Raw genomic sequence first — 54754 nt, 5'->3', positions numbered from 1 at the left:
CCAAGTCAGGCAGATGCGAGAAGGTCGTTTGTCTTGCGAGCTAAGCCCACCCGACATGATCGTTTTTTAAGAGTCTCAGAAACAGATCGAACCAGAATCGGTATTCGGGATCTTCGCCACGGCCAGATACTTCGAAGGCGCAATCGGCGACTGACGTTGTGGGGTCCTTGCCGTGCCTTTCGGTCGCTGCTTCTATCGCCTCGCCGTCAGTTAATGTCTCCCAATCCTCAACAACTCTGTCGTTTTTCACATCGAATTCCCTCAATCTGTTCGAGAAACATATCGTACACGATATGTCAGTCGAGCGTTTGATGCCATTCCCAGCTTCTATAATCAAGCAACCCCCTCCAAAAACCAGGTCGCCAGGAGTCCCGCAGTCACAATGGCGGTATTTCTGGGACAACGTATACCAAACAGACTTACTCACCGAGATCAGAACTATCTACGCCGGGCTGACCAAGAGATCGTCGCCTAAATCGATGGAGACTGGGCAGGTCGAATCGAGCCAGGTGCGCCGCGGTCTTGCCCAGTCCGATTGGTAATGGCCCCGATAGACCGATTTCGCAGCTTCGGGCCGATTAGGCCTACTTGGACTCCAGCAGTGGGCGCGCCGCTTTATTGCTTCGACCGCTTCAAGATTGCGTCCGGTATCCTGCCCGACGGGAAAATTTCCACGATGTTCGCCATCGATTGCAGATCAAAAATGACATCGCGAGGCCAGCGCAGGACTGAGCTTCCTAGCTTGGACAGTCATGATGGGCGTGCGGGAGCTACCCGCGGCCGAGTGAACCGGGTCTTGCAATTTTCGCTTTGCTGCGTCTAAGTCGCCAAGCCTTGAGATGAACCGGACTGGCTTAACGGCTAGGCCACGCTGCAAATTGTCACGAAGGAATACGTGGATATGGCGACCGGAACCGTGAAGTGGTTCAACAGCACCAAGGGATTTGGATTTATCCAACCCGACAATGGTGGTCAGGATGTTTTTGTCCACATTTCCGCTGTCGAACGCGCGGGGCTCTCGACCCTCGCTGACGGCCAGAAGATCAATTATGAGATCGAGCAGGACCGCCGCACCGGCAAGTCCTCTGCTGGCAGCATCAGCAAAGCCGGCTGATTTTTCTGCTGCGTCCCGGCAAGAGCCGGAAGGACGCGGCAGGTCCCGGATGTACTGGCGACCGCTCGACAAGAGCGAGCAAGAACATGGGTAAACTTGCAGGCCGGGGCCGCAGATTGCTGCAAGGGCGTTGCGAATTCCTTATGAAATATGGCTGTTTGAAGGGAAGGCGGGGTTGGCCCCGCCTTTTGATATTCCGCGCAGATTACGCCAGTGGCTGCTGCCCATCAGAACAAAGCCCAAAGATTGACGTCAGGCTGCGGCCTTCTTGCGGGTCTTCTTAGGCGCCGGCGCTTCCGCATCCTTCGGTTTGCGGCCGAGGCCCATCGTCTTGGCCAATTCCGAGCGCGCGGTGGCGTAATTCGGCGCGACCATGGGATAATCCGCCGGCAGACCCCATTTGGCGCGATAGTCGTCCGGCGTCAGCCCGTAGTGGGTCGACAGATGGCGCTTCAGCGACTTGAATTTCTTCCCGTCCTCAAGGCAGATGATGTAGTCCGGTGTCACCGACTTCCTGATCGGCACAGCAGGCTTGAGAGCCTCGGGCTTTTCTGCCGAAACACTGCCGGCAGTGCCTTTCAGTGCAGCGTGCACCTGGCCGATCAGGGCAGGGAGATCGCCCACCGGGACCGGATTGTTCGAGACATAGGCTGAGACGACATCGGCGGTGAGCTCGATGATGGCGTCAATGTTGTTGTCGGCTTCTTCTGTCATGAATCTCTCCGGGTGGCTTGAAACACAGTCGGCGAAGTGTCGCTACATAGTGGCGGTTGTCGCTGAAAGCAAATACAGCCGGGCAGGGCTGTTGCGATGCTCGTCGGCATCGACGCCTATAGCGCAGCATCCCGCCCGTCGTGCAGTGTTGACCTGCGCGCTGTTGGCCGGGTCGGAGTTTGGGTCTGAATCCCGATCCGTTCCGCGTGATTTCCAAAACGGAAGCGTCAAAGATGTTTTGCATCCATGAAGCCCGTCGTCCTTCCGCAGCTCACGAAGCCCTCACATCAAGGATGCGGTGGCTAGGCTTCGGTTCTTGACTTTCGATTTGACCTGCGCTCCGGCCAGCTGCCCTCGGCAGGCGCTACGAACTCAAATGCGGTGGTTGAACCGATGCTGAGCATCGCGGTTATTCAAGCACAAGCTTTGCCTGTTAATCCTGTGGTCACAAACGACCTTGATGGCCAAGCAATCCGCGTGAAACCCGATGTGCAACCGCACGGTCTTGAGCTTTTTGCAATTCATCCCTAACCTTGGTTGGACCGCTCAGACGATGCGCATATCGCGTCGAGCGGGCGCTTGCGGATCATGATCGCGATCTTAGCACGATGTCTCCCATCCGCTTGGTTAGGCTGTCGAAAAGAAACAATCGCTCTTCGATCACTTACTTCCGGAGCCCGATCTCATGATGAAATATCCAGACGTTAAACCAGGTCTTAAAGAAGAAGTGCCCTGGTCTGACAGCCTGACCACCTACGACCGCCAGCACTTCACGACCTACCTGAGGCTCCTGGATGCAGGTGCCGACGAGGCAAGCTATGAGGAGATGGCGCAGGTCATCCTCGGCATCGATCCGGTGCAAGAGCCGGAGCGGGCCCGGAAAACTGTGCGAAGCCATCTCGATCGGGCGAACTGGATGGTGACGACCGGTTACAAGGAATTGTTCGCCGGATGAGGGCGAACAGGCGGCGACACGCTCCGCTTGTCAGATGTGGTTACGGCGTCCGCGAAAAGAGCGGTCTGACGGTCGGGGCTGCGGGAATTAGGTTCAAATTGAAAGACCTTAGTTCTTTGCTCCATCATGACGATCGACCAGATGGCCGGCGACCGGTGCGAGCACCAGACCCGCCACGCTGGACGACAGCAACACGAGGTCAACCACGCCCGACTGGATGAAGGGAATGCGACACACTGCTCCTGATCGATCCGGATCACTTCTCCTTAATCAACGACAAAACACGGATTCCAAAGTGGCCAGGCTTTGGTTCGAATTGCAAAGGCGCTCGTGTATCTACCACGCCCAGGAGACTCGACCGGCCGTCTTGGGGAGAAGAGTTTGGAGTCTTGTTACGCGACGTGCGCATAGAGCAGGCAGGTACAATTGCGGAAAACATACGCCGTCTTGTCGAGGCGAGTCCCATGGCGAAAGGGCAGCAGGACGGCGTGAAAGTGACTGTCAGCATTGGAGGCGCGGAAATCTCTCCCAATGCAGATGCTCAGGACGTCCTTCGCACTGCCGGACGGTGCCTTTTTGAACCAAAACAACATGGACGAAATCGTGTTTCGTTCGACTATGAAGCCGCCATGTTGCGGGTCGTGACGCCCTAACCTACCCCTGGCCCAGCCCTGACGCTGGCAGAGTATCGCGTGAATGGGGCCTGCCTTCCAACCGATTGCGGATGCACCAACAACCCGGCCACGTTCGACGTGTCACAGCCTGGGGCCCATTTTTCAGGTAACCGGCATTTCGTTGGAGTCCGTTCCCCTAAGTGACGCAAAAAGATCGGATGATTGGGGCTCCGGTGGCCTCCCTGCATGGGAGTAGCGGGAGGTCGGTCTTCCGGGCAGGCTCCAACGGTTCGACCGGTCAGGAGGTCTGCCATGGAACTGTTCGTCGGTCTTGATGTTTCCGTTCGCACCACCAGCGTCTGCGTAATGGACACGGGTGGTAAACTCATTCGAGAGAGCAAGGTGGAGACCGAGCTGGAGGCGATCGGCGCCCTGCTCCACGCGATTGGCGGCCCCTACAAGCGCGTCGGCCTTGAGGCCGGTCCGCTTTCGCAATGGCTCTACAGTGGCCTGTCGGCCGCAGGCTATCCGGTGATCTGCGTCGAGACGCGGCACATGAAGGCCGCGCTCTCGGCTCAGATCAACAAGACCGATCGCAACGATGCCCGCGGCATCGCACAGATGATGCGCGTCGGGCTCTACAAGCCGGTTCATGTCAAGACCGTCCGGAGCCAGGAGATCCGGATGCTGCTCACTGCGCGCAAGTTCGTGCAGACGAAGATTCTCGATGCGGAGAACAACCTGCGAGGCCTGCTGCGCAACTTTGGCCTCAAGGTCGGAGCCGTAACCCGGCTGCAGTTCGAGCGGCGCATTATCGAGTTGCTCGAACAATCCCCGCATCTGCACTTGGTGATCGACCCCCTGCTGGAAGTCCGTCGCGTTTTGAGAGAGCAGTTCCAGCGCCTACACAAGGCAATGGAACGGCTGGCCGAGAGCGACGACACCTGCAAACTGCTCATGACCGCCCCCGGTGTCGGACCGATGGTCGCCCTGAATTTCCGAGCCGGCGTCGACGAACCGGCGCGGTTCAGCCGATCGCGCTCCGTTCCAGCCCACTTCGGATTGACGCCCTCGCGCTATCAATCCGGCGAGATCGACCAGGATAGGGGCATTTCGAAGTGCGGCGATGCCGGGATTCGATGGGTATTGGTTGAAGCCGCCGGGATTCTTCTGCGTATCTCGAAGCGGAGTTCGCCATTGAAGGCGTGGGGCCTCTCCGTCGCTCGCCGGCGAGGTATGGCGAAGGCTACCGTGGCGGTGGCGCGGCGTCTGGCGATCATCCTGCATCGGATGTGGGTCGACAACACACCCTATCGCTGGGAGGCCAATGCCGCCTGAGAGTTCGAATTAAGGGTTCCGCGTCGCCGCGCGGATAGAGGTCCCGTTCAGGGACAAGTGGGTAGGCAATCTCGAGGCGGGCTTGGACGTCAGGTCGGGCTGACAGTTTCGGTAAAAAGATTGAGATGCCTCTCCACCGACCCGATCATGGAGAGGTCACGCGCCGACTTCGAAGAGAAGCCAGACCCCTGGCGTGCACTCATCATCTCCGGCGCATCGAAACCGTTTACGCATCAGCCGTCAACACCACGACCAAAGCCGCGCATGGTATGCCACGGTGAGAATCCCTTTGCTTGACAAACCCAGCCCCAAAAGAGAAGGCCCGCCCCATTGTCTGGAGCAGGCCCTTTGACTTGCGCGGTACTCAGAACCTTGCCGCTTCGCGAAAGATAATAGCGAATGGTAAACATCGACTGAACGTCCGTGCCGCTTCGGTGGTTTTGGGTTAGGTGCGGGCCCCTGTCCTGTTGCTTGGCGAGATCGGGGCGGCTGATGCCGGCTCAGTGCGACGCTAACTTCGTGCAAATCCCAACAATGCTGCCGCCGCATCGATCACCGCAAGCAGGTTGGCCAACTAAATGTCATCCACTGCAGGGCAAATTCGTTGCTCGCCGGCCGACAAATGCTGGGAGGCACTGCATGCGCGCGCTCGCGCGGACCTGTGGTGAAAGATTGGCGCCCGGCCGCGATTGATCAAAGTTGGGCCTGCGGACCGAGTGTCACCGCTTGCGATCGTAACATTGATGCGATCCGAATTTACTCTTTGGCTCGCGCCCAAGCTGGACGCTCAAGGATGCCGCGTCTTCGCCGATATCCTGACGCTTCAGCCCGGCGACCGGTGGCGCAGGGAAACCTCACGAACGCGAGCCGGATCGCCAGCCAGATCGAAGATGAGCTTTCCACCTCTGCATGGTACCGGAGTAGGAAGATGGGGATCGTCCACTGATGGCTCCGATGAACTGGTAGGCTTGGGTCATCTCACCTTCGACCAAACCGGTGCCGTGAACCCATTCCGAGAACAGGCGAGCCGCGCGTCGGTCCATATGCCGCGAAGGACAGAGAAGCCAACATCCCGAACTTGCTTGCGTCGGACCCGCGGGAGACCGGCACCAGGGGGCCGCGGGCAGGATGTGCAGATTGACAGGCATCAGCGAAGCCCAGGTTCTCAGTCCACAACGCTGCACCCGGGGTGACGAGCGCGACAACCGCGGCGGGGTTAGCCAGCTCACAGTTCAAGTCGATGGCTCAACTGTTGCATGGGGAGAGCTCTTGCTTCTCATTCGCTCCAGGTGCGGACGCGGCGCACGAGCTCGGAAGTTGAGATCCCGTAGCGATCGTGAAGCGTCGGCAGCGCGCCAGCGTCCAGGAACTCGTCGGGCAGGGCGATCTGCCGAAAGACTGGGGCCACTCCCTCCCGCATCAGCAGCGCGGCGACACCTTCGCCCAGCCCACCGACGATGGTGTGGTTCTCCGCCACCACCACCAGCCGTCCCGAACGGCGCGCGGCGGCAAGTATCGTCTCCTTGTCCAGAGGCTTGATCGTCGGAACGTGCAGAACGGCGCAGCCGATCCTGTCGGCTTCAAGCGCCTTCGCGGCCTCCAGCGCGCGCATGGTCATCAGGCCGCTGGAAATGAACAGTACGTCCGCACCCTCGCGCAGCATTCGCGCCTTGCCGATTTCAAATGTATAGTCGTATTCGTCGAGCACGACAGGAACCTTACCGCGCAAAAGCCGCATGTAGACCGGTCCGTTGTAGTCCGCGATCGCCTCCGTAGCCTGTTCGATGTCGAGCGCGTCGCAAGGGTCGATGATCGTCAGGTTCGGCATGCCGCGGAAGATCGCGATGTCCTCTGTCGCCTGGTGGCTGGGGCCATAACCGGTCGTCAGCCCCGGTAAGGCGCAGACGATCTTCACATTGAGTTTCTCCTCGGCGATCGCCATGCAGATGAAATCGTAGGCACGTCGCGATGCGAAGACCGCGTAGGTCGTGGCGAAGGGCGTAAAACCCTCCCGCGCCAGGCCGGCGGCGGCACTCATCAGCACCTGCTCCGCCATGCCCATCTGATAGAAGCGGTCCGGATGCTCCTGTGCGAAGATATGGAGATCGGTGTATTTCGCGAGGTCTGCCGTCAGGCCAACTATTCCGGGCCGCTGATGCGCCAGTCTGGCCAGTGTGTGCCCGAACGGCGCATTGCGTGTCGGTACGCCATCGGGCGCGATCGACGCGATCATCGCCGATGTGGTCTTGCGCTCACCGGCATTGGCGGCGTGGCGCGGTGCGAACTTTGACAACCTCACTGCGGACGTCCCTTTTCCAAAGCTTCGAGCGCCAGCGCCCATTCGTGCGGTTCGACGCGGATGAAATGCGTGATGTCGCGGGTTTCCAGGAACGGCACGCCCTTCGCCATACGGGTATCGCAGACAATGACGCGCGGGCGAGGTTCCTTAAGTTCGCGTGCCTGGTCGAAGGCCACCCGTACCGCTTCGAGGTCGTTACCGTCAACGCGCTGCGCGTGCCAGCCGAAGGCCTCGAACTTGTCGGTCACCGGCTCGGAAGACAGCATGGCCGTCGACGGGCCGTCGGCCTGCTGGTTGTTGAAGTCGACGATGGCAATAAGGTTGTCGAGCTTGTGGTGGGCGGCAGACATCGCTGCTTCCCAGGTCGAGCCTTCACCGAGCTCACCGTCGGACAAGAGATTGTAGACGAAACTATCGCTCTGCTTGCGTTTCAGTCCCAGGCTCATGCCGACGGCAATGCCAAGGCCATGACCGAGCGAGCCCCCGGTGATCTCCATGCCGGGCGTGTATGCCGCCATGCCGGACATCGGCATGCGGCTATCGTCGCTGCCATAGGTCTCGAGTTCTTCCTCCGGAAGAACGCCCGCTTCGATCAGCGCCGCGTAAAGCGCAATCGCATAGTGTCCGATCGATAGCAGGAAGCGATCGCGTCCCTCCCACAACGTGTCCTCCGGCCGGTAACGAAGCGCATGGAAATAGGCGACGGCAAGCACATCGGCGACACCGAGCGCCTGTCCGACGTAACCTTGGCCCTGGACTTGACCCATCCGCACGGCATGTCGCCGGATCCGATAGGCTCGTTCGGCAAGGCTGACATTGCTGCCGGCGCGAGGCATCTCAATCTCTGTTGTCCCCTCAGCCATGGATCAGCATCCCGCCGTTGACGTCGATCACGGCGCCGGTGATGTAGCTGGCCAGATCGGACGCCAGAAAGAGATAGGCGCCGGCGACGTCGCGGGCGTCGCCCAGCCGGCTGAGCGGGATTCCCTTGATGATGTCGGCGCGCATGGTGTCGGTCAGCTTGTCACCGGTGATGTCAGTCTGGATCAGGCCGGGCGTGACACAGTTGATGCGGATGCCGTCGGGTCCGAATTCGCGTGCCATGGCCTTGGCAAGCCCGAGCACGCCTGCCTTGGCAGCCGAATAATGCGGGCCACCGAAGATGCCGCCGCCGCGTTGCGCCGAAACCGACGACATGCAGATGATCGAGCCGCCGCCATTTTCGCGCATATGCGGGATGAAGGCCTGGCTGAGATAGAGGACGCCGCGCAGATTGACATCGAGGATGCGGTCCCAGTCGGCCGGGCCGATGTCCAGTGTCTTTACCGGCTGCGTGATCCCGGCAATGTTGCAGAGCACGTCGACCTTGCCGAAGGCTTCAGTCACTTCCGCAGCAGCCTTCTTGCAGGCATCGAGGTCGGCGACATTGCAGGCGAGGCCAATGTGCTCGGCGCCGAGCGACACGGCTGCGTTGCGGGCTTGCCCTTCATCGAGGTCGAGTATTGCAACGCGCGCCCCGTGCTCCGCCATCAGCGTTGCCGTGGAGCGGCCTATCCCCCGAGGGCTCGCGGCGCCCGAAATAACCACGGCCTTGCCCTTCAGCAACATGTCAAAGTCTCCTGCTGTTTCAACTGTTTCGGCGGATGACCTAGAGCCGGTAGTATCTGGCGGCGTTGTCGTGGAACAACGCGAGCCGCTCCTGGTGCGTGTAGCCTCGCGTGATCTCCTTGAAGGCGTTCACGATGGCGTCGAAGCTCGAGAACAGCTTGTCGACCGGAAAGTTCGTCGCGAACATGCAGCGGCCGACGTCGAAGGTCGCGATAGCCTCTTCGACATAGGGGCGGATCGTCGCCACGGCCCATTTCCAGTCGCCCATGCCCAGGCCCGATATCTTGCACGCGACATTCGGCGCTTGCGCCAACTGGTGCATGCCTTTTTTCCAGGCGCCAAAATGCTCGGGGCCGTCGACCTGCATGCCGGTGTGGTTGAGAATGATCTGGACGTCGGGAAAGTCGCGCGCGAGCTCTAGGAACTCGCCCATTTGTGGGTAGTAGAGCTGCAGGTCGAAACTCAGCCGGCGTTTCGCCAGTTCGCCAAACCCCCGTCGCCATTGTGGCGTCCGGCTCACTTCCGGCCGAGCCTGATAGGTCTTGGCCGGGTCGGGATGGTAATTCATCGACTGCCGGATACCCCTGAAGTTCGGATACTCCATGTGCCGATCGAGAAGGTCGCCCACATCGGGTTTGGATAGGTCGGCATAGCCGACGATGCCGTGGGGGAAGCCCCGTTTATTCGCGATCTCTTGCAGCCAGCGCGTCTCCCCAACCGGATCGCTGGGATCGAACCCCACATCCAGGTGCACCGATTTTACGAGGTTCTGGTTCCTGGCGTCCTCAAGATAGTCATCGAGAAGGTAACTTTTTCGGATTGCTTCGTAGTCACCGAACGCTGACGGCTTAACCCCGTCGGTCAGCCACGGATAGTAATTCGTCTCCAGATCCCACAAATGATGGTGCGGATCGATGAACGGCAGCTCGGCCACAGTCAGGATTCCTTGCTCGAGGTCTGGACCCCCCGGCCAAGCCGGGGGGTCCATTGGGTGGCGGGCAGTTGCTCGGGGGAAAGACGCGGGCGATGACCTTCTTGGCCTCGGGACTGTCAACCTTGTCGGCCGTAACAAGAGGCATGACCAAGGCCAGGTCCTGGGTCACCGGCGCGCCCGTCAGCGCATTGTAGACCTGCTGGGTGCCGTCGATGCCCTGTCCCACCGCCTCCTGGAAGAAGATGCCCTGGATCGCTCCCTTCTTCAGCAGCGCGATCGTGGTTGGCGAGCCGTCGGCGACGGTAATGCCGATCTTGCCGGTCAGCCCCCGGGTCTCGACCACCTTGGCGGCGCCGGTCCCGGCTTCGTCATACATCCCATAGATGGCCTTGACGTCGGGATTGGCGGTCAACAGGTCGTTGGCCTGGGTGACGGCTTCGTTGATGGTTAGGCCCCGGGTCTCCAGCATCTGGACGAGGTCGCAGCCGTCGGCGGCAAACGCCTCCTCGGCGCCCTTGAGGTATTTCTGGGCATTTTCCCGGTCCTGCGGCAGGGACAGCATGCCAACCTTGTTGCCGCCACGCTCCTTGGCGAGCTCGCAGGTGAATTTCCCCTGCGCCTTGCCGGTCTCATAGTTGTTCGCGGTGACCGAGGACGTATAGTTGGTGAGGCCCGGCTGTGGCCCGATGCCAGCAAAGGCGATCGGCACCTTCTGCTTCGCCAAATAGTCGAGCAGCGGCGGTGTCGACGTCGAGCTGACGGGCCCGATCACAATGGCCGAGACACCTTTGGTGACGGCTGTCCTGGCATTGTCCATCTGCTTGGCGGGTGAATTCTCCGACGAATACTCGACATAGTCCATGCCAAGTTCCTTGGCCTTCTCCTTCACGCCGTAGCCGACCCATTGCCAGTATGAGATGTCCAGCGATGGGGCGATGTAGGCTACCGTCTTCTTGTCTTCAGCGTATGAGGCGCTGGTTAGTGCGGCCGCGGCCATTGCCGCAAGCAGGATGGTCTTCATTTTCATCTTGGTTCCTCCCGTTGATGATCTAGATGCGGTTCTTGTTGCTGAAGCGGTCGATCAGAACCGCGAGCAGGATTGCGGCGCCTGTGACGGAGCCTTGCCAGAAGCTGTTCACGCCGATGAGATTCACGCCGTTCTGGATGCAGGTGATCATCAGAGCGCCCAGCACCGCGCCAATGGCACTGCCTGTTCCGCCAAAGAGGCTGGCCCCGCCGATGACGACGGCGGCAATCGCCTGCAGCATAAGGCTGGCCCCTGCCATCGCCTCGGCGTTGAGGATGTAGCTGACGGTCAACAGCCCGGCGAACGAAGCAAGCAGGCTCGATGCGACATAGGCCGCGAACTTGATGCGCAGCACCGGGATGCCGAGCAGCCGGGCTGCAACTGCCGACGAGCCGACGGCATAGAACCAGCGTCCCACCACGACCTTGCGCAGGATGTATTCCAGCACGACCATCAGTATGATGCAGAACAGAAGATGGTTGGGTATGCCGGGAATGATTTCGCCCGAATTCAGGAGCCAGAAATCCGGCGCGCCGATCGGCATCGAACGACCATTGGTGACGATGAAGGCCAGGCTGCCCGCCACCGCGTAGGTGATGAGCGTGACGACGAAAGGCGCGAGCCCGACGACCGTGACCAGAAGCCCATTTATCGAACCAAACACAAGACCGACCGCCAGGCCGGCAGCACTCGCGGTCAGTCCATCAGCGCCACTGGCCATCGCCAGCGCAGTCACCATTCCGGTTAGGGAGAAAATTGAGCCGACGGAAAGATCAATGCCGCCCGTGACCACAACCAGCAAAACTCCGAGTGACATGATGATGAGAGGTGCGGCGGCCTGGATGATGTTTTGGACGTTGCCCATGCTGAGTGCGGCGGGCACGAACATGCCGACGGCCAGCAGCAGGACAACAATTGCCCCGGCAATCGCGGCTTCCGTGCGATAGGATAAAAGAACTGTTGGGACGCGGGACCTGGTGACCCGGCCTTTGTCGTTTGTCGTGGCGCCGTTGGTTGCGTCGGTCATGCCGCCATCCCCGTCAGTTCGGCGAGCCCGCCTTCGGTGTAGCGTTCTTCAGGCAGAAATCCCTTTGGCCGCCCATCGGTGTCGAAGGCGAAAATGGCGTCGCAAAGCTCGAGCAGTTCGACGTTCTCGGTCGACCACCAGATGATGATCGCGCCGGCGTCTGCCATCTCCCGGATCAGGGCGTAGATGTCGTGCTTGGTGCCGATGTCGACGCCTCGGGTCGGCTCTTCCAGCACCACCATTTTGAGCGGCAGTCCAAGCCAGCGTGCGACGAGAAGCTTCTGCTGGTTGCCGCCGGACAGCGAAGCCGGCAGATCCCAGATCGAGCCGGCTTTCAACTTCAGCGCCGAAACGAGATCACGACATTCCTGCCTTTCGGCTGCCGCAACGATGCGCCGCTTCTCGCGCACCCTGCGCGCTGCAAGCACGTTGTCGACGATGGGAAGCTGCGAAAGGATGCCCTTGGTAGCTCGGTCGCCTGAGACGAAGCCGATACCAGCGCGCGCCGCTGCCGCTGGAGACGAAAAGCGGTCCGCAAAACCCTCGCCGGAAAGGCGCCAACCGGCTCCGGGTCCCGCGCCGACAAGGGGAGCTATGAGACCGCTCGGACCCGCGGGTGCGCCGGCCAATCCCAGGATGGTGCCGGACGAAATCGCGATCCTGACGTTGTCTGGACCCAGCAGCTCGATTGGTCCGCCCTGTTGGAGGTCCTTTTGTGCGTTTCGCTGCGTTGCCGGACGCTGCGCGGGTTGTCCCATCTGCCGGACGATCTCGGCGTCGCCAAGCGAGGCAAGGGGCGTTGCATTCGCGATCGTGACGCCATCGCGCAAGATCGTGCAGACATCGCATAGCTCGCGGATTTCCCGCATACGGTGCGAAACAAAGACGATGCCCATGCCTTCCTCGCGCACCAACCGCTTCAATACCGAGAAGAGTTTGGCCGTCTCGCCGGCGGTGAGATTGGCCGTGGGCTCGTCAAGGAGCAGCACTTCGGCTCCGGTGGAAAGGGCACGAGCGATCTCGACGATCTGGCCTTCGTGGAGGGACAATTTGCGTGCTGGCAGATCAATGATCTCTTCGCCGATCGCCGGGTCGATCAGGCGCAGGGCATCAAGCGCAATTTCGCGCATGCGGTGACGGCTGATCTGCGACCAGCCCGACCGCGCATGCACAATGCCGATGTTTTCGGCGACCGACAGCTCGGGCAACAGCGCCAGCTCCTGATGCACCACAGCGATGATCGGACTGACGCGGCCGGCCTTGGACGAGGCAAAGCCAATGTCGCCGGCATCGCGTGAGGTCAGCCCCGTGATGATGCGGATGAGAGTGCTTTTGCCGGCGCCGTTGCCGCCTAGGAGCGCGTGGATTTCGCCAGCCCGAACCTGAAAACTCACCCCCCGAAGGACCTGTGTCGCGCCGTAGTTCTTCTCGACATTGGAAGCTTCGATCAGGAGCTTCCTGCTCAATGCCTGTCCAACTCCCGGCACATTGCCGGCACCCAAGCTTTGGGCTGAACCCGCTTCCATTCTGCATCTCCTCCCGAGACCACCAGATCATGCGACCGATTGACATTCGGCTCAATTCTCGTTTCTTAACATTCTGTGTAGCTGAGCTTAACTGACTAGATCGATGTCAAATCTCAAGTTCAATTCGATGACCCATTTTGAGGCGGTTGCGCGGCTTGGCGGCGTGGCCAAGGCTGCGCAAGAATTGCGGGTGACACCGTCGGCGGTTAGCCAGCAGTTGCGGCTGCTTGAACACCAACTCGGGGTGCGGCTCTTTCAGCGCGAAAAGCGCCATCTCTCCCTGACGATCGACGGCGAACGGCTGTACCAGACCACCACCCAGGCGTTCGAATCTATACGCGAGGTGCGAAACGCCATCGTGCGGCAGCATGAAAGCTCCCAGCTCAGCATTCGCGTCAGTCCTTCTTTTGGCGAGAAGTGGCTGGCGCCTCGATTGGCCGAATTCAGCAAGGACTATCCAAGCTGGAATTTGCGCGTCGACGCCACGCCCAATTTCTCGGACTTCGAAACGGAGGTTATCGATCTGGATCTGCGTTATGGCGACGGCGGCTGGGCCGATCTCTACTCGAACTGCGTCATCAATGACCTGATCCTGCCGATGTGTTCGCCTTCATACCTTGCCGAACTGCGTGCACTTTCGGCCGATCCGCGCGAACAGATTCGCCATGCGAGACTGATCGACAGCGTGAAGGCCTATTTCCGGTGGGATTATTGGCTGCCGCGCAACGGTATCCTGGGGGCCCGCATGACTTATCCCTATCGCTTCGACCGGTCGTCGATGTCTGTCCAGTTGGCGAAGGATGGGGCGGGCGTGGTCCTGGAAAGCACTTCCATCGCATTCGAGGACCTGGCGTCGGGCTCTCTGGTTCCGGTCTCGACCGAGTTCGAGGTTATCGAGTTTCCGGGATACTGGCTGGTCTGTCCTTCGCGGCATATGAACCGACGCGCGGTTCGCCTGTTTTCGGACTGGGTGTCACGCGTTGGTAAGCGCGACACCGATCTGGCTCGCCAGTTTCTGGCAGAAAAGCAACTCCGCATATCGTTCGAACGACGGCCACATTTCGGAGCACGAGATGACAAAGCGGCGCCAATGGCGTGAACAGTTCGGCATTCAAGGCATCGCAATCTTTTCGTCAGATATCAAGAAGACCAATTGTCGAGCCAATCGAATGCAAAACTTCTTCAAGGCTGCAGGATATGAGACCAATCAATGGCGACACGCTTCATTGTCCCGTTGGCCACTGGATTTGAAAACAGCTGAAAGAAAGCCGCCGACCGAGCTCGTTCGCCGACAGAGGCCGGCAGACGCCAAGGAAACTGGCGCTCACGAACTCATGTACCAACCTCCATTGATGTTGATCGTCCGCCCGGTGATATAGCCGTTCCTGGCGAGGTTGACGGCGATGGACGCGACTTCGTTCGGGTTGCCGAAACGACCAACAGGGATCAGCGCTGGTTAGATCGCAGGATTGTTCTTGCACGTCCGTCTCGATCAGAGCCGGAAGCAAGGACATTGGCGTGATGCCTTCCTTGGCTAGCACGTTGGGGTAGTAATGGGCGAGGCGATTGCGATGCCTGCGTTCTGGCACCCTCTCTTGAAGGCCTGGCTGCGAAAGTCGGCGCCGTTGTCAACGTGCAGCGTTTCCGGCAGGCCAGCGACGGGCCATGGTTCGACGATCTCCCGCTCCCTCAGCCATGCGGATTTGTCGAATACCGAATGCAGCAGGCAGAGGCTGGTCGATAACCGGGAGGGCGCTTCCATCGTGAGGTAGAACCCCGACACCATTCGGCTGCAAACATCCATTGCCTGGACCACCGCCGTCGGTCGCGACGCGCTGAACGTTCCAGGCGTTGCCGTGGTCGCTTTCACGATCTTCTTTTCACCGCGCCGCTGGGCGCGCTTCTGGAGGTCGACGTCCTCAAGGCGGGCTTCGATTGTGCGCCGATGCGGCGGCTTGCGGTCGGCCAATATGCAATTCATTTGTACTTTCCGGACCAGCCGCGAAATACTCGTCCGGTTCCGTTTTAGATAGAAGCTCGCGATCGTTGTGCGGATGATCTCTTCCCGCGCCTCGTCGAGGGCGCGATGCCCTTCCGGATGCCCGGGCTTGCGACCGCATCAAGGTGAAGACGCGGGATTTCCGGTAGGAGCTGCAGCGGATATACCATCGTCATATGGCAATCTGGCCCGCATGAGGACGCTTTATCTCTATTGGCGCGGTAGACGGTGAATCCCACAAAGCCGAATAAAACGCATCCGCCCCCAAATGGATCGAGCCTCAGCTGACCCGCCTGGTCGATGATGCGCCCGACGGCCCCGATTGGCTTCACGAAATCAAGTACGACGGATACCGCATGCATGCGCGGATCGACGGCAGCGACATCCGCTTGCTGACCCGCACCGGCCTCGATTGGTCGCATCGCTATCAAGCGATGATAGCGGCCCTGCGCGCGCTCCCGGTGAAAGACGCCTATGTCGACGGAGAGCTGTGCGCCTGTCAGGCTCATGCTGACCCAGTCGCGTCGACACCTAGGGTGACGTCGCGCACGCCATGCGAACGGAATGTGTTTGCTCGAGCGAGCCATGCCAGTCCAGTCGAGCCCGAAGAGCTTTGGTGCTCGCCTCGATCGAACGCCCCAGGAGGTAGCAACCTGGCCCGGCCGACCTCCGAGCCCTCGTTCACGCGCTTTCCGTCGATATAAATGACGTCGCCGATAAGCTCCATCGGCTGGCGTGTGACGTTCTGTCGAGGATCGAGTGAGGAAATCCACTGCCGGTGACGGTTGACGCGGACAAGGTGCGGCTGGTGACCGCCTATGCGCCGCCCGCGCGGAAGAGACCGCTGTTGGATAAGCCGACCTAATCTCTGTCTCATTTCAAACCAGCCACGCGGGCACTCGTCTTGCACCGAAGCAGATGCCGGTTAAGCCCGGTCCCGATCGCGTACTCTGGTCGGGTAGTAGGCCCGTCGGGCTTGAAGGTTGTTGGGGGTCTCACCCGGCGAGTTTCGACCCTGTGCTCGGGTCGAGTCCGCCACCGCTGGCCAGTAGACACCACTGTAGCGCGACGGTCGCATTGACCCCCCTCAAAAGTGCGGCATTAGCACTATCTCACGGATCAGGTTTGGAGGCGAAGAAAATACCGTTTCTCATTGTGGAACGAATTCATCGCTCCGTAATTAAAGAGTAGGTGGTCGATTCTTAGGGATGCGGCCGCCTCTTGCAACAAAAGCCCGTCGCTTGCGCTCATTAGCTGCGACGGGCTTTTCCCGACTTACGGGAAAAGCGCCTTTAGGCGACGGTGCTGCACTTTGAGGAGCATCCGGAATGACCAACAAGCCTGGGAAATCAACGAGCGACGCGGTTATTCAGCGCCTGGTCCATGAAACAGGCATTACGGAAGAACAGGCTCGTGACCTTGTCAGCATCTTAGGCATCACGCTTTGGTCATCGCTCGTGAGGGAAGCCCGGTTGCTGAACCGAAGCGTCTAAGAGCCTGAATCAAAAAGAGTGTTTTGATATCAACTTCTTGCGAGCCTGCGGGTGAGCAGGCGAATGTGAGCGACGTATATCCAGGCTTCTGCGGAAGCGAGGGATTTCTCCCAGTCCTTGGCCAGCCTGCGGCATCGCCCCAGCCATGCGAATGTGCGCTCCACGACCCAGCGGCGCGGCAGGACCTCAAAGCCTTTGGCTTTATCCGTCCGCTTGACGATCTCCAGGGTGAACGTGCCGATCTTTTGCATCGCGCCCTTAAGCTTCGGTCCGGCATATCCGCCGTCGGCGAAGACGTGTCGCAGCCACGGCCAGCGTTCGAGAATGGTCTTGAGGGCAGCCGGTGCGCCGTCCCGGTCCTGGATATCAGCGGCGTGGACGACGAGACCGACCATCAGGCCGATGGTGTCGACAACGATGTGACGCTTGCGCCCGTTGATCTTCTTTCCCGCGTCGAAGCCACGAATTCCGCCGCTTTCCGTGGTCTTGACCGATTGGCTGTCGATCACGCCCGCCGTCGGGCTCGCTTCCCGACCCTCAGCCTCGCGCGCCGCCATGACGAGGCTGTTGCTGATGGTCCGCAACAAGCCCGCCTCACGCCAGCGATAGAAGTACTTCTGCACCGTTGAAAAGGGTGGGAAGTCTTTCGGCAGCAATCGCCACGCGCCGCCCGACGAGGCGAGGTAAAGAAGTGCGTTCACGACCTCGCGCAGGTCTGTCTTGCGCGGCCGGCCGATGCGGCTCGCCGACGGCATCATTGGCGCAATCAGCACCCACTCTGCATCGGTCAGATCGCTTGCGTAGCGGGCGCAACGCCGCTCATAATGCGCACGGGTGATTTCAGTCCAGGCCATCGTGATCTCCATCGAATCTCGCAAATCCGACGGAATCACAACCTGCTGAAATCACTCAACTCTTTTTGGAACGGACACTAAGAGGCAAGAGCCGCTGCCTGTATGGCCCCGCCCGGTCCTTGCAGAGAGACCTTCAAAGAGCTTGTTCAATCGATGGCTGAAGCAACCCTTAGCACCCCTTCTGTGGTCGTTTTCATTTGACCAGGCGCAGCTGTCTTGGCGTCGCCGTCCTGCTGCCCGGGCGCCGCCTGCTTTGCGCTACCAGTCTGCTGGCCAGGTGCACAGTTCTTTGCAGAGTTTGGATTGGTCGACTTGGTACAAACCCGGAATGTCGCCCCCCGACACGAGGTGTCTCGACATTCTCTCGTTCCCACCTGGCGAAAGCGAACTCACGAGCCATTTTGAACTCACGAGCCATTTTGAACGAGACAGTTCTAACGAGACAAATATTGCGGCAAGATCGACGCGGATAGCGGCCGGGGCTTTGGTGGTGTTGGCTTGCATGCTGACCTCCAGGAGATGTTTGGCGACTTCACTCTGGCAGAGCGCTGGTCGCCTTCCATCCCCATAGGATCTTCATGGAAGCGGACTTGCGGCTTCGAGGACGATGCCCGCCGGCGCGCTCAGCACGCCGATGTTGGAGAGTTCGGGCATCAGAGTTTCCTGCTTGCCGGTGCGTGCCTCATTTCGGCTGCGCCCGCGCCTGCTCGATCAGCTTCTTCATCGTCTCGAGATTGGTGGCGCCGGGAAAGATCTGGTCGCCGACGACGAAACCCGGTGTTCCCGTGATCCTCAATGCCTGCGCCAGCTCGGCGTTGCGGTCGATCAGCGCCTGGATTTCGGGTTGCTGCATGTCGCTCTTCATGCGCGCCACGTCGAGGCCGGCCTCGGCGGCGATCTTCAGCACGATAGCCTCGGTCACCCTCGTCCTGGCGTCGAACAGCGCCTTGTGGAATTGGCTGTATTTACCTTGCTTCTGGGCCGCCAGCGCCGCCTTGGCCGCGAATACCGAATCCGGACCGAGGATGGGGAATTCCTTGTAGACGATCTTGAGCTGAGGATCGTCGGCCGCAGCCTGTGCCATGACCGGCGCCATCTGGCGGCAATAGGGGCAGTTGTAGTCGAAGAATTCGACCATGGTGACGTCGCCTTGCGCATTGCCGCCGACCGGGCTCTGCTTGTCGCGGAAGATGTCGTCCGCGCGCGAGGTGAGCACCGCCTTTGCCTCGGCCGCCTCCGCCTCGCGCTGGCGCGCATCCAGACTTTGCAGCGCCTGCATGAGAACCTCGGGATGCGCAATGATGTAGTCGTGCACGCGCTGGTCGAACTGATCCTGGGACATTTCGCCGGCAGCCATCGCCGATCGCCCGGCGCCCTGAACGTCTGGATTGAGCAGGAACCATCCCGTCACGCCGGCAACGAGAAGGGCGCGGGCAATCAAGCCGCCATATCGATTTGCCTGTTTCATGTGCGTCTCTCCTAGTTGTCCGTTGAGGCTGCCTGGTGTCGGCATGCCGTCGGCGAAACTTGCGTCAAAAGAAGTTCTTCAATTTCGTCAGCCAGCCTTCGTCCTGTACTCCGCCTTCTTCCCGGTCATGGTGCGGACGCTCGACGCCGTTGGTGAGCGCGTTGATGAAGGTGACGAGATTGACCGGCGCGAAATCCAGGCCGTGAAAATTCCCCCGCCAGCGGCCCTCCTTGTCGATGACATGAGTGACGATGCCGTGCGCCTGGATGCCGTCGTCCGTCTTGGTGAACTTGTGGCCGAAGGCTTCCGCCAGGTTACGGGTCGTATCCTCCGGCTGATCCTGGGTCGTGGTCAGGAACAGCCAGTTGACCGGGTCGAGCCCGTGCGTCGGTCCGTAGTTGCGCAGCACGTCCGGCGTGTCTCGCGTCGGGTCGGTCGTTATGCTCACGAAGGTGACCTGATCTTTCATCGGCGTGCCGTTCACCATCTTCTGGATCTCGGCGACCTTCTCGGCGTGCAGGGGGCACACGTCTGTGCACGATGTGTAGATGAAGTGGAGGACGACGACCTTGCCGCGCAGATCGGCCAGTCGAACGACGCGTCCATCGGCGGTGCGCAGGGTGAAATCAGGCGTTGGCTTGTCGATCTGCTGGAAATACTTTTCGTCGCTTTTGAGCAGAGCGTCGACATCATCCAGCGAATGCGCCTGCGCGCCGTGGACATGGCCGAAGATAACCGCTGCCAGCGCGATCAAGCCGCGCAGCAGCCACGCGCCCAAAACCGAGGAAGGCGCTTGCGGCTCGGCTTGGATCTGGACGAGCATCAGCCGTTGCCTTTCATCGTGCCATCCGCGTCCGCTTTCGGGCGGTGTCGGTTGTGCAGGCGCGGCCGGTCATCCGGTTCATGCATAGACCAAGTGCGCACATGGCGACGCAAGGCAGGACGCTGATCAGCAGCGGCGCAATGCCTGCCGCGACCAGCCATGTCCAGTTGAAGGCGATGCCGCCTACAACGACGGCTGCACCGGCTGCGATCAGGCCGCGGCGGCGGGCGAGCGTGCGGCGGATGCTGGAGCCGGGCGAGGCCTCGTTGGCTTGTGTCAATTCCGTGGTGGTCATTGTCGGTTCCTTTCTCAGTTGGCAGGCAAGTGGCTGCGGATGAATGCGACCATTTCGGGCGAATCCCATTCGGCGGGGCCGATCAGCCGGCCTATTTCCTTGCCCTGGGCGTCGATCAACAATGTTGTCGGTAGGCCGACGACGCCGAGCGCGAACATCGCCTTGCCCGACGTGTCGATGTTGAGCGCGAGATGCTGGATGCCGATTTCGGCGAAGAACTGCTTCACCACGTCCGCGCCGCGATCGATCGACAGCGCAATGACCTCGAAGCCCGGTCCGCCGAGCTTGGCCTGCAGGCGGTCGAGCGTCGGCATTTCCTTGCGGCAGGGAACGCACCACGTCGCCCAGATGTTGAGCAGCACCACCTTGCCGGAAAGATCGGCGAGCGTTTTCGGTTGGCCCGCACCGTCCTCGAAGCTGATCTCCGGCACTGGGACGGGCGCCTCGTGAAAGGCAAAATTCTGCGGCGGCTCGGCCGCCGAGAGAGGTTGCGGCAAGGCCAGCATGCCGAGAAGACCGAGAAGAATGATGGCGAGCCTGCTCATCGCTGCCGCTCCCTTGCCTCGGCGCGCAGGCGCTCGACCAGCGGCAGGATGGTCTTGGTCAGCGTCTCTTGCGTCACCGGACCGATCTGCTTGTAAGCGATCCGCCTGTCGGCGCCGACGACGAAGGTTTCCGGGACGCCATAGACGCCCCAGTCGATCGCTACCCTGCCGTCGAGGTCGGCGGCCGTGCGCGTATAGGGGTCGCCCATCGTGTCCAGCCATCGCGCGGCATCATCGGGCTTGTCCTTGTAGTTGAGCCCATGCAGCGGCACCGTCGCGCTTGCCGCCAGCTGCAGGAAGACCGGATGCTCCTCGCGGCAGGCAACGCACCAGGACGCGAAGACATTGACCAACGAAACCTCGCCGCTGAGCTCGCTGCTCGACAGACCGAGCACGCGACCCTTGACCGGCGGCAGGCTGAACTCGGGCACCTGCTTGCCGATCAATGCCGAGGGGATGTCGGAAGCGTTGCGGGTGAGGCCCCAGGCGAGCAAGACCGCGAGTCCGACGAAAATCATCACCGGCAGCAGGACCGCCAGCCGCCGCCACGCGGCGCGCGGCGTGGCAAGCGGCTTTGCATCGGGTTGAACGAAGCCGCTGGCAGTGATGACGCGCCGAGCCGACGGCTTCGCGAACCCCTGAGCACGTACCTTCATGTTCGCCAACAGCACGGCTTCTCACTCCGTTGCGTAGACGGTCGGCGCCTTGCCGTCCTTGGGAAGGCGTAGATCGTCCAGGCGCCGTCCTTCTCGCCGCCCATGCCCGGCGCGCCTGCAGGCATGCCGGCCAGCGTGATGCCCGTGATTTTAGGCCGCTCCGTCAGAAGCTTCTTCACGACGTCGACCGGCACCAGCCCGTCGACGACATAGCCGTCGACCATCAGCGTGTGGCAGCCTTCGAGGTCGGCCGGCACGCCGGCGTCGCTGCTGATCTGCGACAGGTTGTCGACCGGCTCGATGTCGACCTTGAAGCCGTTCTGTTCGAGATAGGCGGCGTAGGTTTCGCAGCAGCTGCATTGCGGGTTCTTGTACATCACCGCTTCGATCGTCGCCGCGACGGCCGGAAGCGGCATGGCGATCGCGAGCGCGAAAGCGGCGAGGGAATAAGTCAGTTTCATTGCAGTTCTCCTTGGTTGATTGGCGAAAAACTCAGGTCACGCGGAACACGGTCATCAGGCCGGCCATCTGGTGGTCGGCGACATGGCAGTGCAGCATCCAGAGGCCGGGATTGTCGGCGACGAAGGCGCACTCGATCACGTCCTTGGGGGCGAGCAGCACCGTGTCCTGCCATTGCCGATGCGGCATCGGCGCACCGTTTCGCGAAATGACTGACAGGCTGAATCCGTGGACGTGCATCGGGTGCCACCAGGCGGTTACGTTGCGCATGGTGAGATGGCAGGTGACGCCGCGTTTCAGCGTGAACTGCGGCGTCATGCCCTCATGGCCGTCGCCGGTCATCGACATGCCGTTGATCGCCCATGCCGCGCCGCCGTTCATGCCCATCATTCCCATGCCCATCATGCCGCCAACGCCGGCTAGCTTGCCGCCGCCCATCATGCCGCCCTGCAGCACGATCTCCTGACGCTCGGCGATGTCGGGTTGCGGCAACGGGTTGTGCGGCAGGCCAAGTGGCGCGTCGAGAGAATGGGTCCGCAGCGGCGGCGCGTTGTCATAAGCGAGAGCAGTCAACGTGTAGGCGAGGCCGTCATAGAAGTCGTCGATGACCTGATGGTGGCTGCCGGGATCGCCCTGCATGTCGATCACGACGTCGATGCGCATGGCAGGCGCAAGAACAAGACGGCCGCCATCTGGTTCATGCGGTTCGCAGGGCTGGCCGTCGATCGCCACAACGACCGGGCGGTGGCCTTCGAAGCGCAGCGCCATCATGCGGGCAAGCGAAGCATTGGCCAGCCGCAGCCTGACGCGCTCGCCAGCCCTCACGCCCTGGTCAGCGGGCACGGTGCCGTTGATCGTGATGACGTTGCCGACGCGGCCGGACATCGCCGCATCCATCGCGCTGCCCAAGCCGGGGGCGATTTGAGCGTCCGCTGCAAGCCGCCAGTCCTGCAGTAGCCACAGCAGATCGCGGTCGACTGCAACGGGTTCCGCCTCCTCGACGATGAGGGCGCCGGCCAAGCCGCGGCCGAGCTGCACGAGGCTGTCAGCATGCGGATGGTACCAGAAGGTGCCCGCGTCCGGCGGCGTGAACTCATAGACAAAGCTCTCGCCCGACTTGATCGGCGGCTGTGTCAGGCCGGGCACCCCGTCCATGGCGTTTTGCAAGCGGATGCCGTGCCAGTGGACCGTCGTGTCCTCGTCCAGCCCGTTCTCGACGGTGATGCGGGCAGGCTCGCCCTGGCGCAGGTGAAGGGTAGGGCCGGGGACTGTGCCGCCATAGGCCCACACCGGAGTTTGCGGACCATCCGGACCGCTAATCCGGGCCCGACCTGGCGCCACCGTGATGCGGCGCTCATCGATGGCCGATGCCCTTGACCGTGCGGGCGGCAGGAGGGGAGATGCGGCAGCGCCTGCCACGGCAAGGACGAAGCCGCGGCGCGACATCAAATGACTGAAATCGGTACTCACCCTCAATCCCCTTGCGATCTCGATCGACGGCGAGCCTCTCGACGTCAATTGGTGGGTGCTCGCTGGCGCAAAGTGCCCGCGGCAAATCAAACGCCAGAAATCAGCCGCGGGACGGCTGAAACTGCGTCAGACGAGATCCGTAAATTTGGGAGGGAATGGGTCGGGCAGGGAACTTCGCCCGTGAAGGAATGGAGCTGGCAGCGCCGACGGCAGCGGTGCCCGGATCACGGTCATCGCGGCGAACTCGAGCGGCAGCACCGCGAGGACCGGAGCAATGCAGGTCGGCGGGCAGTGCATCGGATTTCCGTTGTCGCCCGCGTCCTTCAGGCATGCCTTGCAATCGCTGTCGGCCGCCGCTCCCGTATCGGACATCATGCCCATGCCCATTTCGGAAGTCATGGCCATGCCTGCTTCGGAGGCCACGGTCATGCTCACCGCCATAGTGCTGGCCTGCCCGGCAGACACGCTCGCGCTAACGGTGGCGAACACCGCGAGCAGCAACACGAAGACATGTCTTGGCGACAACCGTGCCATCATGCGTTCAAGCTGGCCTCAAAGTGCGGTTTTTGCAAGTCGGATTCCATTGCTGCGACATCGAGACGGCCCAGGACGCTCGAAGCATGTTGAACCCACTGCTCGTTGTCAGGGATGACGCGTCGAATTCGAGACCATCCAGCCAAGCCAGGTCGAAGTCGTGTCTGACGTGACCTGCGGCGGACAAGGATCTGCACATGCCCTGTGACAGGTGCGTTACCACGAGGGGAGTGACAACAGTTTCGGTCGTCGATCAGAGGGGGTGCTATGGCTTCGTTTTCCCAAGAACATTTGCAGGCTATAGCCGACCCGCTCGCGGATACTTCCGAGGGATTGAAGGGCCCTGCTACAATCTATCTAATCTATCTAAAGTTGCATAATATGGCTTATGGAACGACCGGCAACCGATTGATATTGCTACGTAATTATGGTTTTCGCCTCTTTCCAGTGAGTTGCCGATGACCCAACATCTAGATACCGGCCAAGCGAATGCAAATAGGCAACGATCTCCAGCTTAGAAAGTCTCGATCGCCGTAAGCCTCAGCTATACGTGCGAGCTCGTCCCGCGGCTCGTCCATTTCCTCGATATCTCCAACGTAGCTATCGTGGCCAGCGGCACAAATATCGCATCCAACCTTGATGACCTATTCTTCGGCCAATGGATCACGCGCCATCTCTGCATATTCCTCGAGATAGCGGCGTGAGGTTTCGTCGGACATTCTTTCCGATAGCTTTTGCATCATCAGATCAACGTCAGCATTCAAGTCCATAGCGTCGACCTCGCTGGCCGCATTCACACTGTCGAAAATCACCTGATTAAAGGCGGTGACGTCGGAATCAAACGCGTCGCGGACTTCCTGCCGCCGAAGCACTGGCGAACGAATGACCTGCATATCTGGCGCATCCTCGCGCGCCAGATGCCGCTCCCGAACAGGATCCTGCTTCTTAAGGATGCTGGCATATTTGTTACGATAGAGCTTCTCCAGGTCGATCTCTAGGTCGTCGGCTCCGTCCTTTTCGCCAGTCTCCCGGAGTGGGCTCTGCTCAATGACATTATTCAGCGGGCGCGAATCTCCGGAATTCCTTTCGCTAAGTGGGCGCCTCTTCCGGCTCGGGTTCGTATCGAATTCCGACTCACCGCCGATTGTAGGACGCTTGTCGTTATGGCTGAGGGGTGCCGTGTTTGCGCCTGCGATCTGCAGAGGCGGCTGTTCCTTCTGCCGCTCCCTCCGCGAATCCTCTTCCGTAACACCGGCTGAACGCTTCTCATCAAGATCAAGGCGATGGCGTAGCTCATCGAGGGATGAGATATACACCTGGCGGATACCATCCTTTACCGAGAAGCGAACCTCATGGGCGTTCTGTGGCCGCTCAACGGATGCGAAATCGACCTCTCCCATTCCAGCCCTGCCACGCCGGTCTTTAGCTTCGCCTCCCGCCGTCGTCTTCGCAACAGGCCGAGAGTCGTTGAATTTGACGGTATCCGCAACGGTCCATTCTACCGGCTCCATGCGCGGCTTGGTCAGTGGCTTGAACTTACGTACCTTCGAGAACATGCGTTCGCCGCCCGAATCCAGTTTCATAATCCTCATGATTGGCATGCCGGTCACCTGCAGGATGGCTTCTTCAGGCTTCATCATCATCAGCGTGTTGACAGGGAGAAGATCGATGGCCACCGGCACCTTTGAAACGGAGCGATCGCGCCGGCCATGACGATGCGTGTATGACGACTGGTCAATCCATCCCGTCGTCTTGCCGGCCGTCGTGGAGACCGCCGTTGCGTCCTCGTGGTTCTGGAAGTTCATATAGAGCTTGATGGTTGAAGCTCCCATGAGGATCTTCTGGCCAGCTTTCTGGTATAGCCGCTCGAGCTGCGCGCCGTCCTGAAGAATAAAGACGAAGCGCGCGCCGTTTTTGCGGATCAATGGCGCAAGGGTCAGAGCCGTATCGATGCGGCCGCCATTTCCGAACTCGTCGAGCATCATCAGAACTTCATGCTCACCGTCCCGCAACTTTCCCATCTGCACCAGCTTGTCCGCCATCTGCTGGATGAAGATCGAGATCAGCCGCTCATAGATCTGGATCGCATTCCAGTCGGCCTGCACGTAGATCACCATCTTGCGCTTCCGGATGGCATCAACCGGGATCGTCGTAATAGAGGTCAAGGCCTCGACGAGAGGGTTCTGCAGGAAATTGAGCTTACCGACGATCTCGGCCGCGATGCCCTCCCCGAGCTTTTCATGCCGGCCCGCGAATTTGGTCAGCTGCATACGGGTCTGGTCGGAGAGAATGTCTTCATAGTTCTCGAGCAGCTGCACGATCGCCTTGCGCTCGTCCGACATCGAGTTGAGAATGCGATAGAGCTCACTCAATGATTTTCGCGTATCCGGGCATTCGAGGACGAAACCCAACATGGCTGTCATGAGGATACGGGCGCTTTCCTCCCAAAAATCCGATGAATCGGAGCGAAGACGCTCCGGAAGCAGCATTTGCGTCAGCTTCTGAAGGTCGGTGATCCGCTGATTTGGGTCCTTGCTGATCAGATCGAGCGGATTGTAGCCGTCAGTGAGCTTTGATCCTGGCGCCAGCAAATAGACATCGTACCCCTTGTCTTTCATGTAGCCGGAGGTTTCCTCGAACAGCTCGCCACTCATATCGAGAATGAACTGGGAGCCCTGAAAGCTCATCATCGTCGGGATCACGAAACTGCGCGACTTACCCTGCCCTGGCGAGCCGATGACCATGACATGCTGGTCGCCGTCATTGCGCAACAACAGCCCCTGCTTCAGCCCAAGCACGATCCCGTGCTTGTCGCGCAGCCGGAAATCCGCCGCATCCTTCAACGTCGCGAGACGGGCCTTGCCCATGATCATGCGTTGACGCTTCTGCACCGCCGCTCCGATTGGAAAGCCTACAAGAGCGCCGGCCGCTGCAAGCCCCGCCAGTGCAGCCAATACCGTTTGACGCGATGGCCGCTGATAGGCGCCGGCGGCATCAATCGCGCCAAAGGGCGCCTGGTACATGGCCGCGAGGTGATTGCCAAAATATTCGGCCGCGGCAGCGTTATTGCCAAACTTCGTCGCGACCAGATAAAAACCGATGCCATAAGCGATCACGCCGACATAGGCGGCCGCGAAAACTAGCGCCGTGTTAGCGATCAGGCTGAACATCGATCGCACATGCACGAGATAAAGAATCTTGCGCGAAAGCGCCCTTCCACCCTTCAGCATCCACAGGCAAAGCCACGCGAAGAGAAAGGGCGCTGCCAGCACAAACGCAAGAACAGACAAGCCAAAGGTGTTACGGATGCCGATGATCGACCAGGTGTATCGGACACCGTCCAGAAATGGCGCTTTAGAGAGGTAGTCGTAGAAGGAGGCCGTGCCGAACGACGTCACATAGAGGTCATAGATGAGCGTGAAAAAGGCAAGCCACAACAAGATCGCCGCGACGATCGCCACCGGGAAAGTGAAGAAGGAAACTTTCTGAAGGCCCGTCCACTTCGGGCGGACAATCTCCATGTCAGTGTACACGCTTGCCATCTTCGTCAACCTCATCGGCAAAATAAACTTCGCTGACGCCGCGGCCGCCGGCAGCATCGCTCTTCTTCAACTGCACCACGATTGGAATGATGGACCGGATGTAACGAATGATATCATCACGCTCCATGCGAACATTGCTGTTCAAAACCAGCGTCGACAACCGATTAAAAGCATGATGGGGCGAATTGGCGTGAATGGTCGACATCGACCCCGGATGACCAGTATTGATCGCATTCAGGAAGTCGAATGCCTCTTCGCCACGCAACTCTCCCATAAAAATCCGATCCGGCCGCAAACGCAGCGCGGTCGCCAGCAGATCCGTCATTGTCACGCGCGCTTCGCCCTGCCCCCCTTTCGAGACAAGCAGTGAGACGACATTCTCCTGGCGTGGCTCGAGCTCGGGCGTGTCCTGCATCAACACGAAGCGTTCGCTATTCGGAATCGCGGTCAGCATGGTGTTGAGAAACGTCGTTTTACCCGTTGAGGTGCCGCCGGAGATCAGCATGCTGCGATGGTTGATGGCCGCCATTTCAAGAAAGGCCCTCACCCTTCCGGCGCGCAAAAGCTTGGACAATTCGACATCCACATCATCGATGTAGTCGTCGCCTGTCACCTTGGTGAATCGGAAGGCGCCCGCCTTCTCATAGTCGTCAAGGTCGAAGTGACGGATGAACTGCTTTCTTATAGAGAAGGCATGTCCGGTCGCAGAAGTTGGGTTCAAGACGAACTGCACACGCTCTCCATCGACGAGCGTTGCCGACAACAGGGGTTTTTCCGCGTTGATGTTCTGCTTGGTAAAGGACGCCGCACGAGACGCCATATGGCGGATGGCATCCTGCTCGAGGCCTTCAACGCTGACCTTTTCCATCGCCAGCTTGCCAATACGCTCAAGCCACACTTCGTTGCGACGCTGGCACGAAATCTCGACGATGCTCGGATCATCGAGAAAAGTCTTGATTGGCTCTAGCGCTTCCGAGAGAAAGTGCTGTTCAGCCGAAATCGTCGGACGTGCGTTCATTTATAGACGGTCTCGTTTGGCTACGCGGGTAGCACTGTTCCGCGGTTTCCTCTGGTGCAGAAGCCGCTCGTACTCTTCCCGCACCGGGTCGGGATAAAGGTCCGCAAAGTCCAAATCACGGGTGACGAAAACAGTGATGTCAGATCCTTGTGCAATATGGATCGTCGGGCGGATGTTACGGGTGTCTTCGAACGCTTCAGAGGCCATCTGCTGAATCCCTGACGCGATCGTTTCAGCCGCGATTTCTCGCGCCCGGTCTTGGGAACTGTCCCCGTTATCCTGTGGGATGCGCGTGACTGAACCGTCCGAGTTGACGATCGTAACGTACTGCGTTTCCTGCCGGCCAAGTGAGGCAACGTATTGCGCCGCGCCGCCGATCATCGTCATCAACGCTGGCGGGCCGAAGCGTTCCCAATATTTTTTGTTCACTTTGCCCGTCATGCCCGAGCGGCCGAGCCGATCAGTACCATACGAGCCCAACTGCACAGACACGCCGTCGCCACGGATCATGCGGGTCCACACAATGAAAACCCGCTCCTGCCCGCGTTCAACGCCAGACTTGTAGTCGCCGATCAGTGACGAGCCTGCCGGGATCAGAATGCGGCGACCATCGAACGAATAGACGTCCTCACGCACGATGCCCTTCACCATGCCGGCCAGGTCCGAATTGATGGCCGTCTCAAGCGTGCCACGGATCATCGTTCCTTGCGGGATCCACGCATCGGTGCGGCGATTTTCCGTCGCCGTTGAGACTTCAACACCCTGCCCGCCCATGGCCTTCAGGAAAGCGCGATCATTGTCGACAGCGCCACCGCCACTGCCTGCAGCTTGTCCTTCAGCGGCAGACGGCTCGCCACCGCCAAAGCCACCCTGCCCGTTTGCTGTCGCCTGAGCTGCTCCGTTGGTTTGATCGGACTGATCGAAAACCATGGATGACGAACGCACACGCTCGAGCAACTTCGCTTGACGAGCAAGTTCGACGCATTTCGGATGTTCAGGATTGTTGCCGTTAGAACAATCGACGTCTGCCGACGTCGCTACCGGCATAGCTGCCGGAACCACGGCGGCCGGTGGAGGCGGCGGTGGCGGAGGCGGGGCCTCTGGAACCTGCACCGTCGGCAACGGTGGAGGCGCTGGCGTCGTAAACCCGTCATTCCTCGGGGCCTGGATCGGCTGAAACTCCTCTCGCGGCGTTGTATCGACGATCGGCGCGTCCTCGCCACCGGACAAAAGGAAGTAAAGCACGACACCTACGCCCGCGATCGCGGCAACTACCGCAACCGGCCGCATGATGCCAATGCCAGCTTTTCTAACTGGACTGCCGATCGCTGTATCGCCTTCGATCGAATGATAGTGAGAATCGGACATTTTGCCCCCTACCTTGATCGAGTTTCCGGTTGGAGAGGGCCGCTGCGCGATCCGCCTTTGCCAATCCTCTTAGGACCCACTACGCCTTCGATAGGCGCTGGCGCGTCGGCCGGTGCGGTCCGCAAATTGAAGAGGCAAGTTTCTTCCTCTGTGCCGTAGCGCAGCGTCCATTGCCGCGAAACTATATCAATGACGATGTAGTCCGCTTCCCTCCGGTAGTTTACGAGGCTTTCGCGTCGCTTCCGGTCAACGATAAAAATCGCTGGAACGTCACCAGTGAACTTCATGAAGGTTTTCAGCCCATCGTCGAACACCCACAAAGGCTTGGCTGAATCACCGCCTTTGAAGCCGTAGTCGTAGTTGACCTTATCCCGGCGGATGTTCTGGATATTAGGGTTCTTTTGGGCGTCCTGTGCCTGCTTCCACATCTCCGCCGTGCCCCTCAGTCCTGCGTCCTCGGGATAGGTGAAGCGCAGCTTGTAAGTCTGGTTGTGCATCGAGCGGGTGTCGTTAACGCGAAGATCAAAGGAGTAGGTCCGCTTGGATGTGACCACCGACAAATTCGTCGGCGCATCTTTTTCCATAGGCTTCAACGTCAGCGACCGCCTGTTTGCTGATGTCAGTATCTGCCATGACACTGTGTCGCCGGCGACGACCTGGGTGATTTCCTCATCAGCACCGAACAGGATGGTCGTCACCATCCCGTAGGTCCCCGTCACCAAAAAAACCTGCTCTGACGAATAGGGCAATGTCCGCACCCGCGGATCGAGGCGGCCAGGCCGAGCAACCAGTTCTGCATGAGCCATTGATGTCGTCAAAAGCAGGCTCAAGAGGATAGTCGTCGTTGTCTTCATTGACCCACCAACCCGGAAGGCATGTTTTCTGGCACCTTCACATACTCGGTCACGACAAAACCGAGTGGGTTGTAAAGCCTCACCCTGTTGCTTGCCTGCAAATTGATCTGCTTGTAGCGAACCGTGGCAGACCACCTGTTCACCACTTCGCCACCACGCTGGCGCTCTCTCGTCTCGAAGCGCACATTCATGGTGTTGGCGTTTAGAGGATTGACGGAAAGGATCTCCGGGCGAATTTCACCGGTTGATCCCAAAGTCTTCACCGGCCCCCGCGGGTTGGATGGATTAATCGAATCCTCATAGTCCTTAAAGGCCTTCGAGCCCGGCTCGGACCAGAGAGCAATCATGTCGAAGTTGTCCGAAAGGTAACGTGGATCGTAGGTCTCACGCCGGATCACATAATTGCCAACAAAAGCGGCTCGAACAGCCTGCATTTCAGCGACGTTTGTCCGGTCCTTCTCGAGCGTGGTCACGGTTTCCATATAGCCGGTGTTCTTATCGACGATGAGGGGCACGACCTCGGTGCGCACCAGTGGGAATAGTTGCGCGACTGAGAACGACAAAATTCCCGCTACCGCCCAACCAGCCGCGGCGAAGAACAGCAAAATGAGGCCGATCAGCGTCCTCAGTGATTTGTTCTTCTCGCCCCATGAGAGATGCTGATTATAAGTCTCTTGCGGACCTGGCACCTGATCGCTTGGCCCCTCGCTCTGCCGCTTCTTAAAGAACGCCACCTTCCAAACCTCATATGTCCCCAATCAAAACTTTATGCAGGTGATTCAATCGCATGCACCAGAAATTACACTCCAGTGCAAGAAAGGGGTTCTAATGCCTAACGGCAATAACGGCTATCTAGCCGCCGCTACGCCTTCTGTTTGTGAGCATCCGACCCAAAGCACCCGCACCGGCGCCGGCGCCTCGCCCCACGGCCCCTCCGGCAGCCATTGTTGCCAAAAGGGCACCCTTTGGCCCTCCGGCCATTGCAAGCGCCACCCCTGCCGCTTGTGCCGCTCTGCTGTTACCCTTCGAAAGTCTGCTCTGAGCACCGCGATAGAGTTCCGGCACATACCCACCGCCGGAAACACCGCTCATAGCCGCACCAAATGCAAAAGACTTTGCGAAATCCGGCACCTGCAGAATGAAATAGGAAATGATCGCAAGATAGAGAACTATGGCGATCGCGATCGCAAGTGCATTCTCCTTAGTTGCCATGCTATCGTTCACCGTCTCCATCATTCCAGCAAGAAAGCCGAAAGCCAGGCCTGCCATGATGTAGGTGAAGAGGAGCATGAACATGCCATAGGCAATTCCTCTCACCCAGGCACCAAAGACGAAATTCGTGATCTGAAAGAAGTAGCAAAGGATCGCAATAGGACCGACGGCCAACATTATAGCTGTAATCATCTTAGCAAAAAGCGTCACTCCCGTCAGAATCAGGAGCATTGGCAATAGACCAAAACAGAACACGATAAAAACAATAACAGCACCCGTCACATTCGGCATTATTCCAGACTCGAAGGAGTTAAATAGCTTCATCGTGAAATTGTAGATCTTAAAACTCATACCGGAGACTTGCTGCGCCAAATTCTCTCCAGCTACATCTCCGCCCATCGCAGACGATATAGCTGATCCCAACTGCTGTGGAGTTTCCAAGATAAACTGCGCGATGTTGTCGTAAAATATCGCCCACGACATGATTAGCGCGTATGCTAATGCAACCTTAAATCCTGTTATGGCCATGTCCTGCAAGGTCACGCTGGAAAGCCCAAGCGCTCCCCACAAGAAATATAGGATCAAGAACAGCGCCAGGATGGCAGAGATCAAATTCCCGTTCTCGGCGAACAGTCCCCAGGCTCTCTCCAACGAGGCCACGTTGATCTTGTCGAAATAGCTCAGCGCGTCGCCATAAAAGTTGACTGCATAGCTGACCGCGTCCATCGGTCCCCCTTAGAATGGATTTACAGGCCTAATGGGACCGCAATCGTCTTCATTTGTCACAGCCAAAAATACATCCCCTGCCTCTTCAGCTTCCGAGTCGTAGGCCATGCTCGGCACAGGATTCTCATCGGCCGAACATTTTGCCAACTGCTCATATTTGCCTGCGCAGCCGCTATGAGCCACGCAGGCTAGTATCAAAGTAAGAGCAACCTTCACTGATTCTGATCCTCGAAAGCCTTCAACTGATCACGTACCGACGATCCCTGCGTTTGTTGGCTGCCACTGCGGAGGACGCTCTCAGGAAGAGGTGCAAAAACTTTCAAATTCTGTGACGAAGTTGCCAACCCTGCCTTGTACTGCTGATTTAGCAGCATGACCTGGTTGTTGAGCGATCCGACAGCCTCATTGGCGGTCTGGTTCCCCTGAAGCACCATTTGCGTGTTCTGCTCCAGCGCACCCTTGAGGTCCTTCGCCGTGCCAATCTGCTCAGTAGCCTGCATAAAGGAATTCTGCCGATCCTTTGACGCCGCGTTCATAGCATCAGTCAGGGCCGTCATCGTCGTCAGCGCGTTGATACCCTGCGAATAGGCCTGATTGGCGCCTGACAGGCTCCCACCATTCACCGTATCGGTGACCATTTTCACAAGATTGAGCCCATTGATGAGCTTCGCGGCAGCGTTCTGAAACTGGCCGCCGATGCCCCCGAACACCGCAGAATTGCCGGACAGAATGCTATCGAAGCCCGGGGCTTGGCCCATGCTGAACCCGTTGCCGGTGGCGAGCGATGCGAACTGACTGGCGTCCTGGGTACGGTCACCGGTAATTGCCTGCAGGGTTTTTGTCGTGTTGTGCTTGACGACCGACGTATCCTGCTGGATCTGAGCCGATAGCCTCTGGATTTCTTGGTTGATTTTTATATTTGCAGCGTCCGTAACAGGGACCTGCGCATATGCCGACGACATCGCCAGAACGCTCAATGCGCCTGCTATGATGAGTTTCTTCATTTGCCTATCCTCTTTTCCAACTGCTACTGCGCTATCGGCCGGTTATCGACCACCGTTAAAAGCCCCGACGTGGGATCTTCCATCGCCGAGAAGGTTGCCGCCTCCCCCTTCAAACGCGCTTGCTCCTGCAGACTGGTCAACCAGCCCTGAATGTCCTTTGTTGATGCTGTCGACGGGACGGCATAGCAGCGCGTTCCTCCGGTATCGAACACCGTAGGAGGGCACTGCACTTGCGGCATCACAAGGGATCCATCGCCAAATCCCCTGTCACTTCCCGCCCCACTCGATCGCAACCCCGCCGATGCAGCAGTCAATCCGTCCTGCAAGCGCTGCAGGTAATGTTGGTTTGACTCCGTCGATTTCTCAACGAACTCGTTCCAGATCTTGGCCCGTTCGACGCGCGCTTCGGTGTTCCGGTCGAGCGCCTTTTTCAGCTGCTCTCCGCATCCCTGATTATAGCCAACGGTCTCCGGGTCGGGCGTGCTTCCACCCTGGGGTGTCCGATCGCCGTTCTGCGCTTTGTTTCGATTGTAGTAGCCGGAGACCTTTTTGACGTAGTCTTGGGTTTCAGGAATGTTCGGGACCCTGCCATTCCGGAGCGACTGACGATGTGGCCCGGCATTGTAGCCAGCGGCCACAAGATCGGTACGGTTGCCGAACATGCCCTGCAGGCTTTTGATGTACTTCACGCCGCCGCGGATGTTGTCTCGCGTATCGTACGGATTGACGCCCAACTCTGCGGCCGTCCCTGGCATCAGCTGCATCACGCCAATGGCGCCTACACCGGACCGAGCAGATTGCCTGAACCGTGATTCCTGTTCGGCAATCGCCATCGCAAAATTGGGATCGACACCCTGACGGATGGCTTCCTCTTCCACCATGCGCGCAATCTCTTGCTGACTGTGCGTGCGCTTTGCCGCTGGCGCCTGTGTCGTATCGCCCGACATGCCTTCTGCCGAGCAGTCCGTTGGCGATCCAGATCCCTGCCCTGGGGCAAAGCTGTCAGTCGTGCCACCTGATGCGCCCTTCACCTTCTTGGTGTCGGCCTCATAGGTCGTATACCAGCCCATCGTCTGCGTCTGGATTTTTACTCGCGCGCCGTCGATAACTGGGACCTGCGCCAGCGCGGCCGAGGACGACAATGCAGTAGCCATTGCCAACGCAACGGCCAGTGCCCTGTTCGGTGACATTGCGCTATTCATCCCCTTCTCCATCATTCCAGTCACAGAATTTCGACAGCCAGTTCTTCGGATCGTCTCCATATTCGTCGCGAAGAATCTCGACCTCGCGCACGGTTTCCTCGCGACCCGACAGAACCTTGATGAATTCCAGCATGTGAGACATATCCACTCGGGCGATCACGCTGTCTTTCGCGTGCTTGATAAGCATGAATCGCGACTTTGGATCGCCGTTCTTCACCCAATCAAATTCGGCCTGAGAAAGGCCGAATTGGTTCATGTAGGAGCTTTCGTCAGCCTTTGGGTTTGCGAAGAAAATGTTGGTGGATGTCTGCTCGATAATGGTCCGGCTCACGCTCGACCGTACGACGTCGTCGGCCGACTGTGTTCCGAAGATGACAAGACCATTCCGCTTACGGATGGTCTTGAAGTAGTCCTTCATCGTGCGCTTGAATTCATCGTCGTCGAGCAGCTTCCAAGCCTCGTCCATAAGGTTGATGATCGGCGATTTGCCGTCATAAATGGCATCCAGCCGATGGAACATGTACAAAAGCGCTGCCGTGCGGACCGTCGGGTCATCAAGGATTGACGTCATGTCGAACCCGATCATCGGCTTCGTGACGTCCAGATTGTCCTCCGCATTGTCGAAGAGCCAGGCATACGGGCCTTGGTCAACCCACTTGTCCAGCCGGGCAATAAGGCTTCCTTCGGTGCGCTCGCTACCAGCCAGCAGAGCGCGCAGCGACGACAACCGCCGATAAGACTTATCCTTGGTCTTCAAGACCGACTTGATGGCATTGCGGATGATGGACTCTTCCTGGGGCGTGAGGTTTTCGCCCTCCTTCGCCGGCTTGAGCATGAAGCTCAAAAGCCGGTATAGAAACACCCGGTTCCCCTCCGTATCCTTCAGAAGAAGCGGGTTCCAGCCCGACGGCTCACCTGGTTCCAACGTCAGATACGTCCCGCCGGCAGCGCGGACCATAATGTCAAGACCGCGATCTTTGTCGAACACCACAGTCTTGAGCCGTGGATTGACCCGGTAGGCTTGCAGGATCATGAACGCCATGATCACCGTCTTACCGGAACCGGTAGGACCGAACACGGTGGTGTGCCCGACATCGCCCTGATGGAAGTTGAAGAAGAACGGCGTGCCTGATGTCGTTTCGAAGATCGTGATTGCCGGCCCCCAGTGATTACCGTCCGGCTTGCCATAAGGATAGGCGTGGAAGCTGCTCAATCCGGCAAAATTGAGCGTGGAGATCAACGCCCGCCGCGCGATATAGGCCTGATTGCCCGGGAGCTGAGCCCAATAGGCCGGTTCGGCATTGAGATCCTCTCGCACGTAAGAAGCGCCAAGGGCGCCCAACTCGTTACCGACAAGTGCAACGGCATCGTCAAGTTGCGCCGTGGTCTTCGCGATCGGCATGACCGTCAAATGATGTTCAGCAAAAGCCACCCGCTTTCGGGCCAACTCATCACGGGCGATATCGAGATTTGCCTGCACACTGGACCCGCCCTCATCCGCCTTCGAGAGCTGCCGGTCCAACCGCTCAATCCGGTTGCGTGCGGCCATGTCGTCGACGAACGACATCGACTGTGTGACAACCATCTCGAAGGGCAGCTTCAAGATGTAATCGAGCATGCCCGCGCCAGTCTCCGGAGGATACTCCTTAAGCGAGACTATACCGGCGTACCGATCATCTTCGGGCGTGTCGCCCTGCAGATGAATTATGCGATTGCCGATCGATGTGCGCCGTGCGGGCAGCAATTCATCAATCGGAATGTTGCCCAGGCGGATCGGCCTTACCCGACCGCCGTTCACCAGTGTGTAGAAGAACTCGCACTGCTCCGAGAACCAAACCTTCCTCGCGTCCTCTTCAAGAACCATGTCCTCGGAGATATCGCGGTAAATCCGCTTGCCGTTGCCAAGATCGACCTCGACGCGCTGCACGTCGTGCAGCACCTTCGGCCCATAGGCATCCAATGACTTCTCTATCGCGCGTGTGGTCTCGACGAGCTTGTCCCGCATCAGACGGAACTGCTCTTTCCGAACGACATTGCCGCCCACGCCCATGACGCGCGAAAGCGCAGATCCCTTCTTGAAGAAAGGACGCACGACTAACGATACATAGGTGTCGTTCACAAACATTTCGTTCTTCGAAATGCTCGCCTGATAGACGTCGTCCATCCTTTTCATAAACGGATCGGCAAAATTCGAAGGCAACGACGGCGCAACCTTGTGTCGAATGACATGCGTGTAGAGTGAAAAATTTCCAATCGACGAGATCGCGCGGAACGCTGAATTGCGTTGCCGCTGAAGCATGTTGATCGTCTCGATATCAGCGGTCTCGAACGAAAAACCGTTCAGCCGGATCGTCGAGACGAGGCAGTCATTTTTCAGCCGAATGATGCCGTTTTCAATCGGCACGTAGAAGGGGATGTGGGTGGAGATGCTCTTGTCGGCGAAGATCTCCCAACCCTTTGTCAAGGATCCCTTCAAGGAACGCGCCATCGTATTCATCGATCAAACCCCGTAGGTCCGAACGCCGCCCCCAAGCTTGCGGCCCAATGGGTTCACGCCGCACATGCTGAGACGACCGACAATGTCAAAAAACCAAAGATCGAGCTTCACTGTCAGCACATACAGAATGCTGTGGCAGACAATGAAAGAAACCGGGAACCATAAAATGGAACCCAGGATCATGAAAACCATCAGCGAGATGAAGCATTCCACAAGAAAATACGTATACGGAATGCCCATCACCGTCGGCGGTCGGGTCAGTGCCAAAATGACGGGGTAAGACTCTATATATTCGTCTTCCCCGCCATAGCTGTTGCTCCCAGCCGCCATGGATCAGTTGCCGCCACCTGCAAGGAAATCGACCAATTCAGCGGCAGCAAACATGCCAGCAAGACAGCCTGCAACGCGAAGGAGCGCGCCCCAGTTCCAGTACCCGAATGCGGCCGCAAGGAACATGCCGATGAAAGCGATCGCGCCGACCGAACGGCCAAACGGACCAACAAAGAACTGCACCAGACGATCCGCCGCCTGTTGCAAAGCATCAAGGTTCTGCGCAACTGCCGGCTCGAATTGGCTTACCAGCAGGACCATGCTTGATACGGCAAGCATCGCGCCGTTGACCATCCACTTGCGTCCCTTGGCCGAATACCAGGTGGACCGGCCATATACGGCAAGCGCCTGCAACGTCCCCACAATCATATTCATTGATGCACCTCTTCCTTTTTGATCTTCACAGGGCCACTGACGGGAACCTGTCCACTCTCCTGTTCCACACGGCCGCTTGCATCGCCCGTGCTACCAACCGAAAAGACGAGCATTGGCGACTTCGCCCGCTCTGCCCGTCCCGATCTTCCACCCGCTTTCTTTGCCGTCGGCGCAGCGCTGGCACCGCGACGGATCGTAAAAACCTCGTCGGTTGAGCTCATATTCGTGTAGAGCCCCACCACGCGCGTTGCGTAATCCGCCGTTTCCTGGATCAACGGCAGAGACCGACGGACATCCACCCTTGGCTCACCGGCGTTATAGGCTGACGCGATCAGCACGAGGTTTCGGTACTTTTCGACGAGAACGCGAAGAAACCGCGCTCCCACTCGTATATTCTCAGAGGGCTCCGTGAGGTCCGTTGCGCCAAAGGCCTCTCCAACCTTAGGCATGACCTGCATAAGCCCAATCGCACCTGCGGAGCTGACAGCCTGCGGATCGAACCCGACATTCTCAACCCGCATGATCGACAACATCAAATTCGGATCGACGCCCTCTTCCGCGGATATCGTCGTCACCAATTTTGCGTACTCGGCCGGAACGCCCTCCAGCAAATCCGGCCTTGGCTCCTTCCATGATGAAGTCACGGCGTCTTTCAGCACGGTGGCTTCGTCAACGGATGGCCCGTTCGCCATTTCCTCTTGCAACCCCCCATATGAGAAGACCTCTATGGAGGAGCGCACGGCCTGCTCACGCCCAAGCGCCGGTTCAGCTTCCGGTGCATAGGCAACGACCATGCTGCCATCAACCGCCTCAGGCGCCTCTTTAGCTGGCGCAGTATTGTTAACTATATCGACGCTACTCCACCCCTCGCCAAATCGCTCACTAAAGCGATCTCCCTCAAGCGGAATAGCCGTTATATCGTCGGCCCGTGCAACCTTTCCGAGAGAGCTAGGCCCGGCTTCCTCCGGGGAGATCGTCACCTTCATCGGCTGGTAGGCAGTCGCCTTAACCGGCTTTAAAGGCTCATCGCTCTGGCGTGCTGCCGATGCCGACTCGCCGATATTCGACACTGCGGCGAGGCTTGTCAGGACAAAAGCTGACGTGGCGGCAGCCAGCTTGGTGCGCCGCGACCATCCTTTGCCGGATCCTTCCACATGCACTAATGAGTTGCGACCCATCGACTGTGCTACCGTAAGTTCTTATAGTGTAGTAGAACAATTTGAATCTCATTCCAAGCCAAAAATCAACGAGATCCTTCGTACCCCTATGCTCTAATGCACTAGGCTGGTCAATGCCAACATTCTAATCTTCTAATAGATTCAGCCCCGTAAGCGTGACCAGACGTCCGGTTGCCAACGATATCGAAGCTGCTCGCGGTCCCCTAGGACCTTTGCCAGACGCACGGCAGTCCCTCCCTTTATGAACACCGATCCCGCGTCCGCGCCCGACCGAACTCCATGAATTTTGCACAGATAAATCGGCAGTTGCCGCTGCACTCTTTGCATCGGGAAACACGACGACACCTGGTACTGATAATCCCCGCTGCTCGCCACATACGGCCGCGACTTTTGCTGCACAGGCCCCAGGCGCTGCCATCCATAACCGCTCCCGTATTCCAACTGGCATTCAATAATATTGCTGCCATAGGCCTTGCAGGAATCGAGCCGAAGATAGGCGTAAGGTGCAACTGGCAGTGGCCGCATATGCTGAACCCCGCTTGCGCAACCTGCCAAAAACAGTGCCGCTCCAACCCCGCCGATGAGAGTCTTTCTAATAATCAACGGAATAGCACTCCCTATTCATCTTGCTGATACCCCGCGCGGCTCAACGCGCTGAGAAATAAACTCCGGGCAAGCTCGCAATACGGCGATTCGTCTTGCGCCAGATGTAATTGGGTCAACACGAGCCCCAACCCCGTCACATCAGCCACAACCTGTTCCAGATCATCGCTGAAGCCACGGCGCAGCATCTCGCGATCGCCCCGCCCCTTGATAACAACAGCGTAGTCGTTGCGCTCGACGCTGTGCCACAACTCGACCACGCCTTCCCCGCCACTCGCATCTTCAGCGTCACATAGAAGTAAGAGCGAATAGCCACCGCCCTCGATCCCGCTCTCCTGAATCCACGTGCCGCCATGAAACTGCGTCAGAACAACGTTGGACGAGAAGAACATCAGCCGCTCGTTTTTGAGGAGCCTCCGCTGTCCGAGGCGAACAAAGCTGTCCATCGCAGCGACCCGGATCAGCGCCCCGGGCAAACTGTCGCTGCAATGCTCGCACACAGCCTTCAGACCGCCCTCCTGCATTGCGAACGCACTGTGATAGCGCTTCACAACAAAGCGCTCGACATTCTCCGTTCGCCCTCCAAGTTTTTCCACCAGACCGAACGCCTCCAATGGGTCCCATGGTTTCTCGAAGACATCACTATCAAGGTCGAAATCGGCGGCATTGGTGAAACTGGACGGCCCGACGATAATCCCGGCCGAACGCGTCTGTGCACCACATCCGGCGCAATCGACCGAGATCGGAACCACGTACCATTCACTGGTCAGCAACGACCTATCATGCTGCGTCACAGAGCTGTCCCCGCCTGACCGTGCATCACTCGCCTTCGTCATCGGCCCCCGCTGGCTCCGGAAACACGCTCAGCGCACCTCTCGTCATTCCAACCGACGAGACAGTCCGCCACGTCAACAGGCGTTCGCTCATGAGAAGCAATCCCACGACCGGATCCCCTCCGCCGGCATTCAACCAAGCGCTGGCTAAATCAAGAATCTCTGGCAACGCCATTGGCGCTGATTTGCCAGCTTTTCTCCGTACCACCCTCGGATTCGTCCCCTGATGACTGCCTGTCGTCCTGCTCCATCAAAACCGCTTCGGCTCAAAAACATATCACTGCAGTGTAATTTTCTACCGGCGTATATTTGAAAACTCAAGCTTCAAACGGATCAAAACCGACGAACCACAAGCTCGATGAGCACCAGATTCACTTTCAGCAGCAAAGTGTTTCCCGCATTTCCTCCGGCCATAGTGCTTATGTCCTATAGCTTCTTCCCGTTAGCGACTTTATGCGTCTCCGCCCGACTGAGAACGCGACCCAAGGGGGCCTTCCCCATAGGCGCTAACTTAGGGGTAGACTGGTCGAGTCGAGATGTGAGTCCTCGGCCAGATGCGAACGAATGATTCCATCGAATCCGATTGGCAGGCTCTGATATCGAGGCTGTCGCAATCCATTGATCTTGACGCGACGGCGCGGGCGACAGAAGCGCTCGTGCGTCGTCGCAATGTTGCGGACGCAGCAACGCTGCTGCGCCTAGCGTTGGCTTATGGCCCCGGTGGGATGAGCCTGCGCTCGGCTGCCGCCTGGGCCGGGGTGAACGATATTGCGAGCCTTTCGGATGTTGCTCTTTTGAAGCGCTTGCGCGGAGCTGCCGATTGGCTCGGCTGCATCGCAGGCGCCTTGCTCGAAGACGCTTGTGCCAAAAGCACCGTACCGAAGGGGCGTCGGCTGCGCATTGCCGACGGCAGTTCGATCTCGCGTCCCGGCAGTGCCGGCACGGACTGGCGGTTGCATGCCACCTACGAACCTGCGCTTGCGCGCTTCACGCATCTGGAGATCAGCGACGTCCACGGTGGTGAGAGCTTCTCTCGCGTTCCGCTTCGCCAAGGCGACATCGTTGTTGGCGACCGCGCCTACGCCCGTGCCCCATCTCTTGAAAAGGTGGCGTTGGCGGGCGCCGACTTCATCGTGCGCACGGGCTGAACCAGTGTTCGGCTGACCACGCTCGACGGCCAACTGGTGGACTGGAACGCCATCTACGCGCCCATGCAGCCCGGCGAGATTTGCGAGATGGACGTGCTCGTGGAGCATTCGGGCCGCAAAGGCAAGGGCCGAGGCAAGCCGCTCTTGCGGGCAAGGCTCATCGTCAGGCGCAAGGATGCGAAGGCCACCGAAAAGTCAGAGAAAGCGGCAAGGCGGGGTCATCAGCGACGCCGCAACAACCAGACACTGCAGTCGATGACCGTCACTGCGGCAGGCTTCGTCATGCTGCTGACGTCGATCCCGGCCGACGCGATGACGGCCGAGGAGGTTCTGCAAACCTATCGCCTGCGCTGGCAGGTCGAACTCGCCTTCAAGCGGCTCAAGAGCGGAATGGGCATCCACAAGCTTCCCGCACGCGATGAGCGGCTCGCCCGAAGCTGGCTCATGGCCCATCTGATCCTGGCGCTGATGATCGACGAGGCCGTCAACGACGTTCTCGACTCTCCCCCCTGTGAAGACGAAACCGCGCATGGCGCAATCGCTGTCCCTTTGGAGGCTGCATAGTCTTCTGCGTCCTGCGATCCTCAACGCCATACTGAGCGTGTGCTGCGACCGGGAAAAATCGCCGCACGCTTCGCCAAAATCATTCGCCATGTCTGCGATCCGCCAAGACGGCGCAAAAGCCAATCCGCCGCAGCAAGGAGAGCTGTCGTGCCTTAAGTTAGCGCCTATGGGGGCCTTCCCCCTTGCCGTCGCAAAGCGCCCGGTTGCCGACCCGGATGCAGCAAGTCGGTCGCACCCGGAGGGTGCAACCGCGTTGCGCACCCCGTCCGGTAACTGGGCGCTTTTCGCCATCCCCCGTGTCTCTTCGACAGGCAGGAGCAGGCCGAAGGGCCTGCCCCCTTTGCTATTCTGGAGTGCAAAATGAAACCTGTCCGCTACACGGGATTCCTCATCGATCCCCTCAATGCGACCATCGGCCCTGTGTCCATTGTCGACCCTGTCGATGAACATCAGCATCAGCCGAAAACGCAATTGCGCCAGCTTCTTGGCGCGCGGGCGCGCTGCACACCCTCGAAATCGAGCTGAGAGACCGTCGCCATCTGGTCTGGCACAACGCCCAGGATACGGAACCGTATTGGACGGCTATGTTTCAGATCAAACAGTCGCAGTTCCTCGCTAGCCGCGCCGTTGTGTTCGCTGACGACAACAAAGATGAGTTTGACTCTGATGCCTCTCCTTTTGGCATCGAGCCCACAATCTCCATGGCCGAACTCGCAGAGTCGATGACTTGCATTCAACCGATCATCGTTCCCCGTATGCGCGAGGATCAGATGATCGGTCTTGATCTCGCTATCGTCCGCAAGAAACCAACTGTCATTTCCTAAAATAGTACAACATGAACAATTACGCCCCGCTCATTATTTCCTTCCTCCTCACAATTTCCCTGTTAGCGTTAGGAAGTCTAACGCCAACGGGTCTTTTCCTATATGCGGTTATGCGAAACGCCAGCAATGTGTCGTTGACGGCGGGTACAGCCGCCACGCCCACCAATGTGCGCCCCTTACCGGTCCTCTCCGTGCTGCCATCGGCGATACTTCTAGTTCGGTGGAATCAAGTAACCGGAAACTGGACGCGAGCGCAACCGCGGTCTGCCTGTCTGGCGGGGAGGAAAGTGGCGGATTGCGTCATAGGCGAGAACGGTCACCAGGAGCGGGCTCAGGCAAATACAACCAGACGCCGGTTGCTGCTGATCCTATTACCATATCCAGGCCCAAGGTACGCGCCCATCAAGACGCTCCTGTTCGTGATTCATCGTCTTGCACACAAAGAAGCCGCCCGCGATTACGTGGGCGGCTTGATCGATTGGATATTCTGGTTTGCTATTCTGAGCCTCGCCATGGCTGCCCTTGCAGGATTAATCGGCTAGGCCCTCGCCCTCTATCTGAATGGCTACACAAATTGACTCTACCAACCGCCTATCGTGGCAGACCAAGCCCTTCCCGAAACTGCTGTGCCGCCAGGTCATCATTGAGTTGACGATGCCGCTCTTCTTCTTCTCTCCGCCGTTCTTGCGGAGTCCGGCCATCCTTCAAAAAGGCGAAGGGTAATCCTACGAGAAGGGCAAAAGGCGCGATCGTCGCGACGCGGAACCATAGATGTCTATCATAAAGACCTGATGCCCACGCCCACATAGCCTCCGTCCATGCATCCGGCAGGAAGGTGTACGAAAACGTCAGCGCAACCCAATAAGCCACGAAGGCGCCGAGCCACAAGCAGAGCACACTGCTAATCAGGAACCCTACGACCTTCACGCTCATCCAGGCAATCCGGAATGGCAGAATCAGAAGTCTGATCGCCTTCTTTAAGGCGGACATTTCGCTATTCTCCTCCGCTTTTTTCCAGCGCTCAATCCAGGAATATCACAATACGTAGAATTTCCGATACTTGCACTGCACTATCATTTCGTGCAGGTTTCGCCCTGTCAACAGGTGACGATTGCAATCATGGGCTACATTGTTTGGCGGCCTCACCGCCTCTCCTCTCTGGCGCTTGCGAGCAGCCTATTCGTCCCGCCAGCCATGGCGCTGGACGATGCCGTCTCGAAATTCGTCTCCTATTACCAGAACGCCTATGCGCAAGGCCGGGATTTGGTCCCTGGGCCACAGGCAGCGCTTGACACGTCTTCGATCGCAACTCAGCTCACGTTGAAGACGGTCAAACCCGTGAGCGCTCTCACAGGCAATGCGTTTCTCGATTCCAACAGCACGGTTATCAAACTCGCCGGTGTCCAGGGCTGCCTTTCAACTGAAATGGTCCAGTTCATGGGCAATCAGGTGTCATGTGTCACGGTCTCGTTAGCGGGGCTGGCCTCCAGTCTCGACCTGGCGAAAGCCGACGCCGGCGACGCCTTCCCCTGCCACTTCGTCGGACAGAGCCCTGGAAACCCGACCGTCCGCTTTGCTGAGTGTTTTTTCACCCAGGACGACATGGTGCAATCTCTGTCTGAAACCATGATCCGGAAAGGGTTTGCCTTTGCCGCCCGTGATCGCGCTGGCAAGCCGATCTTTCCGGAGTATGCGAAAGCGGAGGATGACGCGCGGCGGTCAAAGGCTGGCATTTGGGGGAACTCCTATTTCACGCACCCTTACGGTGAACGTTATCGAACCAATCCTTCAACGAATTGATGCGGATCCGACTGTTCATGTTGATTACCACGATTGCAGCTTCCGGCCTTTATGCAGGCATGTACGTCATGCCAGAGCTTCTTGCCGAAAAATCTTTGAGAGGGACGCCCTCCCCTCCAGTGGTTCAAGTGCAGGCGTCGCCAAATCAGACACCGCTGGCTCAGACGCAAGACGGGGGCGCTCGGCAATCAAACTTTACTCCGTTTCCAGCTACAGCCCAGTTCGAGACCGGTGACACGTGGATCTCCGACGGACGTCGTTATCGCTTATATGGACTGCAAACCTGCCTCCGCGGAAGCAACATCACCGTCTCCTCTGGTGTCGTCCGGGACTGCGGGGAGCTTAATCTGATCATGGCTCAGGCCCTAATCCGCGATACCAAACCAGTCTGCACCACCGTCAAGGATCTCGACCAGAACAATGCCGTCATCGTCTGCCAGACCACTACTGGCAAGCGGGGTTACGACTTAGCCACCTATATGATTGCCCAAGGATGGGGCTTTGCCGCCGTCGACGGCGCGGGCCAGCTGATCGTTCCAGGCTACAGGGTCGCAGAAGAAAGCGCACGCTCGGCGCGCGTCGGTTTATGGGCCTATTCAGATATGCCGCACCCGGCTTCTGTTCTGATGCAGCAACAGAAAGCGCAACAAGCACAATGATGCGATCAGCTGCCATCACCTTCGCCCTTCTTTCCGGGCTCCCGACGCATTCACTGGCGCAGAGCCGGCCGGCCGACGTACCGCGACAAATCTACGGTAAAGTGCAGGTGATCGACGGCACGACGCTCGACTTCAAGGATCGCGGACAGATTGTCCGCCTTGCCGGCTATGAGGCTCCTCGCCTGGAGCAGACTGCCGTCAGCGACGAGATTGAATGGCCAGCAGGTCAAGTTGCCAAGGCATGGATGATCCTCCGGACCCTCAAAAGGGACGTCAACTGCGCTCCGGTCGGCCGGGACGCCAACAAGAATCTCATCGCTCACTGCTTCGTCGGCGAAACCAATCTGGCAGCCACCGCAATCGCGGAAGGCATCGGCTATGCGTTCAACTACCAGAACGAACCGCATATCCCGGCCTATTTCGACATAGAGAGGAAAGCCCGCGGCCTTGGTTACGGGGTCTGGTCTTCCAAGGATCTCCTTCCGCCATGGCTCTATGTTTCGGCGCGGGATAAAAAGGCACCCGAGCAGGCTCCGGACACGTTCGACCCCGGTCTCCCCTTGCCCCCTCCGGTCACTCCCGACATTCCAGCATCCTCTATAGAATCCCAAGGAGGCTAACATGAACAGTTTGCTCACATACGCACTTGGTACGGGAGCGCTGCTCCTCGCAGCGGCCCCGATCGCAGCAATGTCGCAGTCCGCCACACAAGATGGCCCCACGCAAAAGCAGGTGGAAGAACGCGATCCCAACTATTGCGGTGCCGGCGGCGCCGGTTGCGACCCGCAGGACGTTCAGCAATGGAAGATGATCGGCAACAAGCTTGCCGATCTCTCGTCTGCCGATCTCAGCCAATACGCCTATGCCTGCGTCAAACATACCGATTGGAAGAAGGATTGTGAGAAGGATCCCGCTATCATTCTCAAGCGGCTTGGCATTGAAGGATATTGAGAAGCATCATGCCCAATCCTTACGTTTCCGCAGGTATCGCCGCCGCAGTTGCAGCTCTCGTCGGCTTCGGCGCCGGCTACGAGGTCAACAGCATGACCACGAGCACGAAAATCACGGAGCTCGAGACGAAGGTCACTGAGCTTGAGACAAAAGCGGCCGAAGCAGCGAAGCTGGAAGTTCCTACCGACGAGGAGGCCACGGCGGCACTTCAAAAAACGACCTTCAAAGGGAGCTCAATGCGGATAACCGAATGTCAGAAGCACCCCATAATTCCTGGCGTGATTTGCAACGGCACAGTCTCGGATTCGTCCGGCTGGTCTATGCCTAAGTCGCTTCCATTCGCAAAAATCGATGGCACTTGGGCCTATGCAAACTGATCGTTTTTAATTTCTACAGGAGAGACGAAATGCAATCTTATGGCTTGTTTCCCGCTGCATTGATTGCCACCGGCACGCTATGGGTGGCCGCGCCCGCCCAGGCGCAGGATGCGTCGTGGGGCTGCCAGGTTCTTCTGTGCGCAGCATCACAAAACCCATCCTGGCACGGCGTTTCCTATTGCGTTCCGCCGATGACAAAACTGATCGCGGCCATGGCAAAACCCGGCTTCAGCTGGCCAATTTGCCATGAAGCCAAGGCGGGCACGCCCGGCCGGGAAATTTATGAGCAATGCCCTGAAGGCACAAAGGTCGGCTACAGTGAGCGCGGCCACGACGGCAATCGCAGTGAGCCCGATCGCTGCGTTAAGATGGTCAATGTATGTAGACATCGTTTTACCAACGGGTTCACAGGCAATAGCCGTGATGACCAAATCACCTATCGTAACACTGGCGGCGGCCGTGACGGCGATAGCTGCACCCAGCAAGTTTCATCAGCGCGCCCCCGTCGCGCCGACCCATGGTATTTCGACATCCCAAACGAGCACGGGCAAAAGCAGCGTTTCTGGTTCAATCTCAATTATTGATAAGATGAAGTCGATCTGTAGGCTTGCCCTCGGGCAAACCCGGGCAACGCTCGCTCACGCGTGCTGCGCATAATGACGCTCAGTCGTCTTTTTTTTTGACTTTCGCCCCTTTTCCTCCTGCCGTGTCGGCACTTGGAGATCCTGCTCGCTGACCTCGAACAGATCGTAAATCGAAACCTCGAGTTGACGGGTCATTTTATCGAGCATCGTCAGCTTGACGTCCCGCTTTCCGCGGACGACCTGCGACATGTATCCTTCGGTCAAATCAAGCTTCGCAGCGAGATCCTTGTTCTTCCAACCCCGCTGCGCCTTGATCCGTTCCAGGCCAAACACGAGTCGCTCCTGAAACGTCAATTCCTTCAAATCCTTGATGGTCGTATCTTCGCCTTTGTTTTCGCCGTTGAACCGGGGCATGCGCGTATTGTCACCTTCTTAGCCCGAGAATGATTGGGGTGTGTTCTTGACTCGCCGCCGCTAACCTGACTCCAAAGATTGGGGAATTAAGAGTCCTTGTTCGTGGCACGCCCCTCCGCCCGATGCACGGTATAGCTGATTGAAGTGGTTCAGCTTTTTCCGAATCCCTTACGCTAAGGCGGCTAACCACTTTGTGCAGTTACCTTATTTTAGGTAACCCGAATGCACAAGAATCTTTTACCATTTTGAATGGAACGTGCGGCTACTTGCGCTTGCCCGAATATTCGGCGGCTCGACGCGGAAGCCTGAATGTGATAGCCGAGCAGCGCGTACCAAAGACGCTGCGGTAAGGGCACACAGTATGCGACCGGCGTCGTTGAATCCCATGTGCGTCGCCGGGTCCGCCTGTCGGCCGACATACCTGCTGTTCGCCTTACTCGATACCGTCACGCCGCATCATTTCTTTGCGGAGTTGGAACGCGCGGGATCGCTGGAGTGGCTGGTTGACAAGATGAAGCGGTTGCCGTGGCGCGCACCAACAACACGTGAGCTGGCGCGCCTGGTGTGGCAAAAGGAGAGGGGCGAGAGCCCATGGCCTGCAATGAAGCGATCAAGAGTTGCGATCCTGGAACCAAGCTGCCCGGTCGACCATCCGGACCGCGGCCTTCAATGCCGGCTCGCCTTGGAACCGGCCTTACAGGAATTGGCGGATCGCGCAGCGGGATCCGGCTGGACCGAGGACGAGATAGCCTACGCGCTCCTCGAGCTCGCCGGCGCGCGTCTCAAGAGCAACTCTGCAAATTGCGCGACTGAGAGGGCGATTGACCGCGCGAGGAGCCTTGTCGTTGTCGTTCGCGCCGATCCTCGAAATCATCACGTGCCACCTGCAGGGAACGCAACGGCCTGCTTTTGCGGGAGATGCTGCTGCTGCTCATCCCCCAACAGGCCTGCAGTTTTTCCAGCAGCATTCCGTTTGTTCATCCGGTTGTTCGCGCCCCTGCAAACCCTAACCGGTCAAATCGGCGCTTGGAAGACCACCAGACTCACGTTTGGGTTCAGGCCGTAAGTTTTCGAGCCTGCCTTAGCTTTGTCAAAAGCAACCACCCGGTCGTGCAGCGGACGAAAAGGCACTTGCTTGGCTTTCCGAGCGGGTCACGGCGGCGATCTTGCAGTCCTTGCGAATCCGCGCCAGCGCGTCGTCGAAGGAAGAGGTCTGGTAGAGCGATTTGATCTCGTGGTCGTTGGGAAAGGCGATATCGACCGTGCCCGAGCGCATCAGGTCCAGGAACTCGTCGCGATAGCGGTCGACGCGTCATCGACACCTCGCGACCGGCCGCATGGGCAAGCTTCGCCGTCTGCCGGATCGGCGCGCGGCGGGTCCCACAGATAGCCCCGAAATAGGTGACCTCGGCGCTTGTCGGCCTCGACATCCTCCGGCCTGAGCTCGACGTAGGCGCTACCGAGCCGGTGCTTCTCGGCCAAGTTCCACACATACGGATAGTCGACCATGAAATCGGATCGAGGCGAGGCCTTGGACGGTTGAGCCTTGGTCAGGATGCCGCCGCCCACGAGCCGATCGGCCCTCTCGATAATTTGGCGCACCCTCGTTGTCGACAAGCCATGTTCCTGCGCCAGGTCGGCGAAGCGTGGCATGACCGTGTCACAGCGGAATGTCTGGCCCGCCACTTCTACGACTGGTGCAAGAGACTGCTACCGGAAACCTCCGCTGTGCGGGTGAGCGAGACACCGAAAACCTGGGCGGAATACCGGCCATGACTTGCGCGTTGGAACCCGGAATCCGCGTGAGCGAGATTTTTGGGCCGACCATTCAGGGCGAAGGCATGCTGATCGGCTTGCCGACGGTATTCGTAAGAACGGGCGGGTGCGACTATCGCTGTACCTGGTGCGACAGCCTGCATGCGGTGGACAGTCGCTTCCGCCATGATTGGGAAATGATGTCTGCCGACGCGGTCTGGCGAGAGGTCATTGCGCTTTCCGGCGGTCAGCCAGTGATGGTGTCGCTGTCGGGCGGCAATCCGGCCATCCAGCCGCTTGGCCAGCTGATCGACCGCGGGCATGGTGAGGGCTACCGCTTTGCATTGGAAACCCAAGGCTCGGTGTCCAGGCAATGGTTCGCGGATCTCGACGTGCTGGTGCTCAGCCCCAAGCCCCCCTCGAGTGAAATGACGACGGATTGGGCCGCATTCGACGCCTGCGTCGAGGCGGCGCAGGACAAGCCGCAAATGGCGCTCAAGCTCGTCGTTTTCGACGATGAAGACTATGCCTATGCCAAAGACGCCGCGGCGCGCTATCCGCAATTGCCCGTCTATCTCCAGCCCGGCAATCACACGCCGCCGCGTCCCGGTAACGAAGACGATTTCATCGACATAGCCGGTATGATGAAGCGCATGGAATGGCTGGTCGAAAAGGTGACCCGTGACAGGTGGTTCGAGGCGCTTGTACTGCCGCAGCTTCATGTTCTGCTGTGGGGAAACAAACGGGGCGTCTAGCTCACGCGGAAGGATTGCCGATGACGAGCAAGACAGACATCTAACGCAATCTTACCCAATTGGGCGACAGCAACGCCGTTTCGGCTAGCTCCGAAAATGCCGTGCTGAAAAAGCTTTGGTATCCGCGTGATGGCTCGCCTATCGTGGGCGCTTCGCCGCTCCTCCAGGCGTGACTTGCTCTGATACGTGCGCGAGCACTCCGCCCGGTTTTGATTAGCCGCCGGTCGTCACCGCCGGCCAAATGCGCTTGACAAAATAGCGCCGGCCCGTTCAACCTGAGGCATTCACCAGGGGAGTCCCGGCAAGGGGCTGAGATACTGCTGGCTTTCGCGGCGCAGTGACCCGTTGAACCTGATCCAGTTCATACTGGCGTAGGGACGGTGCAAGCGCTTTGCGGGAGTTCACGCCCGAGGTCCTGTTTCGGCAGGTCGACAGAAGCGTCTTTTCATCCTTCCGGCACAGAACTGGGTCTCCAATGCATGAGCAAAGGAGCCTCACGATGAATGCCCTCACCCCCGCCGTGTCGACGGGACCGCTGCCCGCCTCGCGGAAGATCCACAAGCCCGGCACCATCCACTCGCAGATCAAAGTGCCGATGCGCGAAATCTCCGTCCATCCGACAGCCGGCGAGCCGCCCGTTACCGTCTACGATCCGTCGGGCCCCTATACCGATCCGGCTGTCGAAACCAGCATCGAAAAGGGCCTCGCCCGGCTTCGCCACGAATGGATCTTGGCGCGCGGCGATGTCGAGGACTGTGACGGCCGCCATGTCCGGCCGGAGGACAACGGATTCGCGACGGGCGAACGCCTGACGCCGGAATTTCCCATCCGCCACCGACCGCTCAAAGCCAAAGCAGGCAAGGCGGTGACGCAGCTTGCCTATGCGCGCGCCGGCATCATCACGCCCGAGATGGAGTTCGTCGCCATCCGCGAGAACCTCGGCCGCGAGATCCTGCGCGGCACGCTGCAACGCGACGGCGAAAGCTTTGGCGCAGCCATCCCCGATTTCGTCACGCCCGAATTCGTCCGCCACGAGGTGGCGCGCGGACGCGCGATCATTCCCGCCAACATCAATCATCCCGAGAGCGAACCGATGATCATCGGCCGCAATTTCCTGGTCAAGATCAACGCCAATATCGGTAACTCCGCCGTCAGATCGTCGATGGCTGAAGAGGTCGAAAAAATGGTGTGGGCGATCCGCTGGGGCGCCGACACGGTGATGGACCTGTCGACCGGCCGCAACATCCACAACATCCGCGAATGGATCCTGCGCAACTCGCCGGTGCCGATCGGCACGGTGCCGCTCTACCAGGCGCTCGAAAAGGTTGGTGGCATCGCCGAGGACCTGACCTGGGAGGTCTACCGCGACACGTTGATCGAGCAGGCCGAGCAAGGCGTTGACTATTTCACCATCCACGCCGGCGTGCGGCTGCATTACATCCCGCTGACCGTTGACCGGGTCACGGGTATCGTCTCGCGCGGTGGCTCGATCATGGCAAAATGGTGCCTGCACCATCACCGGGAAAGCTTCCTCTACGAGCACTTTGCGGAGATCTGCGACATCTGCCGCGCTTATGACGTCTCCTTCTCGCTCGGCGACGGCCTTCGTCCCGGCTCGATCGCCGATGCCAACGACGCGGCGCAATTCGCCGAGCTGGAAACGCTCGGCGAGCTGACGCAGATCGCCTGGGCGAAAGATTGCCAGGTGATGATCGAGGGGCCCGGCCACGTGCCGATGCACAAGATCAAGGCGAACATGGACAAGCAGCTCGCCGTCTGTGGCGAGGCGCCGTTCTATACGCTTGGACCGCTGACGACCGACATCGCGCCGGGCTACGACCACATCACTTCCGGCATCGGCGCGGCGATGATCGGCTGGTTCGGAACGGCCATGCTCTGCTACGTCACGCCCAAGGAGCATCTCGGCCTTCCCGACCGCGATGACGTCAAGACCGGCGTGATCACCTACAAGATCGCAGCGCACGCGGCCGACCTGGCGAAGGGCCACCCGGCGGCGAAAGTCAGGGATGACGCCCTTTCCCGCGCGCGCTTCGAGTTCCGCTGGGAGGACCAGTTCAACCTGTCGCTCGACCCCGAAACCGCACGGTCCTTCCACGACCAGACCTTGCCCAAGGAGGCGCACAAGCTGGCACATTTCTGCTCGATGTGCGGACCGAAATTCTGCTCGATGCGTATCTCTCACGACATCCGCGCCGAGGCACAGAAAGAGGGCATGGCGGCGATGGCGGCGAAATACCGCGAGGGCGGCGATCTCTATCTGCCGGCGGACGAGACCGGCGCACCGCTCATACCTCAGCCACGTGAGCGATCATGAGGGTCCTGGTCAAGGGGGCCGGTGTCGCCGGCCTCACCGCAGCTTTCGAGCTCGCCACACGTGGCGCGACGGTGACCGTTGCCGAGATAACACATACCCTTGGCGGCAATGCGTCGTGGTTCGCCGGCGGCATGCTGGCGCCATGGTGCGAGCGTGAAAGCGCCGAGCAGCCGGTGCTGGATCTCGGACGCGATGCCGCCGACTGGTGGGATGCGGTACTGCCGGGTCACGTGACACGGGCCGGAACACTTGTCGTGGCCGCGCCGCGTGATGCGGGCGAGCTCGACCGGTTCGCCAGCCGCACCTCGGGTCATCGGCGTGTCAATGAAGATGAAATCGTGTTGCTCGAGCCCGACCTCGCCGGCCGCTTCCGCCGCGGACTGCTCTTCCCCGACGAAGCCCATCTCGACCCGCGTCAGGCGATGGCGGCACTTCATGACAGGCTGGCGGCGATGGGCGTCGAATTCCACTTCTGCGCTGACGTCCGGCGTGCTTCCGGGTTCGATCGTCAGATCGACTGCACGGGAATGGCAGCAGCCAATGACAGGCTGCGCGGCGTTCGCGGCGAGATGCTGATCCTGCGCACACCTGATATCTCACTGTCGCGCCCGGTCAGGCTGCTGCATCCGCGCTTTCCGCTTTATGCGGTGCCACGCACCGACCACCGTTTCATGATTGGCGCGACGATGATTGAGAGCCGGTCCACGGGACCGGTGACGGCTCGTTCGATGATGGAGCTGCTGGGTGCCGCCTATGCCCTCCATCCGGCCTTTGGCGAGGCCGAGATCGTTGAAACCGGTGTCGGCGTCCGTCCGGCCTTTCCCGACAACCTGCCGCGCGTCGAAACGAACGGTGGAATCATCGCGATCAACGGGCTCTATCGTCACGGTTTTCTCCTGGCTCCCGCCATGGCGCGCCAGGCTGCCGACCTGGTTTTCAGTCAAGACAGAACCAAGGAGCTTGCTCATGAAACTGATGGTCAACGGCGAAGCGCATGAGGTTGCCGCCACCACGCTGGCCGGGCTGCTTGCCGCGCTTGACTATGAGGGTGATTGGCTCGCGACCGCCGTCAACAACGACCTCGTGCACAAAGCCAACCGGGCGGAATTCCAGCTAAGCGATGGCGACCGGGTCGAAATCCTCTCGCCCATGCAGGGAGGCTAGATCATGTTGGAGCTTTATGGAACCGAGCTTCCGTCGCGCCTGCTCCTTGGCACGGCTCAATATCCTTCGCCGGCCATCCTTGCCTATGCAGTCAGGGCTTCGGGCACGGCGGTGGTGACCGTCTCGTTGCGCCGTGAGATGGCAGGCGGCAGGGCCGGCGAAAAATTCTGGTCGCTGATCCGCTCGCTGGGCACAAGGATCCTTCCCAACACTGCCGGCTGCCACTCCGTCAAGGAAGCGGTCACCACCGCGAAGATGGCGCGCGAGGTCTTCGGTACGAGCTGGATCAAGCTCGAAGTGATCGGCAACCACCATACGCTGCAGCCGGATGTGTTCGGCCTGGTAGAAGCCGCCCGCATCCTGTGCGAGGACGGTTTTGCTGTATTCCCCTATACCACCGACGACCTTGTCGTCGCCGAGCGGCTGCTTGCGGCGGGCTGCAAGGTCTTGATGCCGTGGTGCGCGCCGATCGGTTCCGCCCTCGGACCGGTCAACATAACGGCGCTGCGCTCGATGCGCGGACATTTCCCTGGGGTCTCGCTGATTGTGGATGCAGGGCTCGGGCGACCGTCGCACGCGGCGACTGTCATGGAACTCGGCTTTGACGCCGTGCTCCTGAACACGGCGGTCGCCAGGGCGGCCGATCCGATCGGCATGGCGCGAGCATTCGGCAAGGCGGTCGAGGCCGGTCGCGAAGCTTTCAGCTCGGGAATGCTCGAACCGCGCGAGGTCGCCGTGCCGTCGACGCCGACAATTGGCAGGGCAGTTTTTTCATGAAGCTCGATCCGTTCTACCTGATCGTCGACAGCGCCGCCTGGATCGAACGGCTGGTGCCGCTTGGCGTCAAGCTGGTTCAGTTGCGCATCAAGGATAGGGACGAGGCCACGCTACGGACGGAAATCCGCCGCGCGAACGGCGTCTGCGCGGTCC

60 protein-coding genes, 4 pseudogenes and 1 riboswitch (1 of these 65 cut by a window edge) are annotated in these 54754 nt (G+C 59.3%); of the genes and pseudogenes, 26 read left to right on the top strand and 38 right to left on the bottom strand.

The features are described from left to right. Positions 1 to 40: 40 nt before the first annotated feature. Positions 41 to 250 carry a Y4oE-related protein gene (locus NKJ01_RS03060; RefSeq protein WP_352725945.1) on the bottom strand — a complete coding sequence of 70 codons (210 nt, stop codon included), beginning with the start codon at positions 248 to 250 and terminating at the stop codon, positions 41 to 43. A gap of 651 nt (positions 251 to 901) precedes the next feature. On the opposite strand from NKJ01_RS03060, the gene NKJ01_RS03055 reads away from it, so the two are divergent. Beyond that, complete coding sequence (locus NKJ01_RS03055) at positions 902 to 1114, top strand: cold-shock protein (protein WP_352725943.1); 213 nt, start codon at positions 902 to 904, stop codon at positions 1112 to 1114. 252 nt (positions 1115 to 1366) lie between these two features. Here NKJ01_RS03055 and NKJ01_RS03050 read toward each other — a convergent pair whose 3' ends face one another. Beyond that, the gene (locus NKJ01_RS03050) at positions 1367 to 1828 is read right to left on the bottom strand and encodes a Ros/MucR family transcriptional regulator (RefSeq protein ID WP_352725941.1); all 462 of its coding nucleotides are present in this window, start codon (positions 1826 to 1828) and stop codon (positions 1367 to 1369) included. Positions 1829 to 2221: 393 nt separating this feature from the next. Between NKJ01_RS03050 and NKJ01_RS03045 the strand changes: the two genes are divergently transcribed. Further along, positions 2222 to 2359, top strand: coding sequence for a hypothetical protein (locus tag NKJ01_RS03045; RefSeq protein ID WP_352725940.1), 138 nt, complete (start codon positions 2222 to 2224; stop codon positions 2357 to 2359). 157 nt (positions 2360 to 2516) lie between these two features. Next, a complete protein-coding gene (locus tag NKJ01_RS03040) occupies positions 2517 to 2783 on the top strand; it encodes a DNA -binding domain-containing protein (protein WP_352726046.1) in 267 nt (88 codons plus the stop codon). 108 nt (positions 2784 to 2891) lie between these two features. On the opposite strand, the gene NKJ01_RS03035 is transcribed toward NKJ01_RS03040, so the two are convergent. After that, on the bottom strand, positions 2892 to 3020 hold the full coding sequence (locus NKJ01_RS03035) for a hypothetical protein (protein WP_352725938.1): 129 nt from the start codon (positions 3018 to 3020) through the stop codon (positions 2892 to 2894). Here NKJ01_RS03035 and NKJ01_RS03030 point away from each other — a divergent pair. Both NKJ01_RS03030 and NKJ01_RS03025 read left to right on the top strand, forming a co-directional pair. Then, the gene (locus NKJ01_RS03030; RefSeq protein WP_352726044.1) at positions 3020 to 3436 is read left to right on the top strand and encodes a diguanylate cyclase; all 417 of its coding nucleotides are present in this window, start codon (positions 3020 to 3022) and stop codon (positions 3434 to 3436) included. The two genes, NKJ01_RS03035 and NKJ01_RS03030, sit on opposite strands and share 1 nt — an antisense overlap. 273 nt (positions 3437 to 3709) lie before the next feature. After that, a complete protein-coding gene (locus NKJ01_RS03025; RefSeq protein ID WP_352725936.1) occupies positions 3710 to 4735 on the top strand; it encodes an IS110 family RNA-guided transposase in 1026 nt (341 codons plus the stop codon). 1276 nt (positions 4736 to 6011) lie between these two features. Here NKJ01_RS03025 and NKJ01_RS03020 read toward each other — a convergent pair. Genes NKJ01_RS03020 through NKJ01_RS02990 form a run of 7 tightly spaced genes read right to left on the bottom strand, consistent with a single transcriptional unit; the run spans position 6012 to position 13156 of the window. Continuing rightward, complete coding sequence (locus NKJ01_RS03020; protein WP_502905845.1) at positions 6012 to 7034, bottom strand: transketolase family protein; 1023 nt, start codon at positions 7032 to 7034, stop codon at positions 6012 to 6014. Continuing rightward, positions 7031 to 7870: a transketolase gene (locus NKJ01_RS03015; protein WP_352726041.1), complete on the bottom strand. Its 840-nt coding sequence runs from the start codon at positions 7868 to 7870 to the stop codon at positions 7031 to 7033. The genes NKJ01_RS03020 and NKJ01_RS03015 overlap by 4 nt, the downstream gene beginning before the upstream one ends. Before the next feature lie 19 nt (positions 7871 to 7889). Continuing rightward, the gene (locus NKJ01_RS03010) at positions 7890 to 8642 is read right to left on the bottom strand and encodes an SDR family NAD(P)-dependent oxidoreductase (RefSeq protein ID WP_352725934.1); all 753 of its coding nucleotides are present in this window, start codon (positions 8640 to 8642) and stop codon (positions 7890 to 7892) included. A gap of 40 nt (positions 8643 to 8682) precedes the next feature. Then, on the bottom strand, positions 8683 to 9576 hold the full coding sequence (locus NKJ01_RS03005; RefSeq protein ID WP_352725933.1) for an amidohydrolase family protein: 894 nt from the start codon (positions 9574 to 9576) through the stop codon (positions 8683 to 8685). Then, positions 9491 to 10597 carry a substrate-binding domain-containing protein gene (locus NKJ01_RS03000; RefSeq protein WP_502905850.1) on the bottom strand — a complete coding sequence of 369 codons (1107 nt, stop codon included), beginning with the start codon at positions 10595 to 10597 and terminating at the stop codon, positions 9491 to 9493. The genes NKJ01_RS03005 and NKJ01_RS03000 overlap by 86 nt, the downstream gene beginning before the upstream one ends. Positions 10598 to 10625: 28 nt before the next feature. Continuing rightward, entirely contained in the window at positions 10626 to 11630 is a 1005-nt protein-coding gene (locus tag NKJ01_RS02995; protein ID WP_352725930.1) for an ABC transporter permease, read from the bottom strand. Continuing rightward, complete coding sequence (locus NKJ01_RS02990; RefSeq protein WP_352725928.1) at positions 11627 to 13156, bottom strand: ATP-binding cassette domain-containing protein; 1530 nt, start codon at positions 13154 to 13156, stop codon at positions 11627 to 11629. Before NKJ01_RS02990 ends, NKJ01_RS02995 begins: the two co-directional genes overlap by 4 nt. Before the next feature lie 103 nt (positions 13157 to 13259). On the opposite strand from NKJ01_RS02990, the gene NKJ01_RS02985 reads away from it, so the two are divergent. Next, entirely contained in the window at positions 13260 to 14255 is a 996-nt protein-coding gene (locus NKJ01_RS02985; RefSeq protein WP_352725926.1) for a LysR substrate-binding domain-containing protein, read from the top strand. Further along, positions 14230 to 14535 (top strand): hypothetical protein, encoded by a 306-nt coding sequence (locus tag NKJ01_RS02980; protein WP_352725924.1) that lies wholly within the window; start codon positions 14230 to 14232, stop codon positions 14533 to 14535. Before NKJ01_RS02985 ends, NKJ01_RS02980 begins: the two co-directional genes overlap by 26 nt. Positions 14536 to 14690: 155 nt before the next feature. Here the strand turns inward: NKJ01_RS02980 and NKJ01_RS02975 are convergent, their stop codons facing one another. Continuing rightward, complete coding sequence (locus NKJ01_RS02975; RefSeq protein ID WP_352725923.1) at positions 14691 to 15125, bottom strand: TnsB C-terminal domain-containing protein; 435 nt, start codon at positions 15123 to 15125, stop codon at positions 14691 to 14693. A gap of 302 nt (positions 15126 to 15427) precedes the next feature. Here NKJ01_RS02975 and NKJ01_RS02970 point away from each other — a divergent pair, with 302 nt between their 5' ends. Both NKJ01_RS02970 and NKJ01_RS02965 read left to right on the top strand, forming a co-directional pair. Next, positions 15428 to 15859: an ATP-dependent DNA ligase gene (locus tag NKJ01_RS02970; protein ID WP_352726039.1), complete on the top strand. Its 432-nt coding sequence runs from the start codon at positions 15428 to 15430 to the stop codon at positions 15857 to 15859. Positions 15860 to 16483: 624 nt separating this feature from the next. Further along, positions 16484 to 16648: a hypothetical protein gene (locus NKJ01_RS02965; protein ID WP_352725921.1), complete on the top strand. Its 165-nt coding sequence runs from the start codon at positions 16484 to 16486 to the stop codon at positions 16646 to 16648. 29 nt (positions 16649 to 16677) lie between these two features. On the opposite strand, the gene NKJ01_RS02960 is transcribed toward NKJ01_RS02965, so the two are convergent. From NKJ01_RS02960 to NKJ01_RS02855, 24 genes and pseudogenes are all read right to left on the bottom strand, one after another. Continuing rightward, entirely contained in the window at positions 16678 to 17502 is an 825-nt protein-coding gene (locus NKJ01_RS02960) for an IS5 family transposase (protein ID WP_352458936.1), read from the bottom strand. A gap of 318 nt (positions 17503 to 17820) precedes the next feature. Next, positions 17821 to 18006: pseudogene (locus NKJ01_RS36380) on the bottom strand (IS110 family transposase); the annotation flags it as partial. 178 nt (positions 18007 to 18184) lie between these two features. Beyond that, on the bottom strand, positions 18185 to 18970 hold the full coding sequence (locus tag NKJ01_RS02955) for a DsbA family protein (RefSeq protein ID WP_352725919.1): 786 nt from the start codon (positions 18968 to 18970) through the stop codon (positions 18185 to 18187). A gap of 64 nt (positions 18971 to 19034) precedes the next feature. After that, positions 19035 to 19793 (bottom strand): SCO family protein, encoded by a 759-nt coding sequence (locus NKJ01_RS02950; protein WP_352725917.1) that lies wholly within the window; start codon positions 19791 to 19793, stop codon positions 19035 to 19037. A gap of 13 nt (positions 19794 to 19806) precedes the next feature. Then, positions 19807 to 20088: a hypothetical protein gene (locus NKJ01_RS02945; protein ID WP_352725915.1), complete on the bottom strand. Its 282-nt coding sequence runs from the start codon at positions 20086 to 20088 to the stop codon at positions 19807 to 19809. 14 nt (positions 20089 to 20102) lie between these two features. After that, on the bottom strand, positions 20103 to 20633 hold the full coding sequence (locus NKJ01_RS02940) for a TlpA family protein disulfide reductase (RefSeq protein WP_352725913.1): 531 nt from the start codon (positions 20631 to 20633) through the stop codon (positions 20103 to 20105). Next, the gene (locus NKJ01_RS02935; RefSeq protein ID WP_502905844.1) at positions 20630 to 21304 is read right to left on the bottom strand and encodes a DsbE family thiol:disulfide interchange protein; all 675 of its coding nucleotides are present in this window, start codon (positions 21302 to 21304) and stop codon (positions 20630 to 20632) included. Before NKJ01_RS02935 ends, NKJ01_RS02940 begins: the two co-directional genes overlap by 4 nt. Before the next feature lie 6 nt (positions 21305 to 21310). Beyond that, positions 21311 to 21750, bottom strand: a pseudogene (locus tag NKJ01_RS02930) (DUF411 domain-containing protein). A gap of 31 nt (positions 21751 to 21781) precedes the next feature. Next, entirely contained in the window at positions 21782 to 23218 is a 1437-nt protein-coding gene (locus NKJ01_RS02925; RefSeq protein ID WP_352725911.1) for a multicopper oxidase family protein, read from the bottom strand. A 126-nt stretch (positions 23219 to 23344) separates the two neighbouring features. Then, the gene (locus NKJ01_RS02920) at positions 23345 to 23722 is read right to left on the bottom strand and encodes a hypothetical protein (protein WP_352725909.1); all 378 of its coding nucleotides are present in this window, start codon (positions 23720 to 23722) and stop codon (positions 23345 to 23347) included. 500 nt (positions 23723 to 24222) lie between these two features. Continuing rightward, complete coding sequence (locus NKJ01_RS36375) at positions 24223 to 24339, bottom strand: hypothetical protein (RefSeq protein ID WP_502905849.1); 117 nt, start codon at positions 24337 to 24339, stop codon at positions 24223 to 24225. Between the two features lie 57 nt (positions 24340 to 24396). Then, complete coding sequence (locus NKJ01_RS02915; protein WP_352725907.1) at positions 24397 to 27351, bottom strand: type IV secretory system conjugative DNA transfer family protein; 2955 nt, start codon at positions 27349 to 27351, stop codon at positions 24397 to 24399. Further along, positions 27275 to 28312 (bottom strand): P-type DNA transfer ATPase VirB11, encoded by a 1038-nt coding sequence (gene virB11, locus NKJ01_RS02910; protein ID WP_352725905.1) that lies wholly within the window; start codon positions 28310 to 28312, stop codon positions 27275 to 27277. Before virB11 ends, NKJ01_RS02915 begins: the two co-directional genes overlap by 77 nt. After that, the gene (gene virB10, locus NKJ01_RS02905; RefSeq protein WP_352725903.1) at positions 28313 to 29680 is read right to left on the bottom strand and encodes a type IV secretion system protein VirB10; all 1368 of its coding nucleotides are present in this window, start codon (positions 29678 to 29680) and stop codon (positions 28313 to 28315) included. 8 nt (positions 29681 to 29688) lie between these two features. Continuing rightward, on the bottom strand, positions 29689 to 30534 hold the full coding sequence (locus NKJ01_RS02900) for a TrbG/VirB9 family P-type conjugative transfer protein (protein ID WP_352725901.1): 846 nt from the start codon (positions 30532 to 30534) through the stop codon (positions 29689 to 29691). After that, on the bottom strand, positions 30531 to 31268 hold the full coding sequence (locus tag NKJ01_RS02895) for a VirB8 family type IV secretion system protein (RefSeq protein ID WP_352725899.1): 738 nt from the start codon (positions 31266 to 31268) through the stop codon (positions 30531 to 30533). The genes NKJ01_RS02900 and NKJ01_RS02895 overlap by 4 nt, the downstream gene beginning before the upstream one ends. 118 nt (positions 31269 to 31386) lie before the next feature. Further along, positions 31387 to 32472, bottom strand: coding sequence for a type IV secretion system protein (locus NKJ01_RS02890; RefSeq protein ID WP_352725897.1), 1086 nt, complete (start codon positions 32470 to 32472; stop codon positions 31387 to 31389). A gap of 212 nt (positions 32473 to 32684) precedes the next feature. Next, on the bottom strand, positions 32685 to 33476 hold the full coding sequence (locus NKJ01_RS02885) for a conjugal transfer protein (protein WP_352725895.1): 792 nt from the start codon (positions 33474 to 33476) through the stop codon (positions 32685 to 32687). Positions 33477 to 33499: 23 nt separating this feature from the next. Beyond that, a complete protein-coding gene (locus tag NKJ01_RS02880) occupies positions 33500 to 34678 on the bottom strand; it encodes a lytic transglycosylase domain-containing protein (protein WP_352725893.1) in 1179 nt (392 codons plus the stop codon). Continuing rightward, a complete protein-coding gene (locus NKJ01_RS02875) occupies positions 34671 to 37175 on the bottom strand; it encodes a VirB4 family type IV secretion/conjugal transfer ATPase (protein WP_352725891.1) in 2505 nt (834 codons plus the stop codon). Before NKJ01_RS02875 ends, NKJ01_RS02880 begins: the two co-directional genes overlap by 8 nt. Positions 37176 to 37178: 3 nt before the next feature. Further along, a complete protein-coding gene (locus NKJ01_RS02870; RefSeq protein WP_352725889.1) occupies positions 37179 to 37505 on the bottom strand; it encodes a VirB3 family type IV secretion system protein in 327 nt (108 codons plus the stop codon). Positions 37506 to 37508: 3 nt separating this feature from the next. Next, positions 37509 to 37880 carry a TrbC/VirB2 family protein gene (locus NKJ01_RS02865; RefSeq protein ID WP_352725887.1) on the bottom strand — a complete coding sequence of 124 codons (372 nt, stop codon included), beginning with the start codon at positions 37878 to 37880 and terminating at the stop codon, positions 37509 to 37511. Next, entirely contained in the window at positions 37877 to 38950 is a 1074-nt protein-coding gene (locus NKJ01_RS02860; protein ID WP_352725885.1) for a lytic transglycosylase domain-containing protein, read from the bottom strand. Before NKJ01_RS02860 ends, NKJ01_RS02865 begins: the two co-directional genes overlap by 4 nt. Positions 38951 to 39675: 725 nt before the next feature. Further along, positions 39676 to 40434, bottom strand: coding sequence for a hypothetical protein (locus tag NKJ01_RS02855; protein ID WP_352725883.1), 759 nt, complete (start codon positions 40432 to 40434; stop codon positions 39676 to 39678). Positions 40435 to 41150: 716 nt separating this feature from the next. Here NKJ01_RS02855 and NKJ01_RS02850 point away from each other — a divergent pair. The 4 genes from NKJ01_RS02850 to NKJ01_RS02835 all read left to right on the top strand — a co-directional run bounded on the left by NKJ01_RS02850 (position 41151) and on the right by NKJ01_RS02835 (position 43030). Beyond that, on the top strand, positions 41151 to 41642 hold the full coding sequence (locus NKJ01_RS02850) for a hypothetical protein (protein WP_352725881.1): 492 nt from the start codon (positions 41151 to 41153) through the stop codon (positions 41640 to 41642). Positions 41643 to 41678: 36 nt separating this feature from the next. Further along, positions 41679 to 42206, top strand: a complete 528-nt coding sequence (locus NKJ01_RS02845; protein WP_352725879.1) for a transposase — start codon at positions 41679 to 41681, stop codon at positions 42204 to 42206. Positions 42207 to 42566: 360 nt separating this feature from the next. Then, complete coding sequence (locus NKJ01_RS02840; protein WP_352725877.1) at positions 42567 to 42731, top strand: hypothetical protein; 165 nt, start codon at positions 42567 to 42569, stop codon at positions 42729 to 42731. Between the two features lie 59 nt (positions 42732 to 42790). Beyond that, positions 42791 to 43030 (top strand): anaphase-promoting complex subunit 10 family protein, encoded by a 240-nt coding sequence (locus NKJ01_RS02835; protein ID WP_352725875.1) that lies wholly within the window; start codon positions 42791 to 42793, stop codon positions 43028 to 43030. Between the two features lie 591 nt (positions 43031 to 43621). Here the strand turns inward: NKJ01_RS02835 and NKJ01_RS02830 are convergent. Then, entirely contained in the window at positions 43622 to 44020 is a 399-nt protein-coding gene (locus NKJ01_RS02830; protein ID WP_352725873.1) for a hypothetical protein, read from the bottom strand. A gap of 129 nt (positions 44021 to 44149) precedes the next feature. Here NKJ01_RS02830 and NKJ01_RS02825 point away from each other — a divergent pair, with 129 nt between their 5' ends. From NKJ01_RS02825 to NKJ01_RS02800, 6 genes are read left to right on the top strand one after another with little or no spacing between them, the layout of a single operon-like run. After that, the gene (locus tag NKJ01_RS02825; RefSeq protein ID WP_352725871.1) at positions 44150 to 44830 is read left to right on the top strand and encodes a thermonuclease family protein; all 681 of its coding nucleotides are present in this window, start codon (positions 44150 to 44152) and stop codon (positions 44828 to 44830) included. 17 nt (positions 44831 to 44847) lie between these two features. Continuing rightward, positions 44848 to 45489, top strand: coding sequence for a thermonuclease family protein (locus NKJ01_RS02820; RefSeq protein ID WP_352725869.1), 642 nt, complete (start codon positions 44848 to 44850; stop codon positions 45487 to 45489). Continuing rightward, positions 45489 to 46109, top strand: coding sequence for a thermonuclease family protein (locus NKJ01_RS02815; protein WP_352725867.1), 621 nt, complete (start codon positions 45489 to 45491; stop codon positions 46107 to 46109). Before NKJ01_RS02820 ends, NKJ01_RS02815 begins: the two co-directional genes overlap by 1 nt. Before the next feature lies 1 nt (position 46110). Beyond that, positions 46111 to 46440 carry a hypothetical protein gene (locus tag NKJ01_RS02810; protein WP_352725865.1) on the top strand — a complete coding sequence of 110 codons (330 nt, stop codon included), beginning with the start codon at positions 46111 to 46113 and terminating at the stop codon, positions 46438 to 46440. An 8-nt stretch (positions 46441 to 46448) separates the two neighbouring features. After that, positions 46449 to 46817 (top strand): hypothetical protein, encoded by a 369-nt coding sequence (locus NKJ01_RS02805; RefSeq protein ID WP_352725863.1) that lies wholly within the window; start codon positions 46449 to 46451, stop codon positions 46815 to 46817. A 29-nt stretch (positions 46818 to 46846) separates the two neighbouring features. Beyond that, positions 46847 to 47401 carry a hypothetical protein gene (locus NKJ01_RS02800; RefSeq protein WP_352725861.1) on the top strand — a complete coding sequence of 185 codons (555 nt, stop codon included), beginning with the start codon at positions 46847 to 46849 and terminating at the stop codon, positions 47399 to 47401. 54 nt (positions 47402 to 47455) lie between these two features. Here NKJ01_RS02800 and NKJ01_RS02795 read toward each other — a convergent pair whose 3' ends face one another. Together NKJ01_RS02795 and NKJ01_RS02790 are read right to left on the bottom strand one after the other, a co-directional pair. Further along, positions 47456 to 47815 carry a helix-turn-helix domain-containing protein gene (locus NKJ01_RS02795; protein WP_352725859.1) on the bottom strand — a complete coding sequence of 120 codons (360 nt, stop codon included), beginning with the start codon at positions 47813 to 47815 and terminating at the stop codon, positions 47456 to 47458. Positions 47816 to 48956: 1141 nt separating this feature from the next. Beyond that, a pseudogene (locus NKJ01_RS02790) lies at positions 48957 to 49270 on the bottom strand (adenosine kinase); the annotation flags it as partial. Positions 49271 to 49465: 195 nt separating this feature from the next. On the opposite strand from NKJ01_RS02790, the pseudogene NKJ01_RS02785 reads away from it, so the two are divergent. From NKJ01_RS02785 to NKJ01_RS02755, 7 genes and pseudogenes are all read left to right on the top strand, one after another. Next, positions 49466 to 49591: pseudogene (locus tag NKJ01_RS02785) on the top strand (6-pyruvoyl trahydropterin synthase family protein); the annotation flags it as partial. Then, the gene (gene queE / locus NKJ01_RS02780; RefSeq protein WP_352725857.1) at positions 49588 to 50325 is read left to right on the top strand and encodes a 7-carboxy-7-deazaguanine synthase QueE; all 738 of its coding nucleotides are present in this window, start codon (positions 49588 to 49590) and stop codon (positions 50323 to 50325) included. The pseudogene NKJ01_RS02785 and the gene queE, both read left to right, overlap by 4 nt. 279 nt (positions 50326 to 50604) lie before the next feature. Next, a riboswitch (TPP riboswitch) is annotated at positions 50605 to 50721 on the top strand. 103 nt (positions 50722 to 50824) lie between these two features. After that, the gene (gene thiC / locus NKJ01_RS02775; RefSeq protein ID WP_352725855.1) at positions 50825 to 52660 is read left to right on the top strand and encodes a phosphomethylpyrimidine synthase ThiC; all 1836 of its coding nucleotides are present in this window, start codon (positions 50825 to 50827) and stop codon (positions 52658 to 52660) included. Next, a complete protein-coding gene (thiO, locus tag NKJ01_RS02770) occupies positions 52657 to 53658 on the top strand; it encodes a glycine oxidase ThiO (RefSeq protein ID WP_352725853.1) in 1002 nt (333 codons plus the stop codon). The genes thiC and thiO overlap by 4 nt, the downstream gene beginning before the upstream one ends. Continuing rightward, entirely contained in the window at positions 53627 to 53824 is a 198-nt protein-coding gene (gene thiS, locus NKJ01_RS02765; RefSeq protein ID WP_352725851.1) for a sulfur carrier protein ThiS, read from the top strand. The genes thiO and thiS overlap by 32 nt, the downstream gene beginning before the upstream one ends. Before the next feature lie 3 nt (positions 53825 to 53827). Beyond that, the gene (locus NKJ01_RS02760; protein WP_352725849.1) at positions 53828 to 54601 is read left to right on the top strand and encodes a thiazole synthase; all 774 of its coding nucleotides are present in this window, start codon (positions 53828 to 53830) and stop codon (positions 54599 to 54601) included. Continuing rightward, positions 54598 to 54754: the beginning of a thiamine phosphate synthase gene (locus NKJ01_RS02755; RefSeq protein WP_352725847.1), read on the top strand. It continues 449 nt past the right edge of the window; 157 of the gene's 606 nt are visible here — the first part of the coding sequence; it begins with the start codon at positions 54598 to 54600; the stop codon falls past the right edge of the window. The genes NKJ01_RS02760 and NKJ01_RS02755 overlap by 4 nt, the downstream gene beginning before the upstream one ends.

Source organism: Mesorhizobium sp. M0276 (assembly GCF_040321755.1).
In the GTDB taxonomy this organism is placed as follows: domain Bacteria; phylum Pseudomonadota; class Alphaproteobacteria; order Rhizobiales; family Rhizobiaceae; genus Mesorhizobium.
Note: the sequence above shows the minus strand (reverse complement) of the source record. Positions and strands in the feature narration are given on the sequence as shown.

Excerpts from the sequence above, each read along its gene's own strand:
- NKJ01_RS03055 (WP_352725943.1), top strand. The coding sequence starts at position 902 with ATGGCGACCGGAACCGTGAAGTGGTTCAACAGCACCAAGGGATTTGGA.
- NKJ01_RS03050 (WP_352725941.1), bottom strand. The coding sequence starts at position 1,828 with ATGACAGAAGAAGCCGACAACAACATTGACGCCATCATCGAGCTCACC.
- NKJ01_RS03045 (WP_352725940.1), top strand. The coding sequence starts at position 2,222 with ATGCTGAGCATCGCGGTTATTCAAGCACAAGCTTTGCCTGTTAATCCT.
- NKJ01_RS03040 (WP_352726046.1), top strand. The coding sequence starts at position 2,517 with ATGAAATATCCAGACGTTAAACCAGGTCTTAAAGAAGAAGTGCCCTGG.
- NKJ01_RS03025 (WP_352725936.1), top strand. The coding sequence starts at position 3,710 with ATGGAACTGTTCGTCGGTCTTGATGTTTCCGTTCGCACCACCAGCGTC.
- NKJ01_RS03015 (WP_352726041.1), bottom strand. The coding sequence starts at position 7,870 with ATGCCTCGCGCCGGCAGCAATGTCAGCCTTGCCGAACGAGCCTATCGG.
- NKJ01_RS03010 (WP_352725934.1), bottom strand. The coding sequence starts at position 8,642 with ATGTTGCTGAAGGGCAAGGCCGTGGTTATTTCGGGCGCCGCGAGCCCT.
- NKJ01_RS03000 (WP_502905850.1), bottom strand. The coding sequence starts at position 10,597 with ATGAAGACCATCCTGCTTGCGGCAATGGCCGCGGCCGCACTAACCAGC.
- NKJ01_RS02995 (WP_352725930.1), bottom strand. The coding sequence starts at position 11,630 with ATGACCGACGCAACCAACGGCGCCACGACAAACGACAAAGGCCGGGTC.
- NKJ01_RS02990 (WP_352725928.1), bottom strand. The coding sequence starts at position 13,156 with ATGGAAGCGGGTTCAGCCCAAAGCTTGGGTGCCGGCAATGTGCCGGGA.
- NKJ01_RS02985 (WP_352725926.1), top strand. The coding sequence starts at position 13,260 with ATGTCAAATCTCAAGTTCAATTCGATGACCCATTTTGAGGCGGTTGCG.
- NKJ01_RS02980 (WP_352725924.1), top strand. The coding sequence starts at position 14,230 with ATGACAAAGCGGCGCCAATGGCGTGAACAGTTCGGCATTCAAGGCATC.
- NKJ01_RS02965 (WP_352725921.1), top strand. The coding sequence starts at position 16,484 with ATGACCAACAAGCCTGGGAAATCAACGAGCGACGCGGTTATTCAGCGC.
- NKJ01_RS02960 (WP_352458936.1), bottom strand. The coding sequence starts at position 17,502 with ATGGCCTGGACTGAAATCACCCGTGCGCATTATGAGCGGCGTTGCGCC.
- NKJ01_RS02955 (WP_352725919.1), bottom strand. The coding sequence starts at position 18,970 with ATGAAACAGGCAAATCGATATGGCGGCTTGATTGCCCGCGCCCTTCTC.
- NKJ01_RS02950 (WP_352725917.1), bottom strand. The coding sequence starts at position 19,793 with ATGCTCGTCCAGATCCAAGCCGAGCCGCAAGCGCCTTCCTCGGTTTTG.
- NKJ01_RS02945 (WP_352725915.1), bottom strand. The coding sequence starts at position 20,088 with ATGACCACCACGGAATTGACACAAGCCAACGAGGCCTCGCCCGGCTCC.
- NKJ01_RS02940 (WP_352725913.1), bottom strand. The coding sequence starts at position 20,633 with ATGAGCAGGCTCGCCATCATTCTTCTCGGTCTTCTCGGCATGCTGGCC.
- NKJ01_RS02915 (WP_352725907.1), bottom strand. The coding sequence starts at position 27,351 with ATGCTGCCGGCGGCCGCGGCGTCAGCGAAGTTTATTTTGCCGATGAGG.
- virB11 (WP_352725905.1), bottom strand. The coding sequence starts at position 28,312 with ATGAACGCACGTCCGACGATTTCGGCTGAACAGCACTTTCTCTCGGAA.
- virB10 (WP_352725903.1), bottom strand. The coding sequence starts at position 29,680 with ATGTCCGATTCTCACTATCATTCGATCGAAGGCGATACAGCGATCGGC.
- NKJ01_RS02900 (WP_352725901.1), bottom strand. The coding sequence starts at position 30,534 with ATGAAGACAACGACGACTATCCTCTTGAGCCTGCTTTTGACGACATCA.
- NKJ01_RS02890 (WP_352725897.1), bottom strand. The coding sequence starts at position 32,472 with ATGGACGCGGTCAGCTATGCAGTCAACTTTTATGGCGACGCGCTGAGC.
- NKJ01_RS02885 (WP_352725895.1), bottom strand. The coding sequence starts at position 33,476 with ATGAAGAAACTCATCATAGCAGGCGCATTGAGCGTTCTGGCGATGTCG.
- NKJ01_RS02880 (WP_352725893.1), bottom strand. The coding sequence starts at position 34,678 with ATGAATAGCGCAATGTCACCGAACAGGGCACTGGCCGTTGCGTTGGCA.
- NKJ01_RS02875 (WP_352725891.1), bottom strand. The coding sequence starts at position 37,175 with ATGAATACGATGGCGCGTTCCTTGAAGGGATCCTTGACAAAGGGTTGG.
- NKJ01_RS02870 (WP_352725889.1), bottom strand. The coding sequence starts at position 37,505 with ATGGCGGCTGGGAGCAACAGCTATGGCGGGGAAGACGAATATATAGAG.
- NKJ01_RS02865 (WP_352725887.1), bottom strand. The coding sequence starts at position 37,880 with ATGAATATGATTGTGGGGACGTTGCAGGCGCTTGCCGTATATGGCCGG.
- NKJ01_RS02840 (WP_352725877.1), top strand. The coding sequence starts at position 42,567 with ATGAAACCTGTCCGCTACACGGGATTCCTCATCGATCCCCTCAATGCG.
- NKJ01_RS02835 (WP_352725875.1), top strand. The coding sequence starts at position 42,791 with ATGTTTCAGATCAAACAGTCGCAGTTCCTCGCTAGCCGCGCCGTTGTG.
- NKJ01_RS02830 (WP_352725873.1), bottom strand. The coding sequence starts at position 44,020 with ATGTCCGCCTTAAAGAAGGCGATCAGACTTCTGATTCTGCCATTCCGG.
- NKJ01_RS02825 (WP_352725871.1), top strand. The coding sequence starts at position 44,150 with ATGGGCTACATTGTTTGGCGGCCTCACCGCCTCTCCTCTCTGGCGCTT.
- NKJ01_RS02820 (WP_352725869.1), top strand. The coding sequence starts at position 44,848 with ATGTTGATTACCACGATTGCAGCTTCCGGCCTTTATGCAGGCATGTAC.
- NKJ01_RS02815 (WP_352725867.1), top strand. The coding sequence starts at position 45,489 with ATGCGATCAGCTGCCATCACCTTCGCCCTTCTTTCCGGGCTCCCGACG.
- NKJ01_RS02810 (WP_352725865.1), top strand. The coding sequence starts at position 46,111 with ATGAACAGTTTGCTCACATACGCACTTGGTACGGGAGCGCTGCTCCTC.
- NKJ01_RS02805 (WP_352725863.1), top strand. The coding sequence starts at position 46,449 with ATGCCCAATCCTTACGTTTCCGCAGGTATCGCCGCCGCAGTTGCAGCT.
- NKJ01_RS02800 (WP_352725861.1), top strand. The coding sequence starts at position 46,847 with ATGCAATCTTATGGCTTGTTTCCCGCTGCATTGATTGCCACCGGCACG.
- NKJ01_RS02795 (WP_352725859.1), bottom strand. The coding sequence starts at position 47,815 with ATGCCCCGGTTCAACGGCGAAAACAAAGGCGAAGATACGACCATCAAG.
- queE (WP_352725857.1), top strand. The coding sequence starts at position 49,588 with ATGACTTGCGCGTTGGAACCCGGAATCCGCGTGAGCGAGATTTTTGGG.
- thiC (WP_352725855.1), top strand. The coding sequence starts at position 50,825 with ATGAATGCCCTCACCCCCGCCGTGTCGACGGGACCGCTGCCCGCCTCG.
- thiO (WP_352725853.1), top strand. The coding sequence starts at position 52,657 with ATGAGGGTCCTGGTCAAGGGGGCCGGTGTCGCCGGCCTCACCGCAGCT.
- thiS (WP_352725851.1), top strand. The coding sequence starts at position 53,627 with ATGAAACTGATGGTCAACGGCGAAGCGCATGAGGTTGCCGCCACCACG.
- NKJ01_RS02760 (WP_352725849.1), top strand. The coding sequence starts at position 53,828 with ATGTTGGAGCTTTATGGAACCGAGCTTCCGTCGCGCCTGCTCCTTGGC.